Raw genomic sequence first — 57,671 nt, 5'->3', positions numbered from 1 at the left:
ACGCAAACTTGCGGTCGTCAAGCCAAGCAACATAATCCGAAGGACCAATGTGCACGTTGTGATCATCCATATCGTGCGGAACAATCGAAGTAACCGCGCGCGTCTTAGAAATCTTCTTCGACTCAAGCCTAGAGCGCTGCAACATGTTCATAAAGTCCATGTTTCCGCCAACATTCAGCTGGTAAGTGCGATCCAAACGCACTCCTCTATCTTCAAAAAGTCGCGCCATAACGCGATGCGTAATCGTAGCTCCAACCTGGCTTTTAATATCGTCGCCAATAATCGGAACGCCTGCATCGCGGAACTTTTGCGCCCAAACTGGGTCGGAAGCAATAAAAACAGGAAGGCAGTTTACAAACGCGCATCCAGCTTCCATAGCTGCAATCGCATAAGCCTTGTCTGCCTGCTCGGAGCCTACTGGCAAGTAAGACACAAGCACGTCTACATGCAAATCGCGCAAAACCGCGGCAACATCCACAGGTTCTTCTTCAGATTCGTCAATCATCTGCTTATAGTAGTCGCCCAAACCATCGTAAGTAGGTCCACGCTGCACTTTAACACCAAGATTAGGCACATCTGCAAAGCGAATCGTGTTGTTTTGCGAAGCATAAATCGCCTCGCTTAAATCATGACCCACTTTTAAAGCGTCAACATCAAAAGCTGCTACAAACTCAATATCTCGCACACGATATTGCCCAAAAACAGCATGCATTAATCCTGGAATTTTATCGCCATCATTGGCATTTTTGTAGTATTCAACGCCTTGAACCAACGACGAAGCACAATTGCCAACACCGGCAATGGCAACGCGGATACTCATATAAACTCCTTGCCCAAAAACAGCAGCATATAATCATGCTGCACTAACACACTTTTATAATACTAGCTTTTACAAATATTACACATGATATTACATATGATTAAAATTCCTCGCCAAGCGCTAACTTGGATTATATGGTTGCAAATAGTAATGGACAAAATTCGCACTCTTCTAATACAGGACGCACTGTAAGAAGCGCGACTTCTGCAGAGGAAAAACGACGCGCAAACGCCAGAACTGGAACAGCCAGACCAAGCGCAACAAGGCAGAGGCGTCAAAGAAGAAAACACAAAAGAATCCGCGACACGTGGCGAACAAAACATCCAATCCTATTTTGGGCATTAATCATAATTTTTACACCAATAATCCTTGGCACACTCGTATTTGCGGTTATGTATGTAAACACCGACATTCCGCAGCCAGATAAGATTGCAATGGCAGACAAAACCAAGGTGTACTACGCAGACGGAAAAACAGAAATCGGTAGTTTTGCGGAACAAAATAGAGAAATCATAAGTTGCTCTGCGCTAAAACCATATGTTGGCAACGCGATAGTCGCAAGCGAAAACAGATCGTTCTACAAAGACGGTGGAATTGATTTTAAAGGAATTGGACGCGCAATAATTCACAACATAACTTCTAAAGGACGCTGGGGCGGGTCCACAATCACACAACAGTATGCAGAACGCTACTATCTTGGCGAAACAAAAACATATTTAGGCAAGCTTCACGAGGCGATTCTAGCTCTAAAAATCGCGCAAACACAAGATAAAAACACTGTGCTATGTAACTATATGAACACTATTTATCTTGGTCGCGGAGCGTATGGAATACAAGCGGCAGCAAAAGCGTACTTTGGTGTAGAAGCAAAAGATCTTACACTATCTCAAGCAGCAATGCTGGCTGGAATAATCCCTGCACCAAGCAGCTGGGATCCTGCAATCATGCCTAAAGAAGCGAATATGCGATTCAAGCGCGTTCTTAGGATTATGCGTGAAGACAAGTACATTACTGACACAGAATATAAAAGCGCTAAAATGCCACAAACCATTAATCAGACTAAGCAAAACGTTTATTCAGGACCTCAAGGTTATTTGCTTAACATGGTTCGCAGCGAGCTTACTCAAAGCGGAGCTTTTACAAAGGAAGACCTTGATACTGGCGGATATCGTATTGTTACAACAATCGACAAAGCTAAGCAGGATTTAATGTTTAGTGTGGCAAGCCCTGCTATGGGTGGTCGCGGAATCGCTCCAGCTGGGTTGCAAGTAGGTGGAATGAGTGTAAATCCTAAAGACGGGTCAATCATATCCGTTTATGCTGGAGATGACTATCTTTCTAAACCGCTTAATAATGCTACTCAAGCCCTTTATGAACCTGGAAGCACCATGAAGCCATTCGCTTTAATCGGTGCTATTCAGGCTGGAACAAGTCTTAATACTCTGTTTAATGGAAATTCTAACCTAAAGTTTGAAGGCATAGATAAGCCTGTTAACAACTATGCAAACACTAATTGGGGAACAATCAACCTTTATAAAGCAACAGCAAACTCCGTGAACACGCCGTTTATGTCTTTGCAGCAAAAGCTTGGGCGTAGGGCTGTGGCTCATACTGCTGTTACGGCTGGCTTGGATCCTAAGAGGATTAATGGCGAAAATCCGTTCACAGTGTTGGGTAACGACCCTGTGCATGTTAGCGAAATTGCGCGAGCCTATTCTACGATAGCAAGTCAGGGGCGCAGGCCAGATATTCATATTGTTGCTAGCGTTAAGAATCCAGATGGTAAAGAATTTTATAGAGCTCCAACATCTGGACGACAAGTGTTTTCTCCAGCAGACATGGCTCTTACCACTAAAGCTCTGCAAGGCGTTGTGCAATATGGTACTTCTACGGAAGCTAGGGGTGTTGGCAAACCTATAGCTGGAAAGTCTGGTACCGCAAACGATGAGACTGCATGCAGCTTTGTTGGTTTTACTCCTAGTGTTGTAACCGTGTTTGCTATATGGTATCCGAATGCGCAGGGAAATCCTCAGCCTGTTCCGTCTTTCCGCGGTTATCCAGGCGGTGTTGGGTATTCTGCACATTTGTTTACAAAGTATATGCGTCACGCGCTTACTGGAATGCCTACCGAGAAGTTCCCAGAAGCTAAGGATAACGGCAAAATTGGTGGTGAAGATGGCAAGTGGGGACTTGGAGGCAATAGGCGTACTTCGGAATACGACTACTCGGATAGAGCTTCTGACGATAAAGAGCCTTATAAGGAAAATAAGGATAAAGTAGATAGGACAGAAAATAAGCCTTCAGATTCTGCAGGCGCGGCTGCTGGCGACTCTTCACGCGGGTCCGAAGGATCTTATGGATCTGGGCTTGGTTCGGGAGAGTCTGGTCAAGCTGAACGCAATTCGTCTGGAGCATTTGACTCGCCAGGATCGCAATATGGATACTCTGGATCAGAGACTCAAGAAGGCGCTGCTGGCGGCGATTAATCTACGTGATTCTGTAATCTCGTAGTGCGTTCGCGCGCTTAGGCCGCGCGAACGACATTTCATATTTACTGTTTACTGTTGCGCGAGGGCTGGGTGTTTCTTGTCTCACAACGCTCCGCCTCTTACGTGTAGTCTGTTGTTGCGGTTGTTCCGATTTGGCTTTGATTTTGTTTTTTGGGTTGAAGTTTGTTTGTAGGGTGATTCATTGGATTATTTAGTATCGGCTGCCGCTCTTATACTGTTCGACCAAGAATCACCCAGCCCTCTTACGTGCTTGAACAATTGCGTATAGCTTAATCACCGAGATTCTCGATTTTTCTTGCTACTTCAGCGAATCACCATCAAAGATGCTGAGGTTCGCTTCATTCGCTGCGAAAAATCTCGAATCTCTACCTCACTTGTGCTCCGACCTGCCTGAGCGCTTAAAGCGTAGCGCGCGAAGGCAATTCGGAGCGCTGAGCTTGCTCAAAGTTGAAAGCACAGTGTGCTTTCAACGCAAGCGAAGACGTGAGCGCGCTGTAACGCGCGAACGACGACCTGCCATGTAGTGTGTTTGTATGTTACTGCGCAATTCGCGCAATAATGTAGCGCTCAAGCGTTTGAGGCGTAACATCTTCGTATCCATGTATATCAGCGAATTGCGGTCCGTTACTTACGTCTAGATTCGAGTACGCTGTTTGTGCAAGAGTCGTCGCCCCCGAAGCCGCAGCCGACTTTAACCCTGCAAACGAATCCTCAATAGCGATGCAATACTTCATGTTTTGCGCACTAATACCAAGCAGTTTCCCTGCTGCTAAATATGGCTCGGAGCTTGGCTTTGTAGCATATCCATCGTCTCCGCAAATGTATCCTGCAAACGCACCTTTTGGCGCATGGTTCACAATGTTTTCAACAAGTCGCCTTGGTGAATTGCTCACTAGAATCGAAGGGATTCCTGCATCCGCTAATTTTTGCAAAAGATTCAGAACGTCTGGTACCCATGGAACCTCTATCTGCTCTTTTTGCGCTACATAGTCCACCATCGCGTTGCCGATTTCTTCAACGCCCATTTTTGTTCCGCGAGCAATCATGGCTTCAGCAACATCTTTTAAAGATCCACCAGAATACTGCCAAGCTAATTCTTCGTTCCATTCGCCACCATGTTCTTTTGCGATTTGGATTTCAGCATCATGCCAATACGGTTCCGAATCAATTAACGTGCCGTCCATATCCCAAAAGACTGCGGAAAGCTTGTGATTTGTGGTGTTTTGCGCTGCTGTTGTGTTTATTGCCATCAATACCCTTTGTTTTGTCGCTTTACGTATGCGATATTTATCAATTTTATATTTACATTTTATATTTAAACATTTGATTAGTATTTAATAATATCTAAACTAATGTTAGACTGCTACATTGCTATATTCTGAATGCTCGCCACAAAACAACAGACTTATCGTCGTTTAAATCATCATAATCACAATTGTTGTATTGAGCATCGTTTTGCGAGTGAGAATGTTTATTATACGATGATGGCAATGCTCGCTGCTGAACACGAATGTCGCGCCGCCAATCCTTTGCACTCTGTGACCTTTGAACTTCTACAATATTCCCATCTACAGTCGCAGTAAAAATATTTCGTTCAGCGCAATTGGCTTCTTCAATCAAATGTCTTAATTGTCTTTTAAGCTGGCGATTTTCTTCTTGCAAAGCCAAAATACGCATTATTCCAGCAAGATTTACTCCATCCTCTTGGCTTAGTTTTTGTGTTTGCACAAGCCTATCTATGTCTCTAAGCGAGTATCTTCTAGCTCCACCTTCTGTACGCTGTGGCATAATCAAGCGCAGCCTGTCGTACTGTCTTAGTGTTTGTGGATGAGTGTCGGTTAGGTTGGCTACGTGGCTTACTGTAAAAATCGGCATGTCGATTTTAAAGCCGACTTCATCTGCGCCGTCAAGAGTTGCGCTTCCACGCACTAACGCCACTGCACACATTTCGTACAATGCTTTAGTTTGGCGCTCCAACCTAACCATGACTTTTCCTTTCTACACGCACACACTAAGCGATTTGTTGCTATGCGCGCAAATCGTGCACTTCTTGCTCATATGATTCTCCGCATGCCTTGTTGAATTCTTTTGCAGCACGCTTTATCATCATGCCAGATCGCTTTGGTATTTGTATTTGTACGATTCCTACAAAGGCTCCATTTTTACCTGGCACGCCTTCGCCTTCTACACGTACTTCGCTACCGCTAGATGTTCCAGCTGGCACTTTAAACACTACTGGCTTACCATCTAGGTTTTTAAGCGTGACTTTTGCTCCGCGAACAGCCTCATCTAGTGTAAGCGGAAGATTTGCCACTAAATCACAGCCGCGTAGAGAAAAATTATCAGTTTTTTCTACCTGAACCTGTAAGTACATATCTCCAGCTTCTCCACCAAACTTCCCTGGCTTGCCCTTGGACTTTAAGCGGATTTTTTGCCCATCTTTTACTCCTGCTGGAATATGAGTTTTGAACGACTCTCCGCCCGATCGAAGCGAAACCGTAGCACCTTTGAACGCTTGTTTAAATGTTAGTTTGATTGAAGTTGTAATGTCTTCACCGCGTTCAGGCGAATTTTGTGGAGCAGATTGACCATATTGACCATATTGACCATATTCTGCGCCACCATTAAAGCCACTTCCTCCAAATCCTTGCGAAGATTGCGCTCCTGCACCTCCCGTGAACATGGAGAATATGTTTCCCATGTCTGGTCCAGCTCCGCTTGTAGAGAATCGCACGCGAGACCCATTTGAGCCTCCGAACATCGATGAGAATATATCGCTGAATCCACTTGCGTCGAATCCGCCTGCTCCAGAGCCTCCAGCGAATCTTGCTCCGCCCGCTCCAAATTGGCGTATCGCATCGTAACGCTGACGTGTTTGCTTATCTTTCAAAACGTCATACGCTTCGGACACGTCTTTGAATTTTTCTTCCGCTTCTTTTGTTTTGTTTAAATCAGGATGATATTTTCTAGCTAGTTTTCTGTATGCTTTTGTGATTGTGTCTTCGTCGGCATCTTTGGAGACACCGAGCACTTTGTAGAAATCTTTGGCTAACCATTCATTTTCAGCCATTTGTGCCTCCTTCTTATGTTTCGAGCACATTGGCATAACATTTATATATAAACCTTAAATACAAACCTACTCGTGTTGGTTTTGCGTTTTTAAACAGTGTTTTAAACGTTTTAAACCAGCACGAGTAAGTTTTTATGGGATTCTTCGCAAGTCGGTAACTGCGTTTTATTGCGTTACATACAAACCATACGAATGTTTCACAGCGTGTTTCACGAGCTTGCTGGCGACGCAACAACCACTCTAGCTGCGCGAATCACTCGATCTCCGATCCTGTATCCTGCTTCTACAACAACATCTACTGTGTCTTTTGTAGCATCTGGATCTGGCTTATGCAGAATCGCATCGTGCTTAGTCGGGTCAAATTCTTCGCCCTTTTCGCCGAACTTTTCAACGCCGAATTTCTCAAATGCTTTGTCTAACTTTGCAGCAACGGCTTTAAATGAATCGTCCATATCGCTATGTTCACGAATACGATCAATATCATCTAAAGCAGGTAGCAAAGCTGTTAAAACATCGATAATTCCATGTTGACGGAATCGATCTTGCTCTTTAGAAGCACGGTTGCGGAAGTTTATGAACTCTGCTCGCTCGCGTTGCAACGCTTCCAAATACTCCGCCGCCTCTTTTTTAGCTTTGCCAAGCGGTGTTAAAGAATCTTCTTCTTCGTTGCTTTGCGTGTCTGAAGAATCATTATTTTCTTTCGACTTACTAGCGTTGGCTTCATCGTCGGTTGCTGGCGACTTTTCACGTTCGGCATCTGCATTAGCGTCCGCATCTTGTGTTGACGTATCTTGCGTAGCCGCATGCTTTGCCTCATGAGCAGCTGCGTCTTGTGCTTCGTTTTGTGATGCATTCACATGCTCATTAGACGAGGCTGCACTAGCAGAATCAGCTGGATTTGACGATTCTTCCAAATCGCCAGCATCCGAAGGCACATCTTCCAATCCGCTCAAGTAGTCGTTGGCGTTAAACTCGGACATTACTTGTTGTCCTTATCGTCCTTGTCGTCGTCCACCACTTCGGCGTCAACCACGTCGTCATCCTTTGCAGAAGATCCAGCGCCTGCATTTGCATCAGATGCAGCACCAGCAGCGCCAGCCTGTGCACCAGCCGCACCCTGCTGAGCGTAAAGCTGCTGACCAATCTTTTGAGCAGAAGTCATAAGCTCGCTCTGAGCAGACTTAATCTTCTCAATATCATCGCCCTTCAAAGCTTCCTTCAAAGCATTAACCTTTTCGGTAACTTCCTTGGAGATTTCGTCAGAAAGCTTATCCTTATTATCGTTTACTAGCTTTTCAGTCTGGTAAGCGAAGGATTCTGCCTGGTTGCGAGTATCAGCTTCTTCCTTGCGCTTCTTATCTTCAGCTTCGTGAGCTTCAGCTTCCTTAACCATGCGGTCAATCTCGTCCTTTGGCAAGCCAGAACCGCCCGTAATCGTCATGGACTGTTCCTTGCCAGTGCCCTTATCCTTAGCGGAAACGTGCACAATGCCGTTAGCATCAATGTCGAAAGTAACTTCGATTTGTGGAACGCCACGAGGAGCTGGAGCAATACCAGTCAACTCAAAAGTACCAAGAGGCTTGTTATCACGAGCAAACTCACGTTCACCCTGATAAACCTGAATCAACACGGATGGCTGATTGTCTTCTGCAGTAGAGAACACTTCAGAGCGCTTAGTTGGAATTGCGGTATTACGCTCAATAAGCTTCGTCATAATTCCACCCTTGGTTTCAATGCCCAAGGAAAGTGGAGTTACATCAATAAGCAGAACGTCTTTGCGGTCTCCCTTAATAACGCCCGATTGCACGGCTGCACCAACAGCCACAACCTCATCTGGGTTCACGGACTGATTCGCTTCCTTACCGCCCGTAAGCTCCTTTACAAGCTCCTTGACGGCTGGCATACGAGTTGAACCACCAACAAGCACCACGTGATCAATCTGGCTTACGGAGATGCCAGCGTCGGAAAGCACGTTGTTAAATGGTGTACGGCAGCGACCGAGCAAGTCGGAAGTCATTTCCTCAAAGTGAGCGCGAGTCAAAGTCTCATCCAAATGCACTGGAGTTCCGTCTTGAGTCATTGCCAAGTACTGCATAGAAATTGAAGCAGAAGTAGAAGAGCTAAGCTCCTTCTTTGCCTGCTCAGCAGCTTCCTTCAAGCGCTGCAAAGCAATCTTATCCTTGCTCAAATCAACGCCGTACTTGTTTTTAACTTCGCCAACAAGCCAGTCGATAATCTTCTGATCCCAGTCATCGCCACCCAAGTGGTTATCGCCATTAGTTGCCTGCACCTGGATTGTAGAGAAGCCGTCGTCATCCTTACCAATCTCAAGAAGCGACACATCGAAAGTACCGCCACCCAAATCGAATACCAAAATGCGCTCGTCTTCCTTGCCTTTTTCGAGGCCGTAAGCCAAAGCTGCAGCAGTTGGTTCGTTAATAATACGCAGCACGTTCAAGCCTGCAATCTTACCTGCATCCTTAGTTGCCTGACGCTGTGCATCGTTGAAGTAAGCTGGGCATGTAATAACGGCATCGGTTACTGGCTCACCAAGGTAGGCTTCAGCATCGCGCTTCAACTTCATTAAAACCTGTGCGGAAATCTCTTGTGGAGTCCACTTCTTGCCATCAATCTCAACAGACCAATCCGTACCCATATGGCGCTTTACAGAGCTAATCGTGCGATCAACGTTTGTAACTGCCTGACGCTTAGCGACTTCGCCAACCAAGATTTCGCCCGACTTGCTGAATGCCACCACGGATGGTGTTGTACGCGCACCTTCTGCGTTAACAATAACTGTTGGGCTGCCGCCTTCAAGCGTTGCAATGCAGGAGTTCGTTGTTCCTAAATCAATACCTACTGCGCGTCCCATAATATCTCCTAGCTATCTTTATCTATGTACCTTTAATCTATGTACTCAAATTCTTGGCAGCCAGCCTTGCGACTAACCGCTTTTTCTTTTTACAAAACTTGAGTCTAACACACTCAAGTTATTAAAGTCAAATATTTTGGCGCGCGTTTCGCAAAAACTTAATACTCCCACACTCAACTTTTGCATTACGCAAAGTTCACGCAAATCTAAAATGTCGAAGCGAGTTATCAATGGCGTTATATCGCGCCAAAACCCCAATAAGCGGCTTTCCTATACCAGTTATAATCTTGATTGCTTCAGTTGCCATCATTGCGCCAACAATAGCTGCAGTTGCGCCTAAGACAGCTGATTTTGGTACTTTTTCTTTAGGCGGAGGGCAAGTATACAAGTCGCGCAAAGTAGGTCCTTTTCCTGGCACAAAAACGCTTACTTGACCTTCATAATAAAGAACTGAGCCATAAACTTCTGGCGTGCCAGCACTACAAGCAGCATCCGCAATCAAAAAGCGCGTAGCAAAATTATCACAACCATCAATTATTAAGTCGTGATTTTCTACAAGTTGTTTTGCGTTGTCTTCATTAAATCTATTTACAAGGTTGATTTTTAAACCTGGAGATAATGCCTGCAAGCGCTTAGCTGCAAGTTGAGCTTTCGACTTGCCACACTGATCCACAGTGTATAAAGTCTGCCTTTGCAAATTAGAAAGCTCTACAACATCGTCGTCACAAATCGTGATTTCACCAACTCCTGCAGCAGCAAGCGAAAGCAAGCACGGCGAACCAAGTCCACCTGCCCCAACCATGCAGATTTTCGCATCGCGAAGTAACTGCTGATGTTCATGCGTAAAGCCTGGCAGGAGCAAGTGGCGGCAAGTGCGTTCCGCCTCAAGCTCCTGCAGGTTATCATAAATCTTATTAATCGTCATACTGAATATGCTGAATCAATTACAGTACAAAATTTACAGAATTTACAGTACTGCGTCAGCCCAAGCGCGACCTTCAACAGGCGAAGACGCGAGCGCATGCTCACGCTTAGGAATACGGCCAGCATCGTGAGCAAGCTTACCAGCAGTTACAGCAGCAGCCATTGCACGACCCATCTTTACAGGATCTGGGCAGCGAGTTACAGCGCTTGCAAGAAGCACGCCCGAGCAACCAATTTCGAAAGCTTTAACAACATCTGAAGCGGTGCCAACGCCAGCATCCAAAATCACAGGAACGCCAGATTCTTTGCTTTCTTGAACAATCAGCTCAATGTTTCGAGGATTCAAAATACCAAGTCCAGTTCCAATTGGAGCACCCCCTGGCATAACAGCCTTAACACCAAGTGACACAAGGCGACGAGCCACAATCGGGTCGTCATTAGTGTAGCAAAGAACGCTAAATCCTTCTTCAACTAGCTTTTCTGCAGCAAGCAAAACTTCGCGAGTGTCTGGGAGCAAAGTATCGTCGTCTGCAATCACTTCGAGCTTAATCCAATCAGTTCCAAGTGATTCACGAGCCATTTTTGCTGTAAGAACAGCATCATGAGCAGTTTTGCAACCAGCAGTATTTGGCAAAACGTTAATGTTATGGCGTTGCAACATACCGTAAATATCCACGCCAGTTTTTGCGTGACGGCGCAAAGCAACAGTTGCTACTTCCGCGCCTGAAGCCACAAGTGACTTTTCCATAATGTCAATGCTTGTCATTCCACCCGTTCCAAGCAAAAGCCTTGAGTGCAAGGTCTTACCGCAAAGCTGCCAAGTATCGACATTTTCTTCATTATTTTCTGTATTATTTTCTGACATTTTAAGCCTTTAAGCCTTTTATATAAATTTTTTGAAATTACACTCAAATTATTTAGCGTCATCCGCCTATTGGGAATCAGCCACCCTGCACAGCGCTAAGAATTTCGATTCTGTCTCCGTCGCAAATCACGGTTGATTCCCATTGGGCGCGCTTAAGCACATCGTCGCCAATGGCAACCGCAATGCCAAAACCAGAGTCAGATCCGTAGAGTTGTGCAACAAGTTGGGCAATAGTCAAGTTATCCTTCACTTGAGTGGTTTCACCATTGACGACGATTTGCATAATTCAACCTTTATTAGCGTCTATTAAAACTTGCGTCACTAGAAGCGAGCAGGATTGCAGCTCTCCAAGAAGCCCTTTTCCTTCTCAGTCAACTCTTGCTCAAGCACAAGCTTTGTAGTCAAAGAAGAACCCAAAGCTGTGAGCAAAATGCCGTGACGGAAGTAACCAGTAGAAATTGTGGTGTGCGTCTTAGGATCAATGCCAATGAATGGTAAATCGTCTGGAGTTCCTGGGCGACCGCCAGCGGTAACCTCAGTAATCGAGCATTCCTGAATGCCGGGAAGTACGCTTGCAGCATCACGAAGCAAGTCGAGCACACCGCCAACCTTTGGAATATCGCGGTCGTCTTCACGAGAAGTAGCGCCGAGCACAAGCTCGCCTGTTTCCTTAGCGCGAGGCACCAAATACACTGGGCGGTCATGCACAAATCCACGAACCACAGAGCTCAAAATTGGACGCAAAGGCTCTGGAATAGTCATACGAATCATGTCGCCCCACACAGCGCGAAGTTTAAGCTGAGGAAGCATTTCCTTAGCACCCAAACCAGATGCCAAAACCGTGTCTGGACCCAAATCGTCTGGAGTGCTTGCGCGACGCTCAATAACAACACCACGCTTTTCAAGTGCATCAATCATTGCTGCAGTAAACTGACGAGGATTAATCTGATGATCATCCGGAACGCTTACAGCACCTGCAATCGTCGGCGAAAGCGCAGGTTCAATTTCACGAAGCTTACTCACAGAAATATGCTCAGCTCTACGTCCGTAACGGTGCTGCAAGTTTAGCAACTCGTTTACGTGCTCGTTATCTGCAGCGTCACCGCCAATTACGTAAGATCCGCACTCTAAGTAGCCAGTTGGCTTATCGGTGTATTTTGCAACCGAATCAACCAATTCCTTATACATAGTTGCAGACTCAAACATGAGCGGATACAAAGCATCCTGCTGATATTGCATTTCTGCGGTAGGAGCTAACATGCCGGCAGCATGATGAGAAGCGCCAGAGACTGGATCTGGGTCAATTATGCTAACTTTTACGCCAGCTTCTGTAAGTCTCCAAGCTGTTGCTAGACCAATGATACCTGCACCAATAATACGAATATTTCGCATAATACTCCTTCCCTACGGCGGCATTACCCGCATCAGGTTTACGGTCGGCTTTCGCCCTCTCAGCCTGTATAGAACAAGCTCCCGTGTTTCGTCTATTTTGGTTAATTTCAGACCTTTTAGACTGTTTTTAGATTATTTTTTAGACTATTTTCTCTTTTTGACTTTTGCAATCACAACTACTGGCGATTATTCGCGATAGTGCAATCCTGCAAACGTCCCCATGCGGGTGATTTGCAATTTTGCTTTGCATAAGTCACAGTTACGGATTTTAACACTTTTGTGGAAAATTACTAAATTCACTGGTATGTTCTTAGCAATGTTCTTCAAAATGTTATTTGTCGTTTTCTTTGCTATGTTATTCGGAGATTCCTTCTGCGAATTCTTCCGCGTCTTCTTCCGCGTCTTCTTCTGTACATGAGCAAACAAAATGTGGAAAAGAAGAAAACAATTAATGGCTTGAAGAGATTATCTCCAAGCCATTAATTCACATTACTCCAATCGTAGCAGCATCACACACTACTACAGATTAAACTAACGAGCCGAATGCTTCCTACGCTTAGACGCAGCACCAGCCACTCCAAGCCCAGCAAACACCGCAGCCAAAGCAGCAAACACCGAGGAGCTAGCGCCAGTATTAACACCACTCACGTCACCACGCTTAAGATTCACTCCAGCAGAATCACGCGCCGCAAGCATACCCTCGCGCAAAGCTGCACGCGCAGCACGCAAACGAGCCAACGCCGAATCAACCTGCCCCTGAGTAGCATTCGCGTCCGCTAACACTGAGCGAGCATAATTCAAAGCCGCATTAAACTCACTCACCAAGTTAGAATCAGCCACTACGCCATTAGCATTAGCCGAAACATCACCAAGAGCCGCATCAACCTCAGCCTGCAAAGCACCCTTATCAACAACATTATTAACACTAGTATTATTCGAATCATTAACACCAACACCAGTATTGTCACCAACACCACTGCCACTATTAATAAGTCTGTTATAAGCATCAATCAACTTTTGCTTAGCATCACGAAGCCTACGAAGAGCCTGATCAACCTGAGCTTGTGTAGCATTAGGATCCTTAAGCACACTATCCGCATCATTCAACGCCTGCTGATACTCTGCCAGATCAGCAGCCTTACCAATAATGAACGGAATCGACTTACGGAAGTCAGGATCCTTACCAGCTTCAGTGTTCAAATCAGACTTATCGGTCTTGTGTGAATCAGTAAGCTTCTGCTTAGCATCCTGGAGCTTCTTCAAAGCCTCGTCAACCTCAGCCTGAGTTGCATTAGGGTTCTTAAGAACTGCATTAGCTTCATCCAATGCGCGCTTATAAGCCTCAGCCTCTGAGCTTCCTGCAGCATTCTGATACTCAGGAGACTGAGTGAAATCAGAATCCTTACCAGCCTCAGCAGTCAGATCAGTCTTATCAGTCTTATAACCATCCGAAAGCTTAGACTTAGCATCCTGAAGCTTCTTCAAAGCCTCGTCAACCTGAGCCTGAGTTGCATCCTTATCACCAAGAACCTTATTCGCATCCTCAAGAGCCTTCTTGTAGTCCTCAAGAGCTTGCTTAGACGCGTCATCACCCTTAGCTTGAGCATTTTGATACTCAGGTGTCTTAGTAAAGTCAGAATCCTTACCAGCTTCAGTGTTCAAATCAGACTTATTAGTCTTGTAGCCGTTAGTGATCTTGTTCTTGGCATCCTGAAGATCCTTCAAAGCAGCGTCAAGTTCCTGCTGAGTTGGAGCCTTATCCATGCCTTCTGGAAGCTTGGTCTTTGGCTTGCCAGTAGTGCGGTCAAAGGCATCGAGTAGCTTCTTGGCAGCCTTGAGCTTTTCTGTGTAGGCATCTAGTGCCTTCTTAGCAGCGTCATCACCCTTATCAGTAGCGTTCTTGAACTCAGGAGTGTTCTCGAACACGTCGGTTCTGGTGTCGTCGTCGCCGTCCTTAGACTTGTCGAATTCTTCTTGCAAGTCATGCGGATTGGTCTTGTAGTTAGCAAGAATCTTGTCTTTGATTTCCTTAAGAGCCTTCTTAGCCTCGTCAACCTGCGCCTGAGTTGGCAGCTGATCCTTTGGAACATCAACTTCCACACCTTGATCATTCTTGACTTTGCCATCGTTCTTGTCGATGAGTTCCTTAGCCTTAGCCAAAGCCTGCTTATAGGCAGTTAGATCCTCAGGTTCTTTGCCATCCTTAGTCTTTCCTTTAAGGTTTGCAAACTCAGTGGTGTTCTCGAAGGTAGGATCCTTAACATTGCCATTGGCATCCTTATCGTCAACTTCCTTCTGCAAGTCGTCAACTTTGGTCTTGAAGGCATCATCGATGTCCTTCTTGGCTTTCTTCAAAGCTGCAAGTGCATCATTAACCTGCGCTTGCGTTGGACGATCTTCTGGCTTAGCGTTTGGATCAGGATTCTTGACCTTTTCAATGAGGTCATTCGCATCCTTCAGCTTGTCGGTGTATTCCTTGAGCTTTGCAGTTGCGGAGTTAGGATCCGTTGTAGCAGCATCCTCCGTCTTTGCCTTTTCAAGCGCGTTCTTGTACGCCACCGACGCCTCAAACGGAGGAGTTACAGGCTTGCCGTCTTGATCTTTATCGCCGACTTCACGTTCAAGCTTAATTGCATCAGTCTTATAAGTCTTCGCAATCTTCTCTTGAGCGTCTTGGAGCTGTTTAAGCAGCGCGCTTACTTCTTTTTGGGTTGCTTTTTGCTTCCAATCATTATCATTGAGCTTATCGGCAACCTTCTTAAGAATATTGTCAAAGCCTGTTTGTCCATTATCTTGACCCAAGTCATTTGTGGCACCTTGGTCACCAGCACCCTTCTTAGCAACAGCATTTTGATACTCAGGAGTCTTCTTGAAGTCGCCACCTGCAAAATCTTTAGCAGAAGTCAACGGCTCAAGATTAGTCTTGTAATTATCAGTAATTTGCTTCTTAGCTGCTTTAAGAGCATCAAGCGCCTCGTTAATCTGCTTTTGCGTTGGACGCTCGCTGTTCTTCTTGTCTTGATCTGCTGCAGCCTTTGCAAGATCGCGAGCCTTCTTGAGAGCTTCCTGGTAGGCAGCAACGTCAGCATTTGTTTGACCATTGCTTGTCTTAGCCTGAGCGTTCTTAAACTCTGGCGTATTCTCGAAGTCGTTTTCAGTAACAGCAGGAGCACCCTCCGCAGTAGACTTCCTAGTTTCTTCCTCAAGCTTAGAAGTGTCAGTCTTGTACGTGTCAAGATTGGTGCGTGCTGTATCAAGAGCATCAAGCGCAGCATTAATTTCTGTTTGAGTTGGCTTTGCATCTTGCGGCGTATCTTTATCGCCATGCTTCTTCAAAAGCTCCTGAGCTTTGGTCAAAGCCTCATCATACGCCTTCTTGGCTGCGGCGGCCTGAGTGTTCTTTTCTTTATCAGGAACAAGCTTGCCGCCATCTTCCTTCATGAAGTGAGGATCAGACGCATTGCGATACGCATCAGAAGTTTGCGTTCCTTCTGTAGCTGCAGGGCCCTCTGTAGAGCCGTGCTTGTCAACACTTGCTTTGAGCGCTTTAACATCAGTCTTGTAGGCGTCAAGAGCCGTGCGAGCATCATCGAGCTTCTTCAACGCATCATTGACTTCCTTCTGCGTTGCAGCAGGATTCTTGAGCAATTCCTTTGCCTTGTTGAGAGCGTCACCATAAGCATCTACAGCTGCCTTAGCAGCAGTATTCTTAGTATCATCAGCAGTCTTACCGTCAGCTTGCTTGAAAGCAGGATGATTTGCATTCTTGAATGCAGGCGTCTGCTGAGTATTGTCATGCTCGTTAACAGACTTAAGCAGAGCGTCAGTCTTGGTTGCAAACTTGTTCAACTCAGCAGCTGCAGCGTTCATTTCCTTAAGGATAGCGTCAACATCCCTATCCAGAGGCTCGCCGTTCTTGTGCGCCTGAATGTCTTTCAGGTAGTCCTTATCGTTAAGGTTGCCATCTTTCTTCGGGGTATTACTATCAGGAACTGGATCCTTTGGCAGCTTGTTAGCAAGCGCCTTGTGCAGTTTCTCTACTGCGGCGTCATACTTCTTTTTAGCTTCTTTTGCTTCTTCGCTCGCATCATCTGCGGATACATTCTTGTATGCAGGGCTCTTTTGTATTGCAATATCGTTAAATACAGCTGCCGAAAGCCTGCTGGTATTAGTTGCATACTTGTCGATAACAGTACGTGCTGTTTCAAGTGCAGTCTTGGCTTCATCAATCTCTGTTTGAGTTGGAGTCTTTCCACCAGTCTTAGCTTTTTCTAGATTTTCCTTAAGCTCCTTAGCTTTTTGATAAGCATCATTGTAGTCTTTGAATGCTTTCTTGGCATCTGCGTCGCCCGCTTGCGCCTTATCGAAAGCGTTAAAGTATGCAGGCATCAGGTAACCACTAAAGTTATCAGCAAGAACTTTAGTAAGTTCGTCAGGGTCGGTTGCATAACCATCATGCAATGCTTTTTCGGCTGCTTCAAGCTTCTTTTTAGCATCATCAACTTCAGCCTGAGTTGCTTTATCGTTCTTAAGAACCTTGCGCGCATTATCTAACGCATTATCATAGTTTTCAACAGCAGTTTTAGCAGCTTGTTTTTCTTGCTCGTTTGCACCGTTAGTCTGCTTATTAAGCGCATTCTTGTAGAAGGTGCTCTGCTTGCTTGCGTCAGTTTTATCAGGATTATCGAAGCTGAGCTTTTCGGCAGCTATAAGCTTTGACTTATCCGTAGCTTTAGCGTCAAGAGCTGCTTTAGCTTTTTGAAGCGCGTCAATAGCTGCGTTAACGTCCTTTTGAGAAGCGTTAGGATCCTTGGCAAGTTCATTTGCCTTCTTTACAGCGTCATCGTATGCTTTGCGCTGCTCAGGAGTAGAGTTCTGGTAGGTTGGGTCGGCGGAAGCTAATTTCTTATCTGGGTCAGTTAGCTTTGCATCGCCCGTGTTTACCTGACCATGCTCAGCAATGGCAGCGTTAAGCTTATCTTTGCTAGTGGTAAAGTCGTTAAGCTTTGCGCGCGCGGCATCAAGCTTGGCCTTGGCGTCGTCAACGGCCTTTTGCGTGGCGTTGTCGTCTGCCTTTACTTTCTCAGCTTCAGCAAGCGCCTCATCGTAAGCCTTCTTAGCCTCTTTAGCTGCATTGTTTCTAGCTTCGTCAGTCTTGCCTTCAGGCGTCTTGAAGTCAGGATCGCTTACGTTCTTATACTTATCGCTAGCCTTTGTACCAGTTGTAGCTTGTTGACCTTCAGCAGGCGTACCATCTTCTGTTATCGACTTATCCAGTTCGTCTTTCTTGGTGTCAGCACCATCAAGCTCGGCGCGTGCCTTATTAAGGTTAATCGTCGCGTTATCAACCTCAGCCTTAAGCTGTTCAGATAACTTATCGTCTGTGGTAGTTCCAACTTTTTCAAGCGTTTGTTTAGCAACCTTCAACGCATCCTCGTAGTCTTTCTTTACCTTGTCAGACGCGTTGTAGTACTTAGAATCAGTTGGAATATCCTTGCCTTCAACCTGAGTTGTAGCGTGCTCGCCAATCGAATCCTTAAGATCCTTCGTCTTATGATTCGTTTGCGGCACAAAGATAATGTTGATTGCCTTAGGCGTGTTGTTAGGATCCTTTTGATACGGATTTGTATATACGCCGCGATAGTACGTCAAAGTATATGGTGCAACAAACAAGCGCGTCTTAAAAACTTTGTTCTGCTTAGCAGCAACAGTTACAGAACCAGCCTCTGTATCCCAGGTATACTGACCCACCTTCGACTCTTCGTCACCCATATTCACGTCTGAATTGGCAACTTGTGGATTGCCTATCCAATACGGACCACTCATCATACCAAGGGTCAGCTCGGTAGTAGGTTCACCATTTTTATCAATTGAATAATACACATGAGATTTACGCGCCTTGCCGTTCGCGCCTTCGTGATCGAGCGCTTCACCACCCGCAAGCGGACGCAAACCTGTTTTCTGATCCTTAGGCGTAGCTTTTATAAGTTTCAAAATCTCAGGAGCGGTAAACGCTTGAGCTTTGGTTGGGTCATAACGATAGATGAGTGTAGTGTGTTTATCGTCACTCCACGAGAAGCCCTCATCGCTATCGCGACCATCAAGCTTATTCTTTACCAGTTCAACGTTATAATCCTTACGAATATCTGGGAGACGCGTGAGTTTATCTTTGGTTATGTCTGATGTAAACTCTGCAAGTGCTTTATCAGTCTTAATGGTTACACTAATATTATTTTCTTGTAAGCCGTTTGAACGACCTTTATTAGCATCGCCTGCGCCAGTAAGGTCACCTGTAAGGTACGAGAGTGAAATTTGATCTTTGCTGGTAAGGCCAAGCTCTTCGTTGTCTTTGTTAGCTTCGAAAATAGCTGTTTTAATTCGGTCAAGTTCGGCATTGGAGTAACCCAGTGGGTTAGCAACAAAGACTGCTTTCTCGCCAGCTGGAACGACGACATCCTTCTCTGCAATCTTCTTCAACACAAGGTCGCTGAGTGCAATCTTAGGAGCGTCGTTTTCATCCACGCCAGCAAAGTTGATAGTGACTTCACCCTGGTCGTTAATGGTCACCTGATCTTGGCTTACGTGATTAAGATGCGCAAGCTTGCGTTTAATTTCGGTTTTTACATCATCGGAAACCTTGGACAGGTCGTCCACAATCGGCTTATCAATACGCGTATCGTAGCGCGCAACAGTAAGAGCGAGCGCCTCAGACTTGTAGCCAAGGTCGGAGACCAGGTAGGTTTTGAGCGTTTGAGCGCCAGCAACATATGTTGTTGGCTGGTCTTTCTTTGACGTAACCGTGTTGATTCTAGTAACCTGGGAAGGGTCATACGCCTGCTTGTCAGTAATAACCACCTTTTTCTCAGGGTCATCTGGCGTCTGAACAAATGCGCCGTTTACTCCAGTGCGTCCACCAACGCCGTTAGATCTACTTGCAGCATCAATTTGTGCGCGAATTGATTTTTTACCAGTGGCTTCGGTAGGAGCATCCAAAGCAGCCTTTAGCTTATCTTGAATTTGTTTTTCAGTAAGCGCTTCGTTATATTTCAGCACAATTGAGCCAGCTGTTTTAGGCGGAATAAGTGTTGCCGCACGCACAATATTCGTCTTGTACAGCACTACTGTTTTACCGTTTTTATCTGTACCGTACACATAAATGCAACGGTTTGCAGAGTAGCTTTCTCCACTCTTAAGATTGCCATTTCTATAAAGCTTGGTCATGGTAAGCGTAGCTGTACCATCATTGTCTACTTTAAATTCGTATGTACCTGAATATGGCTGATGCTCGTTTACAGCAGCAGCATCGGAATAATATTCAAGGAACTTTCTACTTTTAGCATTATCAACAGTATTACCATCAGATGGGAAAATAGCTACTTTGGTAATGGTACTTCCGTCAGTTGGTGCAGCAAATTTAAAGGTAACGGATTGGTTTTGGCCTTTTTCAATATACGTATTGTCAGAAGATCCCCACGCATACATGTTAGGGAGTGTGTCTTTTGTTTCTTTTGAAAGTGTTATCTCACTATTAACTTGTGGAGCAGGTGCAGGATTAGCTTCGCGATCTGCACCAACAACAGGTTCGCCCTGCTTCTGATTTTCATCCTTAGCATAATTAGTAGCCTCAGGTTGCTTATTCTCAACCGCCGCACGCCTTGTACGCTTCTTTACGACATTTTCCGCAGGAGTGCTAGTTTCCTCAGTGGTGCTACTGTCTGCATTAGTCTTATCAGTAGCAGAAGTGCTATTCGTAACCTTATTATCTACAGCCGTAGCGCTCTCAACCTTCGACCCAGACTCAGTCTTAGTAGCGTCAGCCTTACCTTCGGTTTTTACTACAGTCTGCTCAGTTGGTTTAGTCTGCTCAGGCTGCTCCTTCTTAGATTCTTCCTTCTTATTAGTCTCGGTCGCAGTCTTCTTAGAATCCTCACCCTCAGTCTTATTCTTATTAGCAATTACACTCTGTTCTTTTGCAGGATCATTCGTATTAACAGGCGCAGAAGCAGGAGTCTCCGCCGCCATTGCAGGAGTTGCGCCAAAAGCAATCGCCGCGCCGGCAATTACGCTAGCAGCTCCAGCCGAAAGAGCAGCCACTTTGCGCATATCAACAGCCTTTGCAGACTCATCTTTTGCAGAACCAAATGTCTTGTTGGCGTGTTTAGCAGATTTTGTAGTCATGTTCTCCTCTTTCCGTGAGATTAATTAAATTTACTTGATATTGCTTTGCGCACCGACCGTGACTCTCAAAGCCCTATAGTTTTTAACAATAGTTTTACAAAGTCTTATAGCGTACATCTATAATGATGTAACCATCCTTTGAGAAGTCATTATAACATTTTAGAAAAAATTTTGAAGATAACTAACAAATGTTTATAGCTTTGGGGGATACATACCCCCCCCCCCCCCAAGCCTTTTATTTCAAGGGTTTTTGCGAAATAATTTTTTCAAAAATTCTTGCAGTTCTGGCAAGTCAACCGCCATTTTTAGCTCACTCATCTAAACATTTGTATATGATACAAATCACATTTTTAGACCCTCTGCAGTGGGTTTTCGTTCGCCGCAAGCATCAACTTTTTCCCGAAAATGTTGTTCAAAACGGCAAAATCAACAACAAAAAGCGGAGTTGTTTTCCGTGCTTTGTTGTTTATGTTGACTTTTGTTCAATATTTTGTGCATTTCTTGTAGTGCGTTTGTATCAAAAAACGCCGAAATTCAGTACAAACACACTACAGTTTTGCGTGTTTGTGTAGTGTGTTTGTATTAAAAAACGCTGAAATTCGGTACAAACGCACTACATGATTACACCAAATGCGGCGATGAAAGCCACACAAAAGCTCAGACGTGTAAGAGGGCTGGCTGATTCTTGGTCGAACAGTATAAGAGCGGCAGCCGATACCAAATAATCCAATGATCAACCACTACAAACAAACATCAACCTAAAAACAAAATCAAAGACAAAACGGAACAACCGCAACAACAACCAACACGTAAGAGGCGAAGCGTTGTGCGAATCGACGACTTCGAGCTGCATAATGCGCGAGAAGTCACTTCGATTCGCTGAGCTTGCTCAAAGTTGAAAGCACAGTGTGCTTTCAACGCAAGCGAAGGCGCGAGCGCGCTGTAACGCGCGAGCGTAGAATTAGCCAGCCCTCCTACAACACCAAATAGGAAATATCGTTCGCGCATTACAGTGCATTACAACGCGCTGCGAATTAAAATCTCCTCAAGCGCGCGCTTAACCGAGTCAGGCAGCGTGCACTTCCATTGCGCCCACTTAGCAACCTCTGGGTGCTGCGGCGCATGCGCGTTAGTCAAGTCAACGCTTTGCTGATGGCGCTCAAACTCGCTCTCGCTAGTGTATTCAAGTGCGCAAAGCTCGCTTATAGCACTCGCGCTGCCACCAGCTTGGCGAATCGCGTCAAAAGCAATCTCCTTGCCGCGGTACGGCATTTGCGCTTGTAAAAGCAGCCTGTAGCAATCGCCAATCTTAGGGTCTTGCGCAATGCACAGTCCGCCATCCACAATCACTCGCACGCAATCGCCAACAGGCACGTTGCGCACGGAAACAGTAAGACTTAGCGTAGATTCTTCGCCTTCATATGAAACTTCTACAGCCTTAGATTCAAGCTGATTTTCCCCAACAAAAACGCGAACGCGCGAAAAGTCTGGGCAAGCAACACCTCTAAACACCACGCTCCAATCGCGCTTGGAAGGCAGCGAAGAAACAGCACTAGCGCATCCTTTTGCTGCATCAATCACAAACTGTGTGGATCCATTCCCATCTCGCCAAATAAGCTCCATGCGCGTATCGGCAGTTTTCCCAGCGCACGCGTCTTCAAAGCGGCCGTTATCTTCGCGCATCACAAACTCGCCGCAATCCCCTGGGAATGCAAGAATGCGCAAAGATCGCGGATTTTCAACGCTATTAACCACAGCTGCCGCCTGCTCGCTACTTGCGCAAGCCGCTTCGCTTGGCAAAACTTGCATTGGCACAATAGCCCCAGCGCGCGCAAACGCTGGCACGCGGTCGATTCCTCGCCAAACCTCAAATCTGCGCCCAGCACCGCCGCGCGAAACGTAGCGCCTTCCGTCAAAGAAATCGTACCAATCGCCTTCTGGAAGCCAAACGGCAGTGCACCCGCGCTCAATTTGCGAGCACCCCTTGCTAACGATTGGCGCAACAACAAGCTGGCTGCCAAAACGGTACTCGTTTGGCATCTCGTACGCTGCAGGTGTTTCTGGCGATTGCCAATACATTGGCTCTACAATCGGCCTGCCGCAAACCGCCGCGCGATAGTTCATCGTATATAAATAAGGCAGCATTTGCGCGCGAAGTCGCAGCATTTTAACCATCGCGTCACGAGTTTCACGAGGGAAGTTCCACGGCTCCTTGCCTGCAAACGGCGAGCAGCTGGAGTGAAGGCGATTAATCGGGCTAAACGCGCCGAACGCATACCAGCGCGCCTCCAGCTCATCGCACCGCACGCCAAGCATGTGTCCGCCAATATCGTGGCTCCACCAGCCGTAGCCAATGTTAGACGCCGTAGAAGTAAAGTAAGTTTGGAAGGCAAGCGAATTCCACGTTGTTACGCTATCTCCCGAAAATCCCACTGGGTAGCGGTGCGAGCCAGGCCCCGCGTAGCGCGAAAACGTTAGCGGCCACGCGCCTCCGCGCCCCGAATCCTGGTAGTGCACGTGGTTAAGCATCCAAAGCGGATCCAAGCCAGCCTGCTTTGTAACTCCGCCCTGCTGCCAGTCAATCCACCAGAACCCAACGCCCTCGTTCTCCATGCGCCGATGCATGTTTAGGTATGCTCGCAAAAAGCGCGGATTTGTAAGGTCAAACTCAACTGCCTTGCCGCTTGCAGGGTCAATTCCCATATCGCGCGCAACTTGCGCATAGTCTTCTTCAAACGCGCGCACGCCGTCTCGCGGATGCAAATTAAGCGTTGCGGTAAGCCCTTCGCTGGCAAGTTGGCGTAAAAACGCGCGATGATCTGGGAACAAATCGCGGTTCCACGTGTAGCCAGTCCATCCCGAACCGTACTTTGAGTCCACATCCGTTACGTGCCAATCCATGTCGATTACGGCAGTAGAAAACGGTATGCCTTCGCGCTTAAAACGGCTCATAAGCTGCAAATATTCGTCTTGACTGTACCTGTAGTACCTGCTCCACCAGTTGCTTAGCGCGAATCGCGGAAGAAGCGGCTGCGCGCCCGCAAGCTTGTAAAAGTCGCGAATTGCGCCTATATAGTTGTGACCGTAGCCAAAGAAGTATAAGTCTTTAGAGTTTGATTCAAGCCTACTGCCATTCACCTTTGCGCGCGGCTCCACCCATGCCCCGTATGGGTTTTCTTTTCCATCAACAGCAGCCGCGTACGCGATTTGTGCCGAGCGCGAATCGTCTAACACGGCCCATCCGTCGCGAGATATTACGCCCGTTCCAAGCTTTACTGCCCCATCCGCCTCGTCCACTGTTCGCGCCGTGCCGAGCAAATTGCCGTGGCATTCGTCGCCGTAATGCCATGTGTTGAATTGCGAGCCTGGCACTCCGCGCACAACAATGCTCAAGCCCTCTTTGCTAAACGGCTGCTGGTTGTACGTGATCAGTAGTTTTTCGGTTTCGACTTCTATCCAGTCATTTTCCAAGTTTTTTACACTATATTTTGGATTAAAAGCGCGCGATGCCTCATCTTCGGTTGCTTGCGATTTTTCCGCGGCAATCTGCGTGCCGGCCTCGAAGTTTCGTCTTACAACTGTTTGCGTAGGAGCGTCTACAAATTCGCCGTTTTCGCTCCACTCAAGGCGCACAAGCGAATCCGTGATTAAAGTGATTCGCCAATTTTTGCCGCTTATAACCTGCGACTCTTTGGCTTTAGACAGCGGATTTTTAGCGTAATCGTAAAAAATGTGTGCGTCTTGCACATCCTGTGTTCCACGCGCTTCACGCGCATCTTGTAAAGTCATTCGACCCGCCCTTTTCTACTTACCGCTGCCGGTTGAAATTCCAGCAATAAACTGCTTCTGGAACACCAAGTACACTACTACTACAGGAATAATAGCAAGCGATGCCGCAGCAAACAAACCGCCGTAGTCAGTTCCAAATCTTCCGCTAAACGTCTTCAATCCAACTGCAAGAAGCTGCTTTTTCTCGTCTGTAATCATAAGGAATGGCCACAAATAGTCTTCCCAATTCCACAAGAACGTAAATATCGCGAGCGCAGCAATAGTATTGTGGCTCATTGGCAGAATTATTCTGTGGAATATTCTAGAATCCGAAGCTCCATCTAGTTTTGCTGCTTCAATCAATTCGTCGGATATTCCGCTTATTGATTGTCGGAATAAGAAGATTCCAAATGCGCTTATTAAGCCTGGAACTATAAGCGCGCGATACGTGTCTTGCCAACCAAAGCTAGTCATCATGTCGTATTGAGGAATAATTGTTACTGCCCACGGTACCATCATCGTGCTTATTACTATTCCAAAAAGCAAATTTCTGCCACGGAACCTCATTTTTGCAAACACATATCCAAGAACGGCACTCGTGTAAATGGCTATTACCGTTTTAACTACCGATATAAACAATGAGTTAAAGAATAGCCTCAAAAAGTCGAATTTCTCTTGAATCCCAACGTAATTCCCAAATGTGCTTGGCTTTGGGAACAGCCCACCATCTATGCGCACAATGTCGCTGTTTGGAGCAAAGGAAGATACAAACATCCAAATAAATGGCACGATTGTTAAGCAAGACAATAAGAATAGGAATATTGTTAGAAACCATCCAATAATGCTCTTTTTAAGATTTTGTTTTTTCATACTAACTCACTATCCTTAGACGCTTTAAACATTATGAATGTTAGGATTCCAGTGATTATAAACAGAATGACGCTCATTGCAGATGCAATTCCAAAGTTATACTTTTGGAACGCTTGATCAAAAATTAGGTAGCTGATTGTGTACGTTGATGTTCCTGGGCCGCCATTGGTCATAACAAGAATCTGAACATACGCTTGAATATAGCCAATCATAGATGTGATTACTATAAAAAGTGTTGTTGGCTTTAGCAATGGAACTGTTATTCTAAAGAATTTTTGCACGCTATTAGCGCCGTCTATTTCTGCCGCTTCGTAAACATCTTTTGGCAGATTCATTAATCCAGCCAAATATAATACCGTTGCGTAGCCAAAGTCTTTCCAAATTGTCATTATTATGATTGCTGGCATAGCCCAAGTCGAACTGTGCAACCAATTTATGTTTAAGCCTGTAACCCTATCGATCATGCCAAACTGCGGGTCAAACATCCACATCCACACAAAGCTCACTGCCACCAACGGCGTAATTGTTGGCATGTAGAAAAGACCTCGCAGAGTATCTTTGCACTTAACAAGCTTGGAGCTTAACAACATTGCAAAACCAATGCCAAGAATAACGCGGAATACAACAGATACAAACGTAAAGATTGCGGTGTTTGCAATGGACTTCCAGAATAACTTATCTACTAAAATCTGCTTAAAATTATCCAGCCCAACCCAATTGTATGTTCCAACAAGCGGATTCCATTCATGGAAGCTGCCTGCAAAAGCCTTATATATTGGATAGGCAAGAAAAATCACAAAATAAACAATCAGAAACACTACTGCTATATTCCGAAAGGAGAAGGTTCGAGAAAGAGCAGTGCTTATTTTTGACATACCACCATTATGTTTTCTCATTTTGCTCAAATGAGAATCCTGATTTACTTGTTTCATGATTTTCCTTGCCTTACCTACTGAGCACAGTGATTACGATTTACAACTAGTTAACTAGTCTGCTTTGTTTTTACTTGTGCTCTTTGAAGAACTCATACTTACTTTCTGCAGACGTAAACTTAGAATTCTTCATATCTTTAACCATTGTTGCTTGAGCCTCTTTGATTGCATCATCAATAGACTCACCATTTTGCATAACGTTCTGGAAAGCAGCCTTGCTACTTGTTTCCACGGTAGAAGGCGTGATCCCTGGCCAGATTAGGCGATCTGCACGCGGCTGAATCGCAGCCATTACTGGAGCCTTTAGAATCTCAGGATCGTTTTGCAAAGACTTCTTTGCTGGGAACGAGTTCAAATGCTTTACTGCCGAGCGAATAAACGCATCGTTAGCGAGAATGAACTTAATAAAGTCTTGAGCAACCTCTTGCTGATCTTTTGACTGGTGAGCGTTAATTCCTGGAGTGGATTCTCCATTGTAGCGATCGTACGCAAATGGCTTTTCTTTTGTGAATGTTGGAGTTGGGAAGACTCCATATTCAATATTTGGGTACTTTTCTTTTAGCACACCTTCGAGCCATCCCCAGGCATAAACCATTCCAGATTGGCCGTTTCCAAAGCTTTGCGTGTAATCCGTGCCAAAGTCGGTAGAAATGACCTTGTCTTTGTCGTACAAATTCTTCAAGAACTTCATGTTTTCACGCGTGACTTTGTTGTCAAAATTAGGCTTCTTGCCACTTTCATCAAAAGCAAGTTCACCACGCTGATAGTTCAATCCTTGATTGATTGCAGCATAAGCATCGCCGTTCACGTTAAATCCAGCCTGTTCCATCTTGGAACCGTTCCACTTAGTGAGTTTCTTCGCCACTTCGCGCAACTCATCCCAAGTAGCAGGAATATCTGCCTCAGTTAAGCCAGCTTCCTTCCAAAGCTTCTTGTTGTAGTAGATGTTTCCCGTATTGATTACGGAATCAATGTACTTTACATTACCTTTAGCATCTTCATGCGCACTAGCCGTTGCGTAATCCGATTCCATAGCAGCCTTGTCAATCTTGTAATCGGCAGCGTATGGGCGAATAAGCTCATCTTTGGAGTTGTGAATATTGAACAAAGCTGGGCCCTTTGTTCCCTTTAGAGCAAGTGGAAGCTTTGTCCAGTAATCATCCCAAGCAACGTTCTTAGTCTTAAACTTTACATTTGGATAAATCTTTTGATAATCCTTAATCATGTCGTAAATTGGATCAGTGGACGCGTCTCCCCAGCTCCAATACTCAAGCTGGATTGGCTTTCCTTGATTTACTAAATGATTTGGGTCATACTTTAAAGCTTGACCCATAACAGCTAGGCCTTTGTCTTTCTTTGTATCTGTTACTCCTGCTGCACCATTATTCCCACATGCGGCAAGCGTAGAAATCATGCCCAAAACTGCTATACAGGATATGCATATTTTTCTAATCTTCATTGTTACTCCACTTCCTCGTGAAATTGATGGGTAATTTTATAATATTGCTTTAAGTTTGACTCGGTCAAACATTAAAAATGTAAATGTAAAGGTTTTCATTTTGAATCCTTAATACTAAGCTAGTTTTGCACGAATAAATACTTTTTAGGCGGCGTGTCTAAAAATGTAAACCTTTTCATTTATGATAACTAGAAGCAGGGTGATTAAAAGAGATGCAGTTAAAAACTCTGCAGCTAAAACACTTAAAAGAGGTGCGACTTGTCAAAAACTAGTATTTGCGATGTAGCAACACTGGCAGGAGTATCGATTGCAACCGTCTCCAGAACATTCGCACATCCAGAAAAAGTCTCCGCATCTACACGCGCCAAAGTCATGCGCGCAGCCGAACAAATGGATTTCACTGTTTCTAGAACCGCCGGGGAGCTTAAAACAGGCAAATCATATCGCATAACGCTACTAATCGGAAGCAGTAAAATCGAATGGTTTAGCTCAGCAATTATAGAAGGATTAAATAGCGTACTGAACAAAAATGGCTACGACCTTGTAATACACCTTTTAGAGGGAGTTGAACAAAGAAAAAACTTCTTTAAAGAGCTGCCCTTACGCGCAAACACAGACGCAATAATCGTATCGTCATTTGACATAAGCAGCAATGAGGCTGAACAATTACAACGCATAAACGTACCAATTGTCGGAATAAACTGCACAGCTTCTAAAGTGCTTTCTGCCTCAATCGGAATCGACGATGCTCTGGGCATAAAACTTGCGATTCAACACTTAGCGACATTAGGGCATAAGCGTCTTTTATACGTGTATGAGCATTTTTGTTCATCTTTCCGCTTTAGCTCGTCAAGAAGAATCACAAGCTTTGAAAACGTGTGCAACAATATTGATGGAATGCAAGGGAAAGTACTGCCAATAGACATAAAAGATGACCCTATAGATGCCACTCTTTCTGAGCTTTTTACACAAGAAAATCCCCCTACTGCAATATGCTTCCACCAGGATTCAACAGCAATGCCGTTCTTGTTTAGATTACAAAAATTAGGAATTCGCGTGCCTGAAGATTTATCGATTATAGGATTCGACAATGGCACTTATGCAAAAGAGGCTGGACTAACCACAATCCGCCAAAATCCTAAAACAATGGCAGAACAAGCTGGGAACATTGCGATATCTCTTATAGAAGGTAAAGCTGTAGCGCGAAGACATCTTACAGCTCCAGTGCAACTTATTATAAGAAATTCTACGGCTGCGCCTAAAGCAAAATCGTGAATGCGCTTGCAATTACAAGCATAAGCGGGTACCACGCATACATAAGCCAGCTGAATTGCTTAGTTTGCTTAGGTCCATCGCCATACGGGCTGCGATAGTGCAGCACAGCCACGCCAACGCCTGGCGCCAAAAGAGACATTGCTCCGAAAGCGCCAGCAATCAGTTCCATGCGAATCTCGTGGTTTTCTAGGAATCTAAAAATCAAAATAAATCCTAAAAGTAAAGCTCCGCCCCAAAAAATATTCTGCCTAAAGCCGACTTTTCCGAAAAGATTCCACAATATTCCTGCAATCAGAATCACTGCGATTGACGCCACTTTTTGCGCACCCTTAAAACGCGCGCGAACCATGTCAATTCCCGAAAGCACAAACAGTGCGATAACAAGACCAAACACTGGGTTTTGCGAGCGCATATCGAAAGCGCAGCCAAAGGTTGTAAAGTCGTACGGAACCTCGCAAATAAGCGCAAGCACAAGAAGGCGGAGCGTGTAAAGGTTGAGATTATGCGTGTTTTGATATCCGCGAACGAGTAGCCACGCGTACCACGGCAGAGCCGACCAGCTTATAACTTCGCAAACTACGGCAGCTGTGAGGCTCCACATGTTGGAGTTGGAAAGGCCGCCAAAAAGGTGCGGAATCACGGTTGTTCCGAACGCACTGAGCATCATCATTACAGCGCCGAGCAGCTTGAACTTTTTGAGCGTAATACCCATTTTTATGTTCTTGTCTGCGCGAATCTTTGGTTTTAGCGCGTCCATAATTCACCTCTTGCTAGCACTTGTTGCGTTAAGTGCGTATAAGCTTTTGCCGTCATTGCAACGTTATTGACAACAGCGTTGACATCAGCGTTGACAACGTCATTGCATAATCATTGCAATTGTATCAAACCCTAACTTAAATCTCTGCATTATCTATGTAGTGCACGGTTTCCCGCGTTTGTAGCTCTAATCGGCGTGTTGAGCTACAAAGTGCGGAAAAACCGTTCGCGCGTTACAGCGCGCTCACGTCTTCGCTTGCGTTGAAAGCACACCGTGCTTTCAACCTTAAGCAAGCTCAGCGCTCCGAATTGCATTCGCGCGCTACCCTTTAAGCGCTCATGCAAGTCGGAACGCAGCGAAGGACTGCGCGCCAAGTTTCAGCGCGGAAGAGTCGCAAGTAACCGCTCCAACCGAAAGCCGCGGCTGCAAAATCGCCTCTGGCGTAAGCCCTGCAAGCGCGCTAAGCACAATCGTCTCCTCGTTTAACCCAGGATTCATAACCACAATGCATCTATCTGTAGAGGATTCGCCATCCGACACATTCGACTCAGCCGCGCATCGCTCGTACGCAAAACTGCGACCATCCACAGGCGCATGCAACACTCGCCAAGTGGCATCCGCGTGCAGCGCCGCGCACTCGTGACGCAAAGCAATCAGCGCGCGCACCCAGTTAAGCAGCGAATCGCCATCCTGCTCCTGACCCAAAACCGTTGGAATCTCGCCACTTTGCACGGCCTGCTTGCGCGAGTTTGCGCAAGTCCTTCCATCCGCGCGCGCCTCAACAGGCAAGTACAACTTCGACTTTGCAGCCGTGGAGAATCCAAAATTCTTCGAATCATCCCACTGCATTGGCGTACGCGTGCCCGTGCGCGCATAACCGCCCTCTTTTGTAGGAATATCGCGATATTTCATGCCGATTTCGTCGCCGTAATACACAAACGGCACGCCTGGCATTGTAAGAATCATGCCAAACGCAATCCGCCTTTCGCGATCGCTTAATCGCGGAGCCAGGCGCGGAGTATCATGATTGCACGTTATAAAGCTAAAATAACCCTCGTTGCAAGTGGCCTCATACTGTGGGCAATAATCGTCTAAAAATGGGCAAATACTGCCGCCACCGCGCGCATTAAAGTAGCTGTGGTCGCGCTCAGGATTGCTGTCTAGCGCATTATCCACATCGCGAGCCAAGCGCGCGTAACCGTTCGGATTCCCATCCCAGCGCCAATTCAAATAGAAGTCCATGTCAAATCCAGCAGCCAGCGCCTGACGCGGCCTGCCCCACTCCGAAACGAAAGCAGCCTGCGGATACTCGGCCTTTACAGCACCCAGCATCTCTTGCCATGCGCGAATCGTGTTGTCTTTGCCAAGGCTTCCCTCGCCATTGTTGTCGTCGTTTTTTACAAGCGAATCCGCCATGTCTACGCGGAATCCGTCCGCACCGAGCGCAAGCCAGAATCGCATAACATCAACCATCGCGGCACGCGTTTGCGCAGCCTCATTAGAATCTGGCGCGGATTGCCACGCGCGATCCCTATGCGCAAAGCCGTAATTTAGCGCTGGCTGGCATTTAAAGAAGTTCAGAATATACGTGGCATCTCGCTCGCTTTCGCCGCCAATAAACGGCATGGAATAGCCGCTAAACGCGCTGTCGGTCCATATATATCGCTTGCTAAACTCGTTTTCTTGCGCGCGCGAGCTTTGCTTAAACCACTCGTGCTCTTCGCTTGTGTGCCCTGGAACAAGGTCTAGCAAAATGTGCATTCCGCGATTGTGTGCTTCGCTAAAAAGACGTTGCAAATCCTCATTCGTGCCGTAGCGCGCTGCCACTTTTTTGTAGTCGCGCACATCGTAACCCGCGTCTTTAAATGGCGAATCGTAGCAAGGATTTAGCCAGATCGCATTGCATCCAAGCGATTTTACGTAGTCGAGTTTTTCGATTATGCCTGGAATATCGCCGATTCCGTCGCCGTTTGAATCGTAGAAGCTTTGTGGATAGATTTCGTAGAACACGGCGTCGCGCAGCCATTGTGCATGTTCGTTTTGCATATTTCCCTCGTTTTGTTGGTTTTGTTGGCGTGACCTGCCTAATTTTATTTTACTATTCACTTTTTGTTGTTGATTTTGCCATTTTGAGCAACAAAATCAGGAAAACTTTACGCTTTGACTGAGCTCGAAATCATCGATTCGCGTGCAACCAATCAATAATAAAATTCCGTTAAATTTACTGAGTTATAGAATAAAATACGATTTTCTAAAGCTAAAAAGTCACTTTACAAACAATTTTTCTAATCACTTGCGACATGATTTGCTAACACTTTTATATCCGTGTATACTACACATTGCTTATATACGGATTTCAATAAAAATGTGACGCTGCTCAACGCAGCAAAATGCGATGTTGCGTCGCATGGAATCTGTTACTATGCCACCAAAGAACATGCCAAGCTGGCATGATATAGGAGGTCAAGGATGACGAATATGAAGAAAGTGCTGGGCGCAGGCCTCGCAATCGCTACAATGTTTGGATTTGCTGCATGCGGTTCTAGCACCAACGCTGGCTCCAGCAACAAGGCAAACCCAGTAAAGCTCACCGTGTGGTCTTCTTCCGAAGATCAGAAGGCTGGCGGCTGGATTCAGGCTATGGAGAAAGCCTTCAAGAAGGATCACCCAGAGGTTACTTTTAAGAACGCTGTTGTTGCTCCACCAGATGCTGCTAAGACCGTTAAGCAGGACGCTAAGGCTGCTGCCGACGTTTACCTGTTCCCTAACGATCAGCTCGGCGACTTGGTAAAAGCAAATGCAATTGGCGAGTTGAGCGACGACGCTGCCAAGCAGGTTAAGGAAGACAACGATGATACCATCATCCAGTCTGTAACCGCTCAGGATGGCAAGCTTTATGGCGTTCCATACATGGGCAACACTTGGTTCATGTACTACGATAAGTCCAAGTTCTCCGACGAAGACGTTAAGTCCCTCGATAAGATGCTCGAAAAGGGCAAGGTTGCTTTCGATATCAGCAACGCTTGGTACCTTCCAGGCTTCTACCTCGATGGCAACATGACCCTCTTCGGCGAGAAGAGCAACGATGGCAAGGCTGGCATCAAGATTGGTGACAAGGCTGCCGAAATCACCAAGTATGTTGCAAAGCTCATTCAGAACAAGAACTTCGTAATGGATGGCGATGGCGCTGGCTTAGCTGGCATTAAGAACCACACTGTTGACGCTTACTTCTCTGGCTCTTGGGATGCTGGCGACGTAAAGAAGGCTTTGGGCGACAACTACGCTGCTGCTCAGCTTCCAAAGTTCAAGTCTGAAGATGGCGAACATCAGATGAAGTCCTTCGCTGGTTCTAAGGCTGTTGCTTACAACCCTAACTCCAAGGCTCCAGAGATGGCCGCTAAGTTCGCTGCATTCCTCGGTTCTAAGGAATCCCAGGAGCAGATGTACAAGCTTCACGGCGATATCCCAGTTGCTAAGTCTTTGGCTGATCTCGTTAAGGACAACCCAGCCGCTGTGGCTCAGATGAACACCATTGCTAAGACTTCTGTCTTGCAGCCAACCGTTCCAGAAATGGGTGCCTTCTGGGATCCAATGAAGACCTTCGGTACTGCATTGGCAAATAAGGAAGTCAATGATGGTAACGCTGCTGCAAAGATTGCAGACTTCCAGAAGGGCTTCGAGGAAGCTCTCAAGAAGTAAGTATTAACTTACGACTGTTTTCTAAATATTAAATTCTTTTAAAAGAAAATAATATTTAGAGAACACACGGCAAGGACGCCCCGCTCCCCTAAGGATTTTAAAATCGGGGCGGGGCGTCTTTTGCTTGTAAAAAGCCCCACAATTTTACGAAAGGCATGTCATGACTGGCACGACATCCACCAAGCGAGGGAAGCGTAAGAAGGCACCTGCTGCCGATGAATACATTGCCCCTTCGCAATACTCATTACAGGAGGCTGCAAAGCACGCAGACGTACTGTCTTGGGTTTCGATAATTATCTTCGGTTTTGGTAACTTCGTTCGCAAACAGTACGTGAAAGGTCTCGTATTCATTCTATGCGAGGCTGGAGTTCTTGCCTTCTTGGCCACAACTGGCGCTGAATATCTACCAAAATTCGGTACTCTTGGTACTAAGAAGCAGGGTAGAGTAAAGATTAACGGCTTCTGGCACTATGTGGCTGGAGATAATTCTGTTGAAATTTTGCTGTATGGCGTTATGAGCATTGCAGCAATTGTTGTTTTAATTTATTTAGCTACTTTGTCTTTGCGTAGCGCATACAAAGCTCAGGCTTTTGCAGCACGCGGAGAAAAGCCTATTACTTTTGTTAAAGATGTTGAGTCTTTGCTCGACCGCCATGCGCACGTTGGTTTTATGACTCTTCCAACCGCTGGAATTGTTTTGTTCACGGTTTTGCCATTGGTGTTCATGATTTCGATGGCATTCACAAACTATGATCGTGACCACACATTGCTGTTCCATTGGGTTGGTTTAAACAACTTCTTTAAGATTCTTGGAAATACAACTGGAACCATTAATGCTGGAATCTTCTTTGATGTTTTGATTTGGACCCTTGTTTGGGCTTTCTTCGCTACATTCTTGAACTTCTTCTTCGGCATGTTTATGGCAATGATTATTAACAGACGCACCACTCGTCTTAAGAGCTTGTGGCGTATCTGCTTCTCTTTGACCATTGCTGTCCCACAGTTTGTGTCCTTGCTTGTTATGCACAGCATGTTGCAAAGAGATGGCGCTATTAACCGTCTTCTTATATCTTCTGGCTGGATTCATTCTCCACTACCGTTCTTCCAGGATGCTACTTGGGCAAGGGTTACGGTTATTCTCATCAACCTTTGGGTTGGTATTCCTTACACCATCATGCAGATCACTGGTATTTTGCAGAACGTTCCAGCTGAACTTTACGAAGCCGCAGAGCTTGACGGTGCAAGCTGGTGGCAGCGTTTCATGAACGTCACTATGCCATACATCTTCTTTGTTATGACTCCATACCTGATCACCACCTTCACTGGAAACGTTAATAACTTCAACGTTATTTACCTGTTGTCTGGCGGCGAGCCAACACCAATTGGTTCTTCTGCAGGTAAGACTGATTTGCTCATCACCTGGCTGTACAAGCTTACGGTTGATAAAGATAACTACAGCATGGGCGCGGTAATCGGCATTATGACATTCATTGTGCTTGCGATTGTTGCTTTGATAACATACCGCAACTCTGGCTCCTACAAGAATGAGGAGGGATTCCGGTGAGTAATAAGAAGGATCTTATGCAAGGCGAACAGACTGTGCATAGTGTACGTAGTGTCCCGTTCTGGCGCGATCAGCGTATCCGCCGCATATTCGGAGACATTGTAGCTCATCTGTTCCTGATCGTTATGGCTGTGATTTGGCTTGCGCCAATCGTTTGGGTGTTCTTGGAAAGCTTTAACCAGAACACTGCACCATATCAGACAACGTTCTTCCCAACTAAGTACACGTTTAATAATTACATTCAGCTGTTTACTGAGCGAGAAGTTCTTGACTTCCCACGAATGTTCTTAAACACCTTGATTGTGTCTATTTTCGTGTGCATTATCTCTCTGTTCTTCGTGCTTGTAGTAGCGTTCTGCATGTCTCGTTTGCGTTTCCGCGGTCGTAAGACATTTATGAACATTGCTTTGATTCTTGGTATGTTCCCAGGCATCATGGCAGTTATTGCTATCTACTTCATTTTGAAGGCTTTTGGCTTGACGAATGGTTCTGTTGTTCTTATTTCCCTTATAATCGTTTACTCTGCTGGTAGCGGCATGGGCTTCTACGTTATGAAGGGCTATATGGACACGATTCCAAAGTCTTTGGATGAAGCCGCTTATTTGGACGGATGCACAACTTGGCAAGTGTTCTGGAAGATTATTCTTCCAATATGCAAGCCTATGATTGTGTTCCAGGCTATTGTTAGCTTCTTGGGTCCATGGCTTGACTTCGTTTTGGTTAAGACTATTGCCCGTACTCAAGATAATTACACTGTGGCTTTGGGCTTGTACCAGATGTTGCAGAGAGAATACATCAATCACTGGTTCGCACGATTCTCCGCTGGAGCTGTGTGCGTTTCCATTCCGATTGCAATCCTGTTTATTGTTATGCAGCGATTCTATGAAGAGTCGATGTCTGGCTCTGTTAAGGGATAGTAACCTCTACATCAATTGTGGGGTTTAATTGAAAATGGGGGTCGAGCGTTTTAAAGCGTTTCGGCCTTCATTTTCTTCTGAATAATTAAAAGAAGGATATATTACATGACGTTCACGTCTTCAACACAATGGCCAGTGTACTCGGGTCAGCTTGGATGCTCGCTTAATGAAAAATCAACAACATTCACAGTTTGGGCGCCAACCGCATCATGCGTGACGCTAAGACTTTTTGAAACAGGAAACAACAGCGAACCTTTCAAAACACGTAATTTAAAGCCATTGCGCGACGGCGCATGGAGAACTTCAATATTGCAAAGGCTAGATGGCGTTTATTACGATTTTCTGGTGACTTTTGCTGATGGAAAAGTGAATCGTACAAGTGACCCTTGGGGTGTTGCTAGTGGCGTAAATGGCGAGCGCAGCATGGTTGTAAGTGAGGAACGCGTTAGCCCAGCTGACTGGCACAAAGATAAGTCGCCAGAGTTTGTACGCCATGCGACGGTTGTTTGGGAAATGCATGTTGAAGACTTTAGCAGCAATCCTAATGGCGGATTTAAGCCAGAACATAGTGGTCAGTATCTTGCTTTTACAGATTCGCATACGACTTTAGATTCAGATAACAACTTCCCTACTGGAATCGACTATCTTAAAAAACTTGGCGTAACTCACGTTCAACTAATGCCAATCTACGATTTTGCGACTGTGGATGAGGTTGCGATTTCGTCTGCTCGCAAAAACGGTGAGAGCGTGGATTCGCTTTACAATTGGGGCTACGATCCACATGCGTACAATGTGCCGGAGGGTGCTTACTCTAGCAATCCATACGACGGTACGGCAAGAATACGCGAGTGCAAGGCGATGATTGGCGCTTTGCACAAGAATGGAATGCGCGTAGTTATGGATGTTGTTTATAACCACATGTTTGAGGCTGCGTCGAATGTGTTTGAAAGTGTCGCCCCAGGCTATTTCTGCAGACGTAAGTCTGATGGGTCTTTTGCAAACGGTTCTGGTTGCGGTAACGAAATGGCTTCCGATCACCCAATGTTTAGGCGTTTTATGATTGAGTCTATTTTGCATTGGGCGCGCTGCTACCATGTGGATGGTTTTAGATTTGACCTTATGGGATTAACGGACGCGGAAACGTTGAACATGATTCGCGCAGAATTAGATAAGCTTGATGGCGGCAAAGATATTCTTATGTATGGCGAGCCGTGGGGCGCGGATGCTGCAGCTGTACCTGATGATTGCCCTATGGGAGATAAAGATGGGCGAGGATTCCTTGATTCTAGAATCGGCTGGTTTAGTGATGAGTCTCGTGACACGCTTAAGGGCAATGTTATGGATCATCATGACCGCGGATATGTAAATGGCAATGAGTTTTGGACGGCGGATCCTGTGCGAAACGCGTTTAATGGCTGGCGTGGTATGCCTTGTGCTGGTAAAAGTGTTGGTCAAATTGTGCAGTATGTTTCTGCTCACGACGATTTGACTTTGTGGGATAAGCTGTGTATTTCTATGCGCGATAATGCGTCTAGCTGCGATTTTGACGCAAGTGATCCAAACAGCGTTGCAGACATTTTTAGCGCTAATATTCTCAGTGCTGGATTGATTTTGTGTTCTGCTGGTATGCCGTTTATGCTTGGCGGCGAGGAGTTTGGTCGCACTAAGCATGGTTGCGATAATTCTTATAATCGCGGCGTTCTTATGAACCAGCTTGATTGGTCTAGAGCTGAGCGATTCCAACCGCTTGTAGAATGGTATAGTGCGCTTATAAAACTTCGCGCTAAGAATGCTGACTTTTATGATGCTCAGCGCACTCACCTTACTGCGTCTGATAATACTGTTCTTGCGGAGCAGATTGGAAGCGACTTGATTGTGTGTGTGAACCCTATGAATGATGCGTCTGCAACAATTGATTTGCCTGCTAAATCTGCAAGCCTGTGGCGCTGCGTGTTGGATTCGACTGAGTATTTTGCTAAGTGGACGGGGCACGACTCTGGCAGCTGCGTTTCTATGCTGTGCGATGATAATGGCTCTCAGCGTGCGGTTCATGTGCCGCCGCGTACATTCGTTGTGTTGAGTCGCAAGCGCGCTTGATTGCTTGAGTTCTTGAGCGCGCTCGGCTCGCAATTTATCCCGATTTTGTTCTCTTATTCCTGTGATTTGGGAACAAAGTCGGGATTATTTTTTGGCTTATGATTGAATATTAATATTTTGGGGAATAACCCAATATTTTCGAATACTGAGTCGGATACTAATATTTCAAGGCGAATCCTTGTAATTTCCTTAATTGTTCCTTATAACTTGCCAAAGTGAGCGAATTATTCCTGTGATTCTGTTAGAATAACTTTTATACTTTATACCCCTATTGTGTATATGCAAAGTGGAGAAATATGCAGAGTAGAGAAGAGTAGAAAGTCTAGAAACAAGACAGAGACGCAAAACGTAATAAACAGTCAGCGCTTTGATCTTACAACTTGATAATTAAACAAATACCCCCACCCCCAAACCTAAATGATTTGAAGAATGAGGTAAATATGAACGCTAAGATTGCAGCCGCTATCTCTTTGGGAGCAAGCTCTTTGGCTCTTATTGGAAGCATAAGCATTGCAAACGCTGCCAACGCAGCCGACGCGACTACAACAGATACATCCAATCATCCAGCAGCACAGGTTAAGACAATATCCGACACTGGTTTTAATGCTGTTAGCAATGTTGTGTCTTACGGTCCAGAAGATTTTAAACCACAAACCGTTAACTCGCCTGTTACTGGCGACGCTGGAAAGCCTGAATCCGAACAAAAATCTGGCGACGACTCACTAAATGAGGGTCAGCAGAAAGCTAAGGCACAAGCAGATGAACAAATTAAAGAACTTGCCAATAAAACATCTGAAGCAAACACAGCTTCTGGTGAAACAAATAATGATGCTAACGCAGTAGAGCAAGAAATAGAAAACGCTAAAACTCAGGCAGAAGCTGCAAATAAAAAAGTTACTGAAACTATAGAAAATAAGAAAAATGCTGAAGAAGGCATTAAAAAAGCTGAAAAAGATATAGAAGAAGCGAAACAGAAGAAGTCTATTGCCGAAAAAGAGATTGAATCTAAGGCTAAAGCTGTAGAAGACGCCAAAAGAATTAAGGCAGAGGCTGATGCTGCTAAGCAAAATGCTGAACAAGTAAACAAAATAAATTCAGAGAAAAAAGACAAACAAGATGAAGTCGTTAAAGACGAGAAAGAAGATTTCGATGAGACTTCAAAGGCTCTAGAACAAGAGCAGTCTAAAAAGTCTGAACTTGAATCTGCCTTAAAGGAAGCAAAACAAAACTCTGAATCCGCTAAGGCAGAAGCTGACAAGCTTGAAAAAGAAGCACAGCAAAAGGAAGCAGCTGGGAATGAAGCTGACTCTAAAATTAACAAGCTCAATCCACAACTTGAACAATTACAAAAAGATTTAAATACAGCAGAAGAAGAAAACAAAAACAATTCTGAAAAAATTAATACTCTAAAGAAGAATTTTGAAGAGAAAAATCGTAATGCTGAGGAAGCAAAGAAGACTGCTGCCCAAAAACAAAAAGAATATGAAAGCAAGCAATCAGAAATAAATAATTATGAGGCAGAGATTCGCAAACTCGAATCTAATGGAAAACTCGGCAGTACTGACAATGCAGAAAAAATAAATAATTTATCCGAAAAGAAAAATCAAGCACAAGATGAAGCAGATACTCTAAAGAAGACTGCAGAACAAGAACAGCAACGCGCAGAACAACTTACAGAAGAAGCCAAAAAGCTTCAGAAAGAACTTGCTGAAGCTGACAAGTCTGCAAAAATTAGCGAATTATCTTCTGCAATTAAAGAATTAACCTCAGAGAAAAATTCTTTGACAAAAGTTTCTGATGACGCAAAAGATGCTCGAAAAGCTGCTAACGAAAAGAATGCTGAGGCTGAAAAATTAGCTAAAGAAGTTTCAGATAAAGAATCCGAAATAGCTGAGTATAAGAAGACTATAGAAGAGTTAGAAGGTTCTAAGCAAGAAGCAGAAGAATCATTAAACACTGCTAAGTCTAAGCTAGAAGAGCTTACTGATGCTGCTCAAAAATCTGCTAGTAAGTTGCAGGAAGAAATAGGCAAAGCACAAGAAGCAGAGAAAAGAGTTCTAGACGAAACTGCTAATCTTGAAAACGCTAGAATAAACAAAGATAATGCTGAAGAAAATATTAAAACAGCAAAAGCAGATTCTGAACGACTATCAAATCAGCTAAAAGAATTTGAAACTAAGTTTGAAGAAGCAAAGAAGGCTGTTGCAGAAGCTAAAGACAGGCTAAATAAAGCTAAAGCACAAGCGCAAGAAGTTATATCTAAAGTAAATAAAACAAACGAAAAAATAGCTAATATAAAGAAACAAGCTGAAGAAATTAAGGAAAAGATTAACGAGACAATCAAAGATCTTCCACCTAGTGTAAAAAACAGCTACACTGCAAAATTTGCCGCATCAAATTCTACGTTTGATCTAGTTGAGAAAAGCTTAAGCAGTCGAATTCAAAGAATGAACTCTAGCATATTAAAGATTGACTCATCTAATCAGATGCTATCTGGTGCTGAGAAAGCTTTGAAGCCACAGGCGCAAAAGCCAGCTCCTGCTCCAGCTCCAAGCACTCCGCAAGAGGCTCCACAGGTGCAGCCACAAGCTCCGCTTAATCCACCAGCACCTCCAGCGGCTTCAAACCCACAGGTGCTGGAACCGGCTCCTTCTGCGCCACCAAGCGCAAAACAGCCAGCTCCAGCTCCAAGCACTCCACAGAATGCGCCACAGAACAATGCTGCACCAAGTGCGCCACAGGCTTCGGCTCCTTCTGTATCACAGTCTGCACCACAGGCTGCCCCTAAGCACAGTGCTGTTCCAGCGAACCAAACGGAGTCCACGCATACCGCAAAAGCTGCAGAATCACTCGTAGAAAACGCTACTGCTAAGTCGCCAGCAACCGCAGAGACTCCTGCACGCACGCCTCGTGCTGCAGCATCTGCTGCTCCTACAGCAAGCTCCGCAAACACAACAAAGAGCGAAGAGTCCAAGAACACATCTAACGATTCCGCAAAAGATGAAAATCAGAAGGAATCCGAAGAGTCCAAGAACGAAGAGTCCAAGAACGAAGAGTCCAAGAACGAAGACTCAAAGAGCGAAGACAATAGCAGCGATAAGAGCGCTCAGGCATCTGGCGCAAACAACGGTGAGCACGCCGCTGGCAACAGCACAACGCTAATCGCAGCTGTTGCTGGCAGCATAACTGCTGGAATCGCAGCAATCGGCGCAGGATGGCACTTTATGCGAATCCGTCGCAAGTAAGTAGCAGCAAATATGCGCAAATAACAAATAACAAAAACCGCAGTTGGTATTTAACCTTCTGCGGTTTTTGTTAAGTGCCACGAAAATCGCCAATATTGCAAACGATATCAATACTTAATATAATGGTTAGCTAGAGCGTGCCTCAATCCAGTGAGGTGTTGAGAAATCGCACTCTTCGACATCGTTTGCAAACCAACATCGATGCGATGAGATTACATGTGCCACTGATTAACAAAGGAGCATCATGAGCACAACAGACAACGCCAAAACAAAGGCTGCCACGCCTGTGCCCGTAGAAGAAAGCACAGAACGACTCAATCGTCCACTAATTCAGTTAGCAAAAGCCTGCGGAGTTGCAACTTTCTACATCGACCAACTAGGCGACTATACGGAAATTACCGATGAAGCTCTTGTTGGCGTGCTAGATGCACTAGGTTGGCAAGCAGATACAGAGGAAAATATTGCAAACTCACTAAAACGAGTGCAAGAAAAGCGAGATAGCGAACTTCTGCCACCAACAGTTGTATGCTTTAATGGCACAAAAACAATAGTGCCTGTGCACACTGGCGGCAGTGCAATCGACCCAAGCAAAATCCACGTAACACTGACTTTAGAAGACGGGACAGAATACGAGGATACGCCTGATAAGCCGCTTAATAACTTTAAGACAAGCAAAGAGGGCGACTTATTGCTGGAACTTCCAGAAGATTTGCCAATGGGTTACCACACTCTGAAAGCAACTGTAGATGACGAATGCGCCTTGCATGCTCAGGTTACACTGATTTCTGCTCCAGCAAGAATCCCTCTTCCGCAAAGCGTTCAGGAACGCCATCGCTGGGGCTACATGACTCAGCTCTACTCCGTGCGATCAAATGAATCTTGGGGAGTTGGCGATTATGGCGACTTGCGTAGGCTGCTTAAAGACGCGGGTAGCATTGGCAAAGCCGACTTCATGCTTATAAACCCAATTCACGCCTGCGCACCAGTGGCGCCTTTAGAGCCTTCGCCTTATTTGCCTGAGTCGCGCAGATTCTTAAACGTAACTTATATTCGCCCACAGGATATTCCAGAATACACGCAATTAAGCGATAGCCAGAGAGAACAAGTGGAAGCTCTGCACGAGTCGGTTGAAGCGCAAAACAACGATCCAAATCCTATGGATATTAACGCTGCTTGGAGCGCAAAGCTACCAGCACTAAAGATGATTTTTGAGCAGCCTAGAAGCGAAGAGCGTGAGCAGGATTTCGCAGACTTTAAGGCGCGTTCTGGAGAAGACTTAGACGCTTTTGCGACTTGGTGCGTAGCCTTCGAGGTTTGGGGCGCTCCTTGGGGAGATAACCTTTGGTTTGATACCACTGGCAAGGGCACTCCTCAGATTGACGCGCTTAAGCGCGAGCACGCTGATTTGTTGGAGTTCCACCGCTGGCTGCAGTGGATTGCAGACGAGCAGGTTGCAGCTGCCCATGCCGAAGCTAAAGCCGCTGGAATGGCGATTGGTCTTATGCAAGACATGGCTGTTGGTGTTCACGGTTATGGCGCAGATGTGTGGTGGAGCCCAGAGCGATTTGCTAACGGCGTTAGCGTTGGTGCACCTCCAGACTTCTACAACCAGCAAGGTCAGGATTGGGGTCAGCCTCCATTTGACCCTAATTATCTAGACGAAACTGGTTACATTGCATACCGAGACATGGTTCACAACGTGTTCTTGCATGCTGGCGCGGTTCGAATTGACCACGTGCTCGGGCTTTTCCGCTTATGGTGGATTCCGCAAGGTCAAGGAGCTAAAAACGGTGCTTACGTGTACTACAACGTGGACGCTATGCTTGCTGTTCTTAGCATTGAGGCAACTCGCGCAGGCGGATTGGTGATTGGCGAAGATTTGGGCACTGTTCCAGCATATGTTTCTAAGGTTCTTGCCTCGCATGGAATTCTTGGAACTGTTGTTGAATGGTTCACTCACAACGACGATGCAGAAAAAGCCGCTAAGAAGGCTGGTAAAAAGCAGATTATATTTGCAAACCCTTCTACATACCGCGAATACGCTTTGGCATCTGTTACAACTCACGACATGCCACCTACAGCTGGATACCTTGCTTTTGAGCATGTTAAGCTTCGCGAGGAGCTTCACTTGCTTACCGATTCTGTAGAAAGCTTCCAGAAGGCTGCTAGCGCCGAGCGAGACGCCATGATGAAGATGCTTTTGGAAGGCGGATGGATTAGCAAGGATGCTGCCGAACATGTAGAAGACCATGTGCAAGAGATTGTGGAGGCTATGCATGCGATTATGCGCACTTCCCCATCTTTGCTTTTGCAAGTGGCGCTTGTTGACGCAGTTGGAGAAAAGCGTTCGCAGAATCAGCCTGGAACCAGTACAGAATATCCAAATTGGCGTATTCCTCTTGCTGATAAAGATGGCAATGTTGTTCATACCGACGAAGTGTTTAAGTCACCTAGAGTGCTTTCTATGGCAGCTGTTATGAACGGCAAAAATAATTAGAATTTAAGCCAAAATAACAATAAAAATAACAAAAAAGAAAGGGTGAAAACCTTTATAAATAAAGCTATTTAGAGTATAATGAAAGGGCATGGTTATCTGTTAAGAGTAACTTGTTTCCCTCCCCGACATGGTGTTAGGATTTGCGCATAGTTGCACATTTAAAGCACCTTGTAATGATGTCCCAAATGAGGCGAACATCCATGATGGTGTTCGCCTCATTAATTATTCTGCAGAATACACGATTACCTAGTTACCCGCGATTACCTAGTTATCCGAATACCCGATTACTTGGTTACATCTAATTCTCGGGTTACTAATGTCAATTCACAAATCACTTACCACTTGTTTTAACGTATTTTGCAAACACGCGTTCAAGCAGCGGAGTGTGGAGCATAATCAAAGACCCCCATCCAAGCAAAATCAACAGCGGTAATCCTTGCAAAAAATACTTTAAAGATAAATAGACAAGCGCAAAAAATACAAAGTCAAGCAAAACCATCATAAAAGTGGTTGCAATGTAAGATACGCTAAAAATCAACGAATTAATCAAAGTTCTACCAACAGAATTTTCAAATCTTGCTTGAAGAGCAAACACCCATTGAGCAACCAAAACCCATAAAATACTGATCGCAAACTTTATTATTAAAAGTGGCGTAAGCTGCAGAAAAATCCAAGACCCTACAATTGCCAGAAGAATCGGAAGCAAAATTATCCAAATAATAGTAGATTTAACAAAATTATTTTTAAAAGATTTAAAATAGATTGAAGTTGTGTGCGCTTCTCCGCGTTCAATCCTTCTAGCAGTTTCATGAGCAGCTGTAATAGAGGCGCCAATCGTTATAATCGGAATACTAGTAATAATCATTAAAATGGTAAGCCATACTGCATCTGCAAACGATTCCATTCCTTGAGCAAACTTTGAATCGGGGCTGCCAAAAGAAATCATTACAACCACTCCCGCATAGTTAAACGCAATCTAAAACAAATCTAAAATAACAATACACTAAAAAATACACTTAAACACAAATGATGGTGGAAGCAAAGTTTTGCAACCACCATCATCATGCAACCGAGGTCCGAAGGAGAAAAGACCTCAGCCTTTTACCGCACCAGCCATAACGCCTTTGATAATATACTTTTGGCAGATGAGGTAGAAGATAATAATTGGAAGAATGGCAAGAACCAAGCAGCCCATCATGGCACCCATTTCAACGGAACCATAACCACCCTTCAAATATTGAACTGCAATCGAAACAGTCTTATACTTGTTCAAATCCAAAGTTAGGTAAGGAAGAAGGAAGTCGTTCCAAATCCACATTGTTTGCAAGATAGAAACGGATATAATTGCAGGTCTCATAATTGGAACAATAATCTGGAAGAATATGCGAGGCACTGAAGCACCATCAATCATTGCGGACTCTTCCAACTCCTGAGGAATACCCTTCACAACGCCCGTGAAAATAAACACAGCCAAACCTGCGCCAAAACCAAGGTAGATAATCCACAATCCCCAAGGGGTGTTCAACCCAAGCTTTGTAGTGATGTTGGAAAGAGTGAACATAACCATCTGGAATGGCACAATCATATTGAACAAGAACAATACGTAAAGCAGTTTTGCAGCCCAATTGTTTACTCGCACAATCCACCATGCGCACATCGAAGTGCACAAAAGAATCAGAACCACAGCGCCAATCGTTACAACAATTGTCCACCAGAAGCTCATCAACAAATTCGTGCGATTAATGCCAAGAATGTAATTATCAAAACCAATAAACGACTTTGGAGTAAGTGAAAATGGTTCGCTAGCAATATACACCTTTGACTTAAAGGAGTTCATAAACACTAACGCAATTGGGAAAATCCACAACAAACTCACTACAGCAAAAAGCGTGGTCCAAAGCACAGGATGCTTAGTCTTCTCGTTCATGCTGCCACCTCCTTAGACGTTGTCAACCTGTTCTGAATCAAAGCAATTACAGCCACAATGATGAAGAATATGACTGCCTTTGCCTGACCAACACCTTCACCATTGATTCTTCCGTAGAACGTGTTGAAAATGTTCAATGCCAACATCTCCGACTTTCTGGAAGGAGCACCATTAGTCAACGCCAAGTTTTGATCGAACAGCTTGAATCCGTTTGTAACAGTCAAGAATGTGCACACTGTAATGGACGGCATCATAAGAGGAATCGTAATCTTAAACAGCGTTTGCGTTGGGCTTGCGCCATCAACAGCTGCCGCCTCAATAACATCTCCTGGAAGCGCCTGCAAACCAGCAATGTAAATAATCATCATATATCCGATTTGCTGCCAGCATATCAAAAGAACCATGCCCCAGAATCCGTACGTCGCAGAATACGTAATAGCACGACCAAAGTAGCCTAAAATACCATTAAGCACTACTTGCCAAACATAGCCCAAAACAATGCCACCAATAAGATTTGGCATAAAGAACACTGTACGGAATAAGTTTGAACCTTTGAACTTCTTTGTAAGCATATACGCAATTGCAAAAGCAATAACGTTAATAACAACTGTTGTTACAACAGTAAAAGCAGTTGTGAAAATCAACGAATGAATAAAATGAGGATCGCGCAAAGCCTTGCGATAATTGCGAATACCCACAAACTTTCCATCCGTAACAGTATGGAACTTAGTAAAGCTAAGATACACACCCATCACGAACGGCACTAAAAAGCCGATTACAAAAGCAGCAAACGTTGGCAAAGCGAATAACGCCCACCATTTACGTATTGCTTTTCCACTCATATTAATCATGACTCGTCACTTTCTCCTCCTTGAGTACGACGCTTGTACGAGCGTCGACGCCCGAACCAATACTTTTATATTACTACATGCAACAGCAATGTCAAACGTTGTCATTTTTTGCATGTCGTTACGCGATGAAATTAAAATCAAATGTGAAGAAAATCCCTATTTTTGGCGATTTTGCAGCAAAATCTGCTATTATTATTTTTATTGCAAACGTTTGTGTATAAGAGGCGCAATGAACATTGATGTATGCGCTGCTCATATACTATCGTTGAAGATGATTGAATGATATTAATGAAGACATTAATAAAAATATTGATGAAGATATTGATGTTGTGCGAATAAAGGAGTTCACATGCCGGCTAATATTCAAGATGTTGCCAACGAAGCTCACGTATCAGTATCTACTGTTTCACGCTCATTTACACGACCAGACTTAGTTTCCGCAATAACTCGCGACAAAGTGTTGGCTATTGCAGAAAAACTAAACTTCTCAATATCTCGTTCTGCAGCCGCTTTAAAATCTGGCAAAACTCTAAGAGTCGCACTACTAATGAGCGACAGCATTCGCCTGTGGTTTAGCGCATCCATAATACAAGGATTGAATCAGGTTCTTCACCCAGCAGGATACGATCTATCAATTTTCCAAATATCAAGCAGCCAAGAACGCGCAGAATTCTTTGATATGCTACCAACTCGAAGAAATGCGGATGCTGTAATAGTTTGCTCATTTGACGTAAATAAGTCGGAAGTTGCTTCATTAAAGGCAACTGGCGTACCGGTTTTAGGCATAAATTGCTTATATCCTATGGACTGCGATTTTGACGCAACAATTAATATTGACGACAATCAGGGCGCGAGGCTTATGGCTCGCCATCTTATTGGATTAGGTCATAAAAACATAGCTTATATTCGCACAAATCGCGATGTTTCCCTGCATTTCAGCGTTTTACAACGTTATCATTCGTTTATTGACGAATGCAAGATTAACAATATTACGCCTACCGAAATCGTAGCTCCAGAAGGTTTAGACCGCATAAGTTCAATAGTTTCATCGCTTTTAAGCAACAGTAGTATGCCTACTGCAATTGCATGCCAAGAAGATGGAATAGCAATACCTTTAATGTTCCAGCTTTCTAGGAGTGGATACAATACTCCAGGAGATCTTTCAATTATTGGTTTTGACGACAGCTTCTACGCTAGAGAAACAGGACTTACAACTATTAGACAAGACCCTGTAAGCATGGCAGTAGATACTGCAAAAATGACTTTATCTTTAATTAATGGAGATTATTTAGATGAAAGTCGCAGATACATTACGATTCCAGCACAGCTAATTGTGCGCTCGAGTACATCTCAACTTGACGCAGCTTAGTTCAAGTACCATTTTAAATGCAATCTTAAAATACTATTTAAATATCAGACTAAGTCAGCCTAAATTCAAACAAAAGAGCTTCAAACCCCTAAGGCTTGAAGCTCTTTTGGTAGGCTATTAATGCACTGTGCTAATGCAATTACATCAACAGCCCAATCTTAAATTATCGTTTTAAATTATGTTCTTAAATTATGACTTTAATTTGTAATCAAGTTTAAGCCAAATAATCAATATTCAGATTAATCCTGATCTTCGTGAGTCTGAGCAACTTCCTTAGCCCAATTGTCAACGAAGGCGCTCTTAACCTTATCCCACTTGCCAGTGCCCTGAGCATACTCAAGCAAAGCGGAGCCAAGATCGTTCTTCCAGTTGTCAGATGGCATCATAGTGAAGTTCCAGCTTACAGGAGTCTTACCAGACTGAGCATCTTCAACAGCAGCAGCAGTCAAAGGATTCTCAGACTTCATATCAGCAAAGCTCTTGAATGGAGTGGTGAAGCCCATCTTCTTAGACATAGCTTCCTTGCCGTAATCAGAGGTAAGAACCCACTTCAAGAAGTCCTTAGTTGCCTTCTTGTTTGCATCCGAAGTCTTATCGTTAATGCACCAGTAGTTCTCGGAGCCAGTAGCCAAGCCCTGCTTTTCTTCGCCCTTAGCACCAATGTAGATTGGGAGCATGCCAAGGTCTTCAGCCTTCATGCCAGCCTTCTGCAAGTCGGTCCAAGCCCAAGTACCATTCTGATAGAACACAGCCTTGCCAAGCGAGAACTCAGAGTTTGCATCCTCGCCAGTCTTAGAGCTGAGCTGAGTTGCAGGAGTGGTGGAATCAGTAATGTAAAGATCAAAGATCTTCTTGTAGCCGTCAAGGAACGTGCCCTTAATCTTTGCTGGCTGCTTAGTTACCTTGTCTGCCTTGAACTCGTAGTACAGAGGAATGTTTGCAAGGTGAGTCTTAAAGCGCCAATCAGAGCTGGAATCGAAGCCAGCAGAAGTGAATGCGCCATCAACACCAAGTTCACTCTTACGAGCCTGAATGTCGTCAGCAACAGCCTTAAGCTTATCGAAGGAGTTAATCTCTTCAGCAGACTTTACCTTTGCATCCTTAAGCTCAGTGTACTTCTTAAGCAAAGCTTTATTGTAAATCAAGCCGTAAGTTTCCATTGCGTATGGAACACCAACAACCTTATCTCCATCCTTAAGAGCAAGATCCTTGTTCTGAAGCTGCTTGTAAAGCTCCGTATCCTTAAGATCTGCAGTGTAATCCTTCCAAGACGCATATCCAACAGGACCATTCACCTGGAAGAGTGTAGGGGCTTCATCACCCTTGCTGATTTCACTCTTAAGAGACTGCTCATATGTACCAGAAGCAGCGTTCTGGACCTTTACAGGAATACCAGTCTTCTTGGTATATTCCTTAGCAACTTCCTTCCACTGATCAGCAGATTCTGGCTTGAAGTTAAGGAAGTAAACCTTACCCTTGTCGGAAGAATCCGAAGAGCTGGAACCACATGCAGCGAGCGCACCAAATGCCATCGCGGAGCAAGCTACAAGCGCAATTGTTGACTTAATTGTACGATTCATCATCGAACCTTTCTCCTATGCCGTCGACCCTACTATGAGCCGCCGCACCCCTAGGTGCCCTTTTCGACAATTTTTATTATGCCTCAAATGCAAAGATATTGCAAACGATAGCAGTGTTGATATGATGGCGTGTCGAATAATCTGCAACAATCACAAATCAACAATTCCAGCGAACGATTACACGATCTCCCTTATAAGTTCCAAGAGCGCTGTAATGAGCAGTGTCTAGTCGCAGCAACCGCGCTTGAGACGCATCAACGCCTAACCATCTCATAGCTAAAATTCTAAGAACATGCGCGTGTGCAACAATAATCACATCCTTGCCGCTTTTAAGTTTTGGTAAAACAGAGTCGATTATTTTTTGCGTTCTATCAGAAACATCCTGCAGACTTTCCCCATTGCAGCGTACGACTTTCACCGTTTCACCACTAGGAAGAGACTCTTCACAAGAATCCGACATAAACTCTGGAAGAGCCTTAGGACCATCTCGCCAAACATCCCACGATTCTACTCCGCTTAACGCGGAGACATCTTTTCTAGTTCGCCCTTCTGCACACCCATAATCCCATTCAGCTGCGTATTCTAACGGCGTGCAATACGTAAAACCCGCCAGTTGAGCTGTTTGACGAGCACGAACAAGAGGGCTTACAAACTGGCAATCCGCATCAAAACCCTTAGGAAATGCTTGTCGAATGCGCTCACCAGCATAAACTGCTTGCGAACAACCAATTTGAGTAAGCGGTATATCCGTTCTGCCTGTATGCTGACCTGATTCGCTCCAAACAGTTTGTCCGTGACGCAAAAGAACAAGTCTTCCCTCTGGAGCTCCGCCACAAGTTGCTGGAACATCTTGAATCTCGTACGAATCTCCGCTAAATGAACCACCATTAACGTCAACGTCAATACTGTTCAGCATAAATCCACTCCGCCTTAAGCACCGCCAACAAGTCAAAAATCTACGCTTGGTGCCTTAGCGCAAATCTAAACCCATTACTTACAAACTGGCTCCACTGCCATATTCGCTCGCTTTTATAACACTTTTATAACACTTTTACATGTCAATTACTAATTGGTATTTCGCTACCATTACCATAAAAATATGACGTTAACCCAAAATGATTCACGATATGATTCACGGAATGATTCGCAGCACAATTCACGACAAGACTTTTCTGGTCAATTTTATACCGAATCTTCCAACGCACATGCAGATTATTGTGCGACTCATAATGCGTCTCGCAGCGCAACCCGCAGCGCTTCAAATCTTACAATTAAGCGTTTAAACAAGGTTAACGATAAAGCTATTGCATTAAGACAAAAAAGACTTAAAAATCCTGACACTTTGTTAGATATGATTGCAAAATCTGCAATTCCTGCAATTGTTACAATGGTCGTAGGTAAAGTCGCAGAAATCGTATGGAAGCATTACGTAAAAAACAATAAAATGCACAAAATCGCGCAAAATAAACAATTTGAGAAATACAGAAAAAATAAAAGTAGCAAAAATAAAGACGTAAATAGGGAAGACTATAAAAAAATCAGTAAAGACAATAAACAAGAAGATTCTTTGCTCATGAACCTCGGGCTTGCGATTTTTAGCGCAATATTAACAACAGTTGCAGGTAGATACACAAATCGCGCGGTACTATCTGCAATTAAGAAAAGGCAAAGTCGCAGAAAATAACAAGAAAAACAAGTATTTTAAGTAGTCTAAATAGCATAAATATTTTTAAATAGCATAATTTTAAGGAAATAAAATGACAGAGTTGCAACAAAATAACGATCAAAACAACAATAAACAGATTGAAGAAAATAAAACAATTCAGACACTTCTAAATCGCAGATCTATACGCGCTTTTAAAAACGAGCCGATTAGCGAAAATATTGTAAAAACGTTGGAAGCAGCAGCACAGCGCGCAGCTTGTAGTCAGTTTTTAAACGACTGGTCCGCGATTAAAATCACTAGCAAAAATCTTAAACAAAAGCTTTCCGAGCTTGGAAATCAAACTTATATAGCCACAGCGCCACTTTTGTACGTATTCGTTATTGATCAGCACAGAAATGCTGCTATAGCGCGCAAAAATGGCATTGATGCAGACGGAAACGATTTTACGCTTAAAACAGGATACAGGTTCTCACAGTCGCAGAACGATGCAATTCTTGCACTGCATGCTATGGAAACAGCTGCAGAATCACTTGGGCTCGGATGCGTAATCCTTGGTTCAATTTTGAACAACATTCCCGATTTAATTGAACTTTTGAAGTTGCCAAAATACACGTATCCAGTACTTGGGCTTGCGATTGGCGAGCCAGACCAAAGCCCAGAGCTAAAGCCGCGCATGGACTCGAGCATGCAATTCTTTGAAAATGAATACCCTAGCAGCGATGATGTTTTGCTTGAAAAACTTGCAGAATTCGATGAAAGAGTGCATAAATACTACGATTTGCGAAATGCTAGCAAACCAGTAGACGCGTTCAGCGCACAAATCGCAAAGCTTGCTGTAGATTCTGGCGCCAAAAACCATAGTTGCGAATCGCAGCTTAATGCGCAAGGATTTACTTTTAAGTATTGATTTATTGATTTGCTGATTTTTAGTGTTAATTATTTAGCATTAATTATTTAACGAAAACGCGGCTTATATCCGCGTTTTCTAGACTTAGGTTTGGTTGTTTCAAATCGCGAGCGCATATCGCAATACTTACGAATTGCAGGATTTGAATGCGTTAAATGCCAACTTCCGCAATAATCGCATTTATAAACCCATAATCTTGCTCCGCGCTCTCTAAGGCTTTTATCCGCTGCCATAAGAGCCTGCCCTTTATTGGCATACATTATTTTTTGGGTAGATTCACATCTGCGCGGAGTAAAGAAATACATGTAACTCATGGTAGCACTACAGCAAACTGCGCAATTATTTGTGGAAAATATATCAAAAATGTACCAAAAATATATCAAATTTGACCCATTTTTGGCACAAAGTCAGCAGCTTCTTCCCGCATTTGTTGTCGTAATAGCCAATTCGGAAAACAAACGCGGGAGGAGTGCTCTCGCGGATTATCCGTTCGAGCAGTGCTACAAACACGCTACAAGATTGTGAATTGCGCAAAATCGTATTCCAACAAATCAAAATAAGTTCAATTTAATGTCTTTTTAGTTCAATTCTTAATTATTACTCAGCCAAAATTTGGTCAAAATTCAAAATAAATTCAATTCTAGGCTTGCAAAATGCTTTTTTATGCGTAAAATTGTCTTTTAATCGCCTCAAAGTTCAATTTATAGCTTCTATTTTGAACTTTGTTGTAAGTTTGTTCAATTTAAGAATGCTGATTTTATAAGCTTCTATAAGAAAGACGGATTATGGCACAGAATTTTGCAAACGACCTTAAAAAGGCCATGAAAATCAAAGGATATAAGCAGATTGATGTAATCGATCTTGCAGCAAAAAGCGGCCATAAGCTTGGCAAAAGCCAGTTAAGCCAGTATTTAAGCGGTAAAACTGAGCCACGCAAAGACGTGCGAGATATGCTTGCACAAATTCTTGAAATTAGCGACTACGGAATCAAAGGTGGGCATTCTTGCGCAAAAACCGCGCAAAAGGCGCAAGCAGATTGCAGCGAGCAGCACGAGGAAAATCGCCCATTAACAGAAGATGAGCTTTCCGAAACACTCAAACATAGAAACTTCAACAAATCCACCAAACTTGAGCACGTGCTCTACGACGTTCGAGGCCCTGTTGTAGAAGAAGCAAACCGCATGGAAGCAAACGGAACGCATATTTTAAAGCTCAACATTGGAAATCCTGCGCCTTTTGGATTCCGCGCTCCAGACGAAGTGATTTACGACATGCAACAGCAGCTTATTGACTGCGAAGGCTACTCGGATAGTCGCGGACTTTTCTCCGCACGCAAGGCGATTATGCAATACGATCAACTTAAGGGCATTCCAGGCGTGCAAATGGAAGATATTTACACTGGAAACGGCGTTTCCGAGCTGATTAATCTTTCTATGCAAGCGTTGCTTGATTGCGGCGACGAGATTCTTATACCAAGCCCAGACTACCCGTTGTGGACTGCGTGCGCGAGCTTGGCTGGCGGCACTCCTGTGCACTACATGTGTGACGAAAAGTCGCATTGGTACCCAGATATTGCCGATATTCGCTCTAAAATCACACCTCGTACTAAAGCAATCGTGATTATTAACCCGAATAATCCTACAGGCGTGCTGTATAGTCGCGAAGTTTTGGAAGAGATTGTTAAGATTGCGCGCGAGTTTAATCTGATTATTTTTGCGGACGAGATTTACGATCGTCTTGTTATGGACGGCAAAAAACATGTTTCGATTGCTTCTCTTGCTCCAGACGTGTTCTGCGTAACTTTTAGCGGACTTTCTAAGTCGCATATGATTGCTGGCTTCCGCATTGGCTGGATGAGCCTTTCGGGAGATAAATCCAAAGCTCGCGACTACATTATGGGGCTTAACATGCTGTCTAATATGCGCTTGTGCTCGAACGTTCCTGCGCAATCTATTATTCAGACTGCTTTGGGCGGATACCAGAGCGTTGAGAAGTATTTGGAGCCGGGCGGACGCGTGTATGAGCAGCGCGAGTATTGCTATAACGCACTTCAGGAGATGGATGGCGTAAGCGTCGAGCGACCAGATGCTGCTTTCTACATGTTTGTAAAACTCGATTCTGCTCGCTACAACATTCACGACGACGAACAGTTTGCGCTTGATTTGCTGCGCGACCAAAAGTTGCTGATTGTGCACGGCAAAGGCTTTAATTGGCAGACTCCAGGCTACTTCCGCGTAGTCTACTTGCCGCGCTTGCAAACGCTTCGCGATGCAATGGGCAAACTCTCCAGCTTCCTCTCCTACTATCGCCAGTAGAAATCATAATTTTTGCATAAACAAAAAATTACGATTAATTCTGACCCTATTCAAGAAATTATGCATATAGTGCCACGCTAAAAAAACTTAACGTGGCACTATATTTTCATAGGAGGAAGGAATCAAGTATTTACTACGCAGCCTATTCTCTTATAGATGCTGCTGGGCCAATTGACTCACGCAGCAGCACAGTAATAGGTAGGCATACGTGACGGGATGATGCTCGTTCATACCCAGCATTCAAAGTCTCTACTATATATTCAGCAGCTAAACGTCCTTTAGTTGTGACAGGCTGTTTAACTGTTGTCAACGGTGGGTTACTACATGCAGACTCATCTATATCATCAAATCCTGTAACAGAAATATCGCGTGGAATTTGTAAACCAGACTGTCTAGCAGCGTCCATTACTCCAAACGCAATAACATCACTAAAACAGATGAATGCAGTTGGTAATACAGAATTATTTTGTTTTATTTGTGCAAAAGCTTCTTCTCCTCCAGTACGAGTACATGGCACTTCAATAACATTTTTCTTATCGACCAGTGGAGCTATTCCATTCTCTTCTAAAGCAGAAACCACACCATCAATACGGCGACGAATTGTTCCATGCCAAGAAAGATACCCATCATCATTGCCTGATTCTGGAGAAATCACCACAAAATTGCGATGACCTAATGAAATAAGATGCTCAGTTAATTCTTTCATAGCGCGCGTCTCATCAATATTGATACTCGGAGCCTGGCTATGTACTTCACTGTCAACAATCACAAATGGCTTTCCTTGCTGCATAAGCGCTTCAACTTCACCACGATCTTCTTCTAAACCAGTTACTATAAAACCGTCAACGGCAGCATAAGGAATTGCTTTTAACATAGAATTACGAAGTGGAGGCACTAAAAGAAGCGTCAATCCCTCTCGCTCACAGATTTGCCCAATACCCTGAATAAATTCCGAATAGTATGGGTTTTCTAGCACTCGCCCTAATTGCTGTGGTAGTAACAATCCCAAACTATTTGTCTTTTGAGTTCGCAGCATATAAGCAACAGGATTACGCACATATCCTAGTTCCTTTGCAACTGAAAATATGTGTTCTACAGTTTCTGACGATAAGCGATCAGGAGTATTATACGCAAAGGAGACAGCAGATTTAGAGACACGCGCTGCATCAGCAATATCCTGCATTGTAATTTTCTTTCCCATGCTTCACACTTCTTACTTCTACATTATTTTTACTGTTGAGCCTGCAATACGATCATAGAATTATCTTTATTAGGGCGCCAACTATCTCCAACAGTTACACCATTTATAATTCGCCAATTATGATTTTGCAATTGTTGAGGTAGCTTCGATGAATTATACTCTAATAAATTACTACGTGAAATAATCATCAAAAGAGATTCTTCCTTATGCTCTCGCGAAATAATGACAGTATCTCCATCAACAGCGTAACAACTTTGCGTACCCCTTCGCAACGCAATATGATCACGTCGCAATGCATTTAATTGAACAATTGTACGGAATATTTCAGCATTTGTATCAAGACTATCCCACTGCATGCCAGAACGGCACCCTGGATCATTATCGCCAACCATACCAAGTTCATCACCGTAATAAATCATCGGAGCACCTTCGCAGGCAAACATGCAACAGTAGGCAGTTATGCAATCCTCAGTATTATTTTGATGCGCAGTTAAAACACGCTCAGTATCGTGACTACCCAACAAATTCATCATCCCATGGTGATATCCATACGGTATGCGCTCCTGCAGACGGTTAATACCGTTAACAAAATCGTATGCATTGAATCGCTTTGTTGCAGTAAAACCTAAAACTAAATCACGCAGAGTATAATTCATTGTGCTATCGGTAGTGTCTCCTTGCAACCATTGAGCAGGGTCTCTCCATTCTTCAGCTATCAAACATAATTCTGAATTTTTTGATTTAACAACTTGCCTAAAATCCTGCCAAAATTCTGGATAAATAAAATATGGAACATCAAGACGATAACCGTCGATACCTTGATCAATCCAATATTTCGCAACATTAAAATGATGCTCACGCACCTTTGGATTAAACACATTCCACTTCGGTAGATATTCACAACCAGAACAGGTTTTATAATTAGGCACAGGCAATGACTTAACTGGAAAGTTTTTCACTGAAAAATAATTAACATATTCTGAATTCTCTTCATTTTTAACAACATCTTGAAACATCCAATGAGTTTTACCACAATGATTTAAAACTGCATCTAGTACTATACGTATATTCCGCTTATGCGCTTCATCTACCAATGTATGGAAATCTTCAAGAGTTCCTAAAAGTGGATCGATTTTAAAATAATCGTTTGCGTCATAACGATGATTTGTTGCAGCAGAAAAAATTGGATTCAAATAGAGCGCATTGCAACCTAAATCATGAATATAATCAAGTTTTTCTGTAATTCCAGCAATATTACCACCTAAGAAATTCTCACGCGTAGGCTCAGCATCCCATGGATCAAGCGGCACATGACCTTCAGTTAGCATACCGTAGCCTTCACAACGATAGAAACGATCAGGAAAAATCTGATAAAATCTTGCATCAGGCAACCACTGTGGTATAGACATAATAAACCCCATCCTTAATTTTTCTACAATTTCTAATCTTTCATACCAGTATTGGCAATTCCTCTAACAAGCGCACGTTGGAAGAAAAGGAACACAATAATACTTGGTATTGTTGCAGTCAAAGTTCCTGCCATCAAATAATTCCAAGAGGTTCCGTAACGCCCTACGAAGGATGCTAAACCAATCTGAATTGTACGAGTTTCATCCGTATTCGTAACCAATAACGGCCAAAGGAAATCATTCCACGCAAAGAGAAAACTAAAAATACCAAGCGTCGCAAACGCTGGGGACGACAATGGAACGATTACTTTGAAGAATATTCCAAACCTGCCACAACCGTCAATGCGCGCTGCCTCATCAAGCTCTCGAGGAATTGTTGCAAAATATTGGCGAAGTAAAATAATGCCAAACACATCTGCAAGTCTAGGAACAATCAAAGCATACAGCGTATCAACCCATCCCAAATTAGCGACTATCTCATAAGACGGAATAACAATCACAAAATTAGGAATCATCAATGCAGAAAGCAGCAGAATGAATATTGTTTTCTTCAAAGGAAATTCTAATCGCGCAAAAGCGTAGGCGGCAAAGGCATCAAATATTAAATGTCCTACAACAATTCCTACCGTCATCAATAGCGTATTCCAATAATATTGCGCAAACGGCGCCGCTTGCCAAGCGTGAATATAGTTTTCCCAATGCCATGATGTAGGAAAAATTGAAGTATTCGTGTAT

At 44.4% G+C, this 57,671-nt stretch carries 38 protein-coding genes (2 of these 38 cut by a window edge); 12 read left to right on the top strand and 26 right to left on the bottom strand.

Translation table 11 applies throughout. The features are described from left to right. Positions 1 to 820, bottom strand: the 5' portion of a protein-coding gene (locus tag HXT60_RS00420) for an inositol-3-phosphate synthase (protein WP_014554822.1). It extends 323 nt beyond the left edge of the window; the window shows 820 of its 1,143 coding nt (coding positions 1-820); its start codon is at positions 818 to 820; its stop codon lies off the left edge, out of view. Positions 821 to 954: 134 nt separating this feature from the next. Here HXT60_RS00420 and HXT60_RS00415 point away from each other — a divergent pair, with 134 nt between their 5' ends. Beyond that, the gene (locus HXT60_RS00415; protein ID WP_421791126.1) at positions 955 to 3,306 is read left to right on the top strand and encodes a transglycosylase domain-containing protein; all 2,352 of its coding nucleotides are present in this window, start codon (positions 955 to 957) and stop codon (positions 3,304 to 3,306) included. Positions 3,307 to 3,866: 560 nt separating this feature from the next. Here HXT60_RS00415 and HXT60_RS00410 read toward each other — a convergent pair. The 14 genes from HXT60_RS00410 to HXT60_RS00345 all read right to left on the bottom strand — a co-directional run bounded on the left by HXT60_RS00410 (position 3,867) and on the right by HXT60_RS00345 (position 27,660). Then, positions 3,867 to 4,580: an HAD family hydrolase gene (locus HXT60_RS00410; RefSeq protein ID WP_004112821.1), complete on the bottom strand. Its 714-nt coding sequence runs from the start codon at positions 4,578 to 4,580 to the stop codon at positions 3,867 to 3,869. A gap of 121 nt (positions 4,581 to 4,701) precedes the next feature. Further along, positions 4,702 to 5,316, bottom strand: a complete 615-nt coding sequence (locus tag HXT60_RS00405; RefSeq protein WP_004118167.1) for a heat shock protein transcriptional repressor HspR — start codon at positions 5,314 to 5,316, stop codon at positions 4,702 to 4,704. 40 nt (positions 5,317 to 5,356) lie between these two features. Then, positions 5,357 to 6,400 (bottom strand): DnaJ C-terminal domain-containing protein, encoded by a 1,044-nt coding sequence (locus tag HXT60_RS00400; RefSeq protein ID WP_004113822.1) that lies wholly within the window; start codon positions 6,398 to 6,400, stop codon positions 5,357 to 5,359. Positions 6,401 to 6,609: 209 nt separating this feature from the next. Next, a complete protein-coding gene (gene grpE, locus HXT60_RS00395; RefSeq protein ID WP_421791125.1) occupies positions 6,610 to 7,380 on the bottom strand; it encodes a nucleotide exchange factor GrpE in 771 nt (256 codons plus the stop codon). Further along, positions 7,380 to 9,272, bottom strand: a complete 1,893-nt coding sequence (dnaK, locus tag HXT60_RS00390) for a molecular chaperone DnaK (protein WP_004112831.1) — start codon at positions 9,270 to 9,272, stop codon at positions 7,380 to 7,382. Before dnaK ends, grpE begins: the two co-directional genes overlap by 1 nt. A gap of 196 nt (positions 9,273 to 9,468) precedes the next feature. Continuing rightward, positions 9,469 to 10,197 (bottom strand): HesA/MoeB/ThiF family protein, encoded by a 729-nt coding sequence (locus tag HXT60_RS00385; RefSeq protein WP_421791124.1) that lies wholly within the window; start codon positions 10,195 to 10,197, stop codon positions 9,469 to 9,471. 42 nt (positions 10,198 to 10,239) lie between these two features. After that, positions 10,240 to 11,061, bottom strand: coding sequence for a thiazole synthase (locus HXT60_RS00380; RefSeq protein WP_415691021.1), 822 nt, complete (start codon positions 11,059 to 11,061; stop codon positions 10,240 to 10,242). 76 nt (positions 11,062 to 11,137) lie between these two features. Next, on the bottom strand, positions 11,138 to 11,344 hold the full coding sequence (thiS, locus tag HXT60_RS00375; protein ID WP_004113804.1) for a sulfur carrier protein ThiS: 207 nt from the start codon (positions 11,342 to 11,344) through the stop codon (positions 11,138 to 11,140). Positions 11,345 to 11,382: 38 nt separating this feature from the next. Then, complete coding sequence (gene thiO / locus HXT60_RS00370; RefSeq protein ID WP_004118154.1) at positions 11,383 to 12,453, bottom strand: glycine oxidase ThiO; 1,071 nt, start codon at positions 12,451 to 12,453, stop codon at positions 11,383 to 11,385. Positions 12,454 to 12,984: 531 nt separating this feature from the next. Then, positions 12,985 to 20,631, bottom strand: a complete 7,647-nt coding sequence (locus tag HXT60_RS00365; protein ID WP_421791121.1) for a peptidase — start codon at positions 20,629 to 20,631, stop codon at positions 12,985 to 12,987. 1,017 nt (positions 20,632 to 21,648) lie between these two features. Continuing rightward, positions 21,649 to 24,420 carry a TIM-barrel domain-containing protein gene (locus tag HXT60_RS00360; RefSeq protein ID WP_421791119.1) on the bottom strand — a complete coding sequence of 924 codons (2,772 nt, stop codon included), beginning with the start codon at positions 24,418 to 24,420 and terminating at the stop codon, positions 21,649 to 21,651. Positions 24,421 to 24,435: 15 nt separating this feature from the next. After that, positions 24,436 to 25,269, bottom strand: a complete 834-nt coding sequence (locus HXT60_RS00355) for a carbohydrate ABC transporter permease (protein ID WP_116437964.1) — start codon at positions 25,267 to 25,269, stop codon at positions 24,436 to 24,438. Beyond that, a complete protein-coding gene (locus HXT60_RS00350; RefSeq protein WP_004113799.1) occupies positions 25,266 to 26,201 on the bottom strand; it encodes a carbohydrate ABC transporter permease in 936 nt (311 codons plus the stop codon). Before HXT60_RS00350 ends, HXT60_RS00355 begins: the two co-directional genes overlap by 4 nt. A 70-nt stretch (positions 26,202 to 26,271) precedes the next feature. Next, complete coding sequence (locus HXT60_RS00345) at positions 26,272 to 27,660, bottom strand: extracellular solute-binding protein (RefSeq protein ID WP_004118145.1); 1,389 nt, start codon at positions 27,658 to 27,660, stop codon at positions 26,272 to 26,274. Between the two features lie 258 nt (positions 27,661 to 27,918). Between HXT60_RS00345 and HXT60_RS00340 the strand changes: the two genes are divergently transcribed. Continuing rightward, positions 27,919 to 28,935: a LacI family DNA-binding transcriptional regulator gene (locus tag HXT60_RS00340; protein WP_004124119.1), complete on the top strand. Its 1,017-nt coding sequence runs from the start codon at positions 27,919 to 27,921 to the stop codon at positions 28,933 to 28,935. Here the strand turns inward: HXT60_RS00340 and HXT60_RS00335 are convergent. Continuing rightward, positions 28,919 to 29,692 carry a TraX family protein gene (locus HXT60_RS00335; RefSeq protein WP_103013381.1) on the bottom strand — a complete coding sequence of 258 codons (774 nt, stop codon included), beginning with the start codon at positions 29,690 to 29,692 and terminating at the stop codon, positions 28,919 to 28,921. The genes HXT60_RS00340 and HXT60_RS00335 overlap by 17 nt on opposite strands. A gap of 336 nt (positions 29,693 to 30,028) precedes the next feature. Then, entirely contained in the window at positions 30,029 to 31,738 is a 1,710-nt protein-coding gene (locus tag HXT60_RS00330; RefSeq protein ID WP_421791116.1) for an alpha-amylase family glycosyl hydrolase, read from the bottom strand. 423 nt (positions 31,739 to 32,161) lie between these two features. Between HXT60_RS00330 and HXT60_RS00325 the strand changes: the two genes are divergently transcribed. The 6 genes from HXT60_RS00325 (at position 32,162) to malQ (ending at position 43,711) form a co-directional block, all read left to right on the top strand. Continuing rightward, entirely contained in the window at positions 32,162 to 33,391 is a 1,230-nt protein-coding gene (locus HXT60_RS00325) for an extracellular solute-binding protein (protein WP_014554834.1), read from the top strand. 160 nt (positions 33,392 to 33,551) lie between these two features. Continuing rightward, entirely contained in the window at positions 33,552 to 34,955 is a 1,404-nt protein-coding gene (locus HXT60_RS00320) for a carbohydrate ABC transporter permease (protein WP_004118135.1), read from the top strand. Beyond that, positions 34,952 to 35,872 (top strand): sugar ABC transporter permease, encoded by a 921-nt coding sequence (locus HXT60_RS00315; RefSeq protein WP_004113786.1) that lies wholly within the window; start codon positions 34,952 to 34,954, stop codon positions 35,870 to 35,872. The genes HXT60_RS00320 and HXT60_RS00315 overlap by 4 nt, the downstream gene beginning before the upstream one ends. Positions 35,873 to 35,977: 105 nt before the next feature. Beyond that, positions 35,978 to 37,969: a type I pullulanase gene (gene pulA / locus HXT60_RS00310; RefSeq protein WP_248911693.1), complete on the top strand. Its 1,992-nt coding sequence runs from the start codon at positions 35,978 to 35,980 to the stop codon at positions 37,967 to 37,969. A 440-nt stretch (positions 37,970 to 38,409) separates the two neighbouring features. Beyond that, the gene (locus tag HXT60_RS00305; RefSeq protein ID WP_421791113.1) at positions 38,410 to 41,214 is read left to right on the top strand and encodes a hypothetical protein; all 2,805 of its coding nucleotides are present in this window, start codon (positions 38,410 to 38,412) and stop codon (positions 41,212 to 41,214) included. Positions 41,215 to 41,458: 244 nt separating this feature from the next. Further along, entirely contained in the window at positions 41,459 to 43,711 is a 2,253-nt protein-coding gene (malQ, locus tag HXT60_RS00300; protein ID WP_020759820.1) for a 4-alpha-glucanotransferase, read from the top strand. A 331-nt stretch (positions 43,712 to 44,042) separates the two neighbouring features. On the opposite strand, the gene HXT60_RS00295 is transcribed toward malQ, so the two are convergent. The 3 genes from HXT60_RS00295 to HXT60_RS00285 form a co-directional block, all read right to left on the bottom strand. Continuing rightward, positions 44,043 to 44,657 carry a DUF624 domain-containing protein gene (locus HXT60_RS00295; RefSeq protein ID WP_020760800.1) on the bottom strand — a complete coding sequence of 205 codons (615 nt, stop codon included), beginning with the start codon at positions 44,655 to 44,657 and terminating at the stop codon, positions 44,043 to 44,045. Between the two features lie 147 nt (positions 44,658 to 44,804). Next, positions 44,805 to 45,638 carry a carbohydrate ABC transporter permease gene (locus HXT60_RS00290; RefSeq protein ID WP_421791110.1) on the bottom strand — a complete coding sequence of 278 codons (834 nt, stop codon included), beginning with the start codon at positions 45,636 to 45,638 and terminating at the stop codon, positions 44,805 to 44,807. Next, positions 45,635 to 46,489: a carbohydrate ABC transporter permease gene (locus HXT60_RS00285; protein ID WP_014554297.1), complete on the bottom strand. Its 855-nt coding sequence runs from the start codon at positions 46,487 to 46,489 to the stop codon at positions 45,635 to 45,637. Before HXT60_RS00285 ends, HXT60_RS00290 begins: the two co-directional genes overlap by 4 nt. 349 nt (positions 46,490 to 46,838) lie before the next feature. Between HXT60_RS00285 and HXT60_RS00280 the strand changes: the two genes are divergently transcribed. Continuing rightward, positions 46,839 to 47,858 carry a LacI family DNA-binding transcriptional regulator gene (locus HXT60_RS00280; RefSeq protein ID WP_014554296.1) on the top strand — a complete coding sequence of 340 codons (1,020 nt, stop codon included), beginning with the start codon at positions 46,839 to 46,841 and terminating at the stop codon, positions 47,856 to 47,858. Between the two features lie 239 nt (positions 47,859 to 48,097). On the opposite strand, the gene HXT60_RS00275 is transcribed toward HXT60_RS00280, so the two are convergent. Further along, the gene (locus HXT60_RS00275) at positions 48,098 to 49,441 is read right to left on the bottom strand and encodes an ABC transporter substrate-binding protein (protein WP_014554295.1); all 1,344 of its coding nucleotides are present in this window, start codon (positions 49,439 to 49,441) and stop codon (positions 48,098 to 48,100) included. 154 nt (positions 49,442 to 49,595) lie between these two features. Beyond that, positions 49,596 to 50,354, bottom strand: coding sequence for a histidine phosphatase family protein (locus tag HXT60_RS00270; protein ID WP_004138413.1), 759 nt, complete (start codon positions 50,352 to 50,354; stop codon positions 49,596 to 49,598). A gap of 183 nt (positions 50,355 to 50,537) precedes the next feature. Between HXT60_RS00270 and HXT60_RS00265 the strand changes: the two genes are divergently transcribed. Together HXT60_RS00265 and HXT60_RS00260 are read left to right on the top strand one after the other, a co-directional pair. Continuing rightward, a complete protein-coding gene (locus tag HXT60_RS00265) occupies positions 50,538 to 51,122 on the top strand; it encodes a hypothetical protein (protein WP_004112904.1) in 585 nt (194 codons plus the stop codon). Between the two features lie 73 nt (positions 51,123 to 51,195). Beyond that, positions 51,196 to 52,011, top strand: coding sequence for a nitroreductase family protein (locus tag HXT60_RS00260; protein WP_065189505.1), 816 nt, complete (start codon positions 51,196 to 51,198; stop codon positions 52,009 to 52,011). 47 nt (positions 52,012 to 52,058) lie between these two features. On the opposite strand, the gene HXT60_RS00255 is transcribed toward HXT60_RS00260, so the two are convergent. Then, positions 52,059 to 52,325, bottom strand: a complete 267-nt coding sequence (locus tag HXT60_RS00255; RefSeq protein ID WP_421791107.1) for a hypothetical protein — start codon at positions 52,323 to 52,325, stop codon at positions 52,059 to 52,061. Positions 52,326 to 52,796: 471 nt separating this feature from the next. Here HXT60_RS00255 and HXT60_RS00250 point away from each other — a divergent pair, with 471 nt between their 5' ends. After that, on the top strand, positions 52,797 to 54,326 hold the full coding sequence (locus HXT60_RS00250) for an aminotransferase class I/II-fold pyridoxal phosphate-dependent enzyme (RefSeq protein WP_415697209.1): 1,530 nt from the start codon (positions 52,797 to 52,799) through the stop codon (positions 54,324 to 54,326). A 142-nt stretch (positions 54,327 to 54,468) separates the two neighbouring features. Here the strand turns inward: HXT60_RS00250 and HXT60_RS00245 are convergent, their stop codons facing one another. The 3 genes in view from HXT60_RS00245 to HXT60_RS00235 are tightly spaced (at most 32 nt apart) and all read right to left on the bottom strand, a layout consistent with a single transcriptional unit that may run on beyond the window. After that, positions 54,469 to 55,527 (bottom strand): LacI family DNA-binding transcriptional regulator, encoded by a 1,059-nt coding sequence (locus HXT60_RS00245; protein WP_004113759.1) that lies wholly within the window; start codon positions 55,525 to 55,527, stop codon positions 54,469 to 54,471. 29 nt (positions 55,528 to 55,556) lie between these two features. Beyond that, on the bottom strand, positions 55,557 to 56,936 hold the full coding sequence (locus tag HXT60_RS00240) for a glycoside hydrolase family 13 protein (protein ID WP_004138409.1): 1,380 nt from the start codon (positions 56,934 to 56,936) through the stop codon (positions 55,557 to 55,559). Between the two features lie 32 nt (positions 56,937 to 56,968). Further along, positions 56,969 to 57,671, bottom strand: partial view of a carbohydrate ABC transporter permease gene (locus HXT60_RS00235; protein WP_004112888.1) — the 3' portion only. 119 nt of this gene lie beyond the right edge of the window; the window shows 703 of its 822 coding nt (coding positions 120-822); the start codon falls outside the window, past its right edge; the stop codon is at positions 56,969 to 56,971.

It is taken from the genome of Gardnerella sp. KA01002, assembly GCF_049244015.1.
Taxonomy (GTDB): Bacteria; Actinomycetota; Actinomycetes; order Actinomycetales; family Bifidobacteriaceae; genus Bifidobacterium; species Bifidobacterium vaginale.
This window is presented reverse-complemented; position numbering and strand designations above follow the sequence as displayed.

Coding starts and splice junctions, on each gene's coding strand:
- HXT60_RS00415 (WP_421791126.1), top strand. CDS start 955: ATGGTTGCAAATAGTAATGGACAAAATTCGCACTCTTCTAATACAGGA.
- HXT60_RS00410 (WP_004112821.1), bottom strand. CDS start 4,580: ATGGCAATAAACACAACAGCAGCGCAAAACACCACAAATCACAAGCTT.
- HXT60_RS00405 (WP_004118167.1), bottom strand. CDS start 5,316: ATGGTTAGGTTGGAGCGCCAAACTAAAGCATTGTACGAAATGTGTGCA.
- HXT60_RS00400 (WP_004113822.1), bottom strand. CDS start 6,400: ATGGCTGAAAATGAATGGTTAGCCAAAGATTTCTACAAAGTGCTCGGT.
- grpE (WP_421791125.1), bottom strand. CDS start 7,380: ATGTCCGAGTTTAACGCCAACGACTACTTGAGCGGATTGGAAGATGTG.
- dnaK (WP_004112831.1), bottom strand. CDS start 9,272: ATGGGACGCGCAGTAGGTATTGATTTAGGAACAACGAACTCCTGCATT.
- HXT60_RS00385 (WP_421791124.1), bottom strand. CDS start 10,197: ATGACGATTAATAAGATTTATGATAACCTGCAGGAGCTTGAGGCGGAA.
- HXT60_RS00380 (WP_415691021.1), bottom strand. CDS start 11,061: ATGTCAGAAAATAATACAGAAAATAATGAAGAAAATGTCGATACTTGG.
- thiS (WP_004113804.1), bottom strand. CDS start 11,344: ATGCAAATCGTCGTCAATGGTGAAACCACTCAAGTGAAGGATAACTTG.
- thiO (WP_004118154.1), bottom strand. CDS start 12,453: ATGCGAAATATTCGTATTATTGGTGCAGGTATCATTGGTCTAGCAACA.
- HXT60_RS00365 (WP_421791121.1), bottom strand. CDS start 20,631: ATGACTACAAAATCTGCTAAACACGCCAACAAGACATTTGGTTCTGCA.
- HXT60_RS00360 (WP_421791119.1), bottom strand. CDS start 24,420: ATGACTTTACAAGATGCGCGTGAAGCGCGTGGAACACAGGATGTGCAA.
- HXT60_RS00355 (WP_116437964.1), bottom strand. CDS start 25,269: ATGAAAAAACAAAATCTTAAAAAGAGCATTATTGGATGGTTTCTAACA.
- HXT60_RS00350 (WP_004113799.1), bottom strand. CDS start 26,201: ATGAAACAAGTAAATCAGGATTCTCATTTGAGCAAAATGAGAAAACAT.
- HXT60_RS00345 (WP_004118145.1), bottom strand. CDS start 27,660: ATGAAGATTAGAAAAATATGCATATCCTGTATAGCAGTTTTGGGCATG.
- HXT60_RS00335 (WP_103013381.1), bottom strand. CDS start 29,692: ATGGACGCGCTAAAACCAAAGATTCGCGCAGACAAGAACATAAAAATG.
- HXT60_RS00330 (WP_421791116.1), bottom strand. CDS start 31,738: ATGCAAAACGAACATGCACAATGGCTGCGCGACGCCGTGTTCTACGAA.
- HXT60_RS00325 (WP_014554834.1), top strand. CDS start 32,162: ATGACGAATATGAAGAAAGTGCTGGGCGCAGGCCTCGCAATCGCTACA.
- HXT60_RS00320 (WP_004118135.1), top strand. CDS start 33,552: ATGACTGGCACGACATCCACCAAGCGAGGGAAGCGTAAGAAGGCACCT.
- pulA (WP_248911693.1), top strand. CDS start 35,978: ATGACGTTCACGTCTTCAACACAATGGCCAGTGTACTCGGGTCAGCTT.
- HXT60_RS00305 (WP_421791113.1), top strand. CDS start 38,410: ATGAACGCTAAGATTGCAGCCGCTATCTCTTTGGGAGCAAGCTCTTTG.
- malQ (WP_020759820.1), top strand. CDS start 41,459: ATGAGCACAACAGACAACGCCAAAACAAAGGCTGCCACGCCTGTGCCC.
- HXT60_RS00295 (WP_020760800.1), bottom strand. CDS start 44,657: ATGATTTCTTTTGGCAGCCCCGATTCAAAGTTTGCTCAAGGAATGGAA.
- HXT60_RS00290 (WP_421791110.1), bottom strand. CDS start 45,638: ATGAACGAGAAGACTAAGCATCCTGTGCTTTGGACCACGCTTTTTGCT.
- HXT60_RS00285 (WP_014554297.1), bottom strand. CDS start 46,489: ATGATTAATATGAGTGGAAAAGCAATACGTAAATGGTGGGCGTTATTC.
- HXT60_RS00280 (WP_014554296.1), top strand. CDS start 46,839: ATGCCGGCTAATATTCAAGATGTTGCCAACGAAGCTCACGTATCAGTA.
- HXT60_RS00275 (WP_014554295.1), bottom strand. CDS start 49,441: ATGATGAATCGTACAATTAAGTCAACAATTGCGCTTGTAGCTTGCTCC.
- HXT60_RS00270 (WP_004138413.1), bottom strand. CDS start 50,354: ATGCTGAACAGTATTGACGTTGACGTTAATGGTGGTTCATTTAGCGGA.
- HXT60_RS00265 (WP_004112904.1), top strand. CDS start 50,538: ATGACGTTAACCCAAAATGATTCACGATATGATTCACGGAATGATTCG.
- HXT60_RS00260 (WP_065189505.1), top strand. CDS start 51,196: ATGACAGAGTTGCAACAAAATAACGATCAAAACAACAATAAACAGATT.
- HXT60_RS00255 (WP_421791107.1), bottom strand. CDS start 52,325: ATGAGTTACATGTATTTCTTTACTCCGCGCAGATGTGAATCTACCCAA.
- HXT60_RS00250 (WP_415697209.1), top strand. CDS start 52,797: ATGGCACAGAATTTTGCAAACGACCTTAAAAAGGCCATGAAAATCAAA.
- HXT60_RS00245 (WP_004113759.1), bottom strand. CDS start 55,527: ATGGGAAAGAAAATTACAATGCAGGATATTGCTGATGCAGCGCGTGTC.
- HXT60_RS00240 (WP_004138409.1), bottom strand. CDS start 56,936: ATGTCTATACCACAGTGGTTGCCTGATGCAAGATTTTATCAGATTTTT.